The 56541-nt window shown below is 69.4% G+C and carries 55 protein-coding genes, 1 pseudogene and 1 riboswitch (2 of these 57 cut by a window edge); of the genes and pseudogenes, 33 read left to right on the forward strand and 23 right to left on the reverse strand.

The window, feature by feature from the left end; all coding sequences use genetic code 11:
• From ABZV44_RS05015 to ABZV44_RS05040, 6 genes are all read left to right on the forward strand, one after another.
• Window positions 1–624 carry the 3' portion of a 2-dehydropantoate 2-reductase gene (locus ABZV44_RS05015; protein WP_354832180.1) on the forward strand. It extends 408 nt beyond the left edge of the window, so 624 of the gene's 1032 nt are visible here — the last part of the coding sequence; the start codon falls outside the window, past its left edge; it ends in the stop codon at window positions 622–624.
• A gap of 65 nt (window positions 625–689) precedes the next feature.
• Complete coding sequence (gene tatA / locus ABZV44_RS05020; protein ID WP_354832182.1) at window positions 690–959, forward strand: Sec-independent protein translocase subunit TatA; 270 nt, start codon at window positions 690–692, stop codon at window positions 957–959.
• A gap of 134 nt (window positions 960–1093) precedes the next feature.
• On the forward strand, window positions 1094–2068 hold the full coding sequence (gene tatC / locus ABZV44_RS05025; RefSeq protein WP_354832184.1) for a twin-arginine translocase subunit TatC: 975 nt from the start codon (window positions 1094–1096) through the stop codon (window positions 2066–2068).
• Between the two features lie 3 nt (window positions 2069–2071).
• Window positions 2072–4768: an RNA helicase gene (locus tag ABZV44_RS05030; RefSeq protein WP_354832186.1), complete on the forward strand. Its 2697-nt coding sequence runs from the start codon at window positions 2072–2074 to the stop codon at window positions 4766–4768.
• Between the two features lie 112 nt (window positions 4769–4880).
• A complete protein-coding gene (locus tag ABZV44_RS05035) occupies window positions 4881–5609 on the forward strand; it encodes a DUF4333 domain-containing protein (RefSeq protein WP_354832188.1) in 729 nt (242 codons plus the stop codon).
• A gap of 152 nt (window positions 5610–5761) precedes the next feature.
• The gene (locus ABZV44_RS05040) at window positions 5762–6169 is read left to right on the forward strand and encodes a hypothetical protein (RefSeq protein WP_354832190.1); all 408 of its coding nucleotides are present in this window, start codon (window positions 5762–5764) and stop codon (window positions 6167–6169) included.
• On the opposite strand, the gene ABZV44_RS05045 is transcribed toward ABZV44_RS05040, so the two are convergent.
• Entirely contained in the window at window positions 6170–7138 is a 969-nt protein-coding gene (locus ABZV44_RS05045) for a 5'-3' exonuclease (RefSeq protein ID WP_354832192.1), read from the reverse strand.
• A 389-nt stretch (window positions 7139–7527) separates the two neighbouring features.
• Here ABZV44_RS05045 and ABZV44_RS05050 point away from each other — a divergent pair, with 389 nt between their 5' ends.
• Entirely contained in the window at window positions 7528–8655 is a 1128-nt protein-coding gene (locus tag ABZV44_RS05050; RefSeq protein WP_354832194.1) for a Xaa-Pro peptidase family protein, read from the forward strand.
• A 149-nt stretch (window positions 8656–8804) separates the two neighbouring features.
• Here the strand turns inward: ABZV44_RS05050 and ABZV44_RS05055 are convergent, their stop codons facing one another.
• Window positions 8805–9227: a PPOX class F420-dependent oxidoreductase gene (locus ABZV44_RS05055; protein WP_354832195.1), complete on the reverse strand. Its 423-nt coding sequence runs from the start codon at window positions 9225–9227 to the stop codon at window positions 8805–8807.
• A 67-nt stretch (window positions 9228–9294) separates the two neighbouring features.
• On the opposite strand from ABZV44_RS05055, the gene ABZV44_RS05060 reads away from it, so the two are divergent.
• Both ABZV44_RS05060 and cbiE read left to right on the forward strand, forming a co-directional pair.
• Window positions 9295–10056 carry an SDR family NAD(P)-dependent oxidoreductase gene (locus ABZV44_RS05060; protein ID WP_354832197.1) on the forward strand — a complete coding sequence of 254 codons (762 nt, stop codon included), beginning with the start codon at window positions 9295–9297 and terminating at the stop codon, window positions 10054–10056.
• Window positions 10053–11297: a precorrin-6y C5,15-methyltransferase (decarboxylating) subunit CbiE gene (gene cbiE / locus ABZV44_RS05065; protein WP_354832199.1), complete on the forward strand. Its 1245-nt coding sequence runs from the start codon at window positions 10053–10055 to the stop codon at window positions 11295–11297. Before ABZV44_RS05060 ends, cbiE begins: the two co-directional genes overlap by 4 nt.
• Here the strand turns inward: cbiE and ABZV44_RS05070 are convergent.
• Entirely contained in the window at window positions 11294–11818 is a 525-nt protein-coding gene (locus ABZV44_RS05070; RefSeq protein WP_354832200.1) for a hypothetical protein, read from the reverse strand. The two genes, cbiE and ABZV44_RS05070, sit on opposite strands and share 4 nt — an antisense overlap.
• 561 nt (window positions 11819–12379) lie before the next feature.
• Here ABZV44_RS05070 and ABZV44_RS05075 point away from each other — a divergent pair.
• Window positions 12380–13267 carry an alpha/beta hydrolase gene (locus tag ABZV44_RS05075; protein WP_354832202.1) on the forward strand — a complete coding sequence of 296 codons (888 nt, stop codon included), beginning with the start codon at window positions 12380–12382 and terminating at the stop codon, window positions 13265–13267.
• 96 nt (window positions 13268–13363) lie between these two features.
• Here ABZV44_RS05075 and crcB read toward each other — a convergent pair whose 3' ends face one another.
• Both crcB and ABZV44_RS05085 read right to left on the reverse strand, forming a co-directional pair.
• On the reverse strand, window positions 13364–13723 hold the full coding sequence (gene crcB / locus ABZV44_RS05080; RefSeq protein WP_354832204.1) for a fluoride efflux transporter CrcB: 360 nt from the start codon (window positions 13721–13723) through the stop codon (window positions 13364–13366).
• Window positions 13720–14238 carry a CrcB family protein gene (locus ABZV44_RS05085; protein ID WP_354832206.1) on the reverse strand — a complete coding sequence of 173 codons (519 nt, stop codon included), beginning with the start codon at window positions 14236–14238 and terminating at the stop codon, window positions 13720–13722. The genes crcB and ABZV44_RS05085 overlap by 4 nt, the downstream gene beginning before the upstream one ends.
• Window positions 14239–14642: 404 nt before the next feature.
• A riboswitch (M-box (ykoK) riboswitch) is annotated at window positions 14643–14813 on the forward strand.
• Between the two features lie 233 nt (window positions 14814–15046).
• Here ABZV44_RS05085 and ABZV44_RS05090 point away from each other — a divergent pair.
• Together ABZV44_RS05090 and ABZV44_RS05095 are read left to right on the forward strand one after the other, a co-directional pair.
• Window positions 15047–15232 (forward strand): hypothetical protein, encoded by a 186-nt coding sequence (locus tag ABZV44_RS05090; protein ID WP_354833141.1) that lies wholly within the window; start codon window positions 15047–15049, stop codon window positions 15230–15232.
• Between the two features lie 90 nt (window positions 15233–15322).
• Window positions 15323–16108, forward strand: coding sequence for a hypothetical protein (locus tag ABZV44_RS05095; protein WP_354832208.1), 786 nt, complete (start codon window positions 15323–15325; stop codon window positions 16106–16108).
• 70 nt (window positions 16109–16178) lie between these two features.
• Here the strand turns inward: ABZV44_RS05095 and ABZV44_RS05100 are convergent, their stop codons facing one another.
• Window positions 16179–16802 carry a carbonic anhydrase gene (locus ABZV44_RS05100; RefSeq protein WP_354832210.1) on the reverse strand — a complete coding sequence of 208 codons (624 nt, stop codon included), beginning with the start codon at window positions 16800–16802 and terminating at the stop codon, window positions 16179–16181.
• Window positions 16803–17119: 317 nt separating this feature from the next.
• Between ABZV44_RS05100 and ABZV44_RS05105 the strand changes: the two genes are divergently transcribed.
• From ABZV44_RS05105 to ABZV44_RS05115, 3 genes are all read left to right on the forward strand, one after another.
• The gene (locus tag ABZV44_RS05105; RefSeq protein WP_354832212.1) at window positions 17120–18184 is read left to right on the forward strand and encodes a polyprenyl synthetase family protein; all 1065 of its coding nucleotides are present in this window, start codon (window positions 17120–17122) and stop codon (window positions 18182–18184) included.
• A gap of 143 nt (window positions 18185–18327) precedes the next feature.
• A complete protein-coding gene (locus ABZV44_RS05110) occupies window positions 18328–19557 on the forward strand; it encodes a cytochrome P450 (protein ID WP_354832214.1) in 1230 nt (409 codons plus the stop codon).
• 11 nt (window positions 19558–19568) lie between these two features.
• Window positions 19569–20798 (forward strand): cytochrome P450, encoded by a 1230-nt coding sequence (locus tag ABZV44_RS05115; protein ID WP_354832216.1) that lies wholly within the window; start codon window positions 19569–19571, stop codon window positions 20796–20798.
• A gap of 13 nt (window positions 20799–20811) precedes the next feature.
• Here ABZV44_RS05115 and ABZV44_RS05120 read toward each other — a convergent pair.
• Window positions 20812–20960 (reverse strand): annotated as a pseudogene (locus tag ABZV44_RS05120) (NAD(P)-dependent alcohol dehydrogenase); the annotation flags it as partial.
• Between the two features lie 72 nt (window positions 20961–21032).
• Complete coding sequence (locus ABZV44_RS05125) at window positions 21033–21620, reverse strand: TetR family transcriptional regulator (protein ID WP_354832218.1); 588 nt, start codon at window positions 21618–21620, stop codon at window positions 21033–21035.
• 106 nt (window positions 21621–21726) lie between these two features.
• Here ABZV44_RS05125 and ABZV44_RS05130 point away from each other — a divergent pair, with 106 nt between their 5' ends.
• From ABZV44_RS05130 to ABZV44_RS05165, 8 genes are all read left to right on the forward strand, one after another.
• Complete coding sequence (locus ABZV44_RS05130) at window positions 21727–23466, forward strand: amidohydrolase family protein (RefSeq protein WP_354832219.1); 1740 nt, start codon at window positions 21727–21729, stop codon at window positions 23464–23466.
• A complete protein-coding gene (locus ABZV44_RS05135) occupies window positions 23463–24779 on the forward strand; it encodes a M20/M25/M40 family metallo-hydrolase (RefSeq protein WP_354832221.1) in 1317 nt (438 codons plus the stop codon). Before ABZV44_RS05130 ends, ABZV44_RS05135 begins: the two co-directional genes overlap by 4 nt.
• Complete coding sequence (locus ABZV44_RS05140; RefSeq protein ID WP_354832223.1) at window positions 24776–25363, forward strand: UbiX family flavin prenyltransferase; 588 nt, start codon at window positions 24776–24778, stop codon at window positions 25361–25363. The genes ABZV44_RS05135 and ABZV44_RS05140 overlap by 4 nt, the downstream gene beginning before the upstream one ends.
• A complete protein-coding gene (locus tag ABZV44_RS05145; RefSeq protein ID WP_354832225.1) occupies window positions 25360–26826 on the forward strand; it encodes a UbiD family decarboxylase in 1467 nt (488 codons plus the stop codon). Before ABZV44_RS05140 ends, ABZV44_RS05145 begins: the two co-directional genes overlap by 4 nt.
• Before the next feature lie 10 nt (window positions 26827–26836).
• Entirely contained in the window at window positions 26837–27568 is a 732-nt protein-coding gene (locus ABZV44_RS05150) for an alpha/beta fold hydrolase (RefSeq protein ID WP_354832227.1), read from the forward strand.
• Window positions 27569–27761: 193 nt separating this feature from the next.
• The gene (locus ABZV44_RS05155) at window positions 27762–28388 is read left to right on the forward strand and encodes a maleylpyruvate isomerase family mycothiol-dependent enzyme (protein WP_354832229.1); all 627 of its coding nucleotides are present in this window, start codon (window positions 27762–27764) and stop codon (window positions 28386–28388) included.
• A gap of 178 nt (window positions 28389–28566) precedes the next feature.
• The gene (locus ABZV44_RS05160; RefSeq protein WP_354832231.1) at window positions 28567–29871 is read left to right on the forward strand and encodes an isocitrate lyase/phosphoenolpyruvate mutase family protein; all 1305 of its coding nucleotides are present in this window, start codon (window positions 28567–28569) and stop codon (window positions 29869–29871) included.
• 274 nt (window positions 29872–30145) lie between these two features.
• Entirely contained in the window at window positions 30146–31435 is a 1290-nt protein-coding gene (locus tag ABZV44_RS05165) for a helix-turn-helix domain-containing protein (RefSeq protein WP_354832233.1), read from the forward strand.
• Here ABZV44_RS05165 and ABZV44_RS05170 read toward each other — a convergent pair.
• Entirely contained in the window at window positions 31401–32384 is a 984-nt protein-coding gene (locus ABZV44_RS05170; RefSeq protein WP_354832235.1) for a MaoC family dehydratase N-terminal domain-containing protein, read from the reverse strand. The genes ABZV44_RS05165 and ABZV44_RS05170 overlap by 35 nt on opposite strands.
• Window positions 32385–32727: 343 nt before the next feature.
• On the opposite strand from ABZV44_RS05170, the gene ABZV44_RS05175 reads away from it, so the two are divergent.
• Complete coding sequence (locus ABZV44_RS05175) at window positions 32728–33921, forward strand: alpha/beta fold hydrolase (protein ID WP_354832237.1); 1194 nt, start codon at window positions 32728–32730, stop codon at window positions 33919–33921.
• On the opposite strand, the gene ABZV44_RS05180 is transcribed toward ABZV44_RS05175, so the two are convergent.
• Window positions 33913–34590 carry a TetR/AcrR family transcriptional regulator gene (locus ABZV44_RS05180; protein ID WP_354832239.1) on the reverse strand — a complete coding sequence of 226 codons (678 nt, stop codon included), beginning with the start codon at window positions 34588–34590 and terminating at the stop codon, window positions 33913–33915. The two genes, ABZV44_RS05175 and ABZV44_RS05180, sit on opposite strands and share 9 nt — an antisense overlap.
• 562 nt (window positions 34591–35152) lie before the next feature.
• Here ABZV44_RS05180 and cynR point away from each other — a divergent pair.
• The 5 genes from cynR (at window position 35153) to ABZV44_RS05205 (ending at window position 40077) form a co-directional block, all read left to right on the forward strand.
• Entirely contained in the window at window positions 35153–36040 is an 888-nt protein-coding gene (gene cynR / locus ABZV44_RS05185; protein WP_354832241.1) for a transcriptional regulator CynR, read from the forward strand.
• A 189-nt stretch (window positions 36041–36229) separates the two neighbouring features.
• Complete coding sequence (locus tag ABZV44_RS05190; protein ID WP_354832243.1) at window positions 36230–37777, forward strand: NCS1 family nucleobase:cation symporter-1; 1548 nt, start codon at window positions 36230–36232, stop codon at window positions 37775–37777.
• Between the two features lie 26 nt (window positions 37778–37803).
• Window positions 37804–38559, forward strand: coding sequence for an aspartate/glutamate racemase family protein (locus ABZV44_RS05195; protein ID WP_354832244.1), 756 nt, complete (start codon window positions 37804–37806; stop codon window positions 38557–38559).
• 199 nt (window positions 38560–38758) lie between these two features.
• Window positions 38759–39334 carry a hypothetical protein gene (locus tag ABZV44_RS05200; RefSeq protein ID WP_354832246.1) on the forward strand — a complete coding sequence of 192 codons (576 nt, stop codon included), beginning with the start codon at window positions 38759–38761 and terminating at the stop codon, window positions 39332–39334.
• A complete protein-coding gene (locus tag ABZV44_RS05205; RefSeq protein ID WP_354833104.1) occupies window positions 39331–40077 on the forward strand; it encodes a cobalt-precorrin-6A reductase in 747 nt (248 codons plus the stop codon). The genes ABZV44_RS05200 and ABZV44_RS05205 overlap by 4 nt, the downstream gene beginning before the upstream one ends.
• Window positions 40078–40088: 11 nt before the next feature.
• Here ABZV44_RS05205 and ABZV44_RS05210 read toward each other — a convergent pair whose 3' ends face one another.
• The 4 genes from ABZV44_RS05210 to ABZV44_RS05225 all read right to left on the reverse strand — a co-directional run bounded on the left by ABZV44_RS05210 (window position 40089) and on the right by ABZV44_RS05225 (window position 43501).
• Window positions 40089–40634, reverse strand: coding sequence for a PadR family transcriptional regulator (locus ABZV44_RS05210; RefSeq protein ID WP_354832248.1), 546 nt, complete (start codon window positions 40632–40634; stop codon window positions 40089–40091).
• A 36-nt stretch (window positions 40635–40670) separates the two neighbouring features.
• The gene (gene cobJ, locus ABZV44_RS05215; RefSeq protein ID WP_354832250.1) at window positions 40671–42302 is read right to left on the reverse strand and encodes a precorrin-3B C(17)-methyltransferase; all 1632 of its coding nucleotides are present in this window, start codon (window positions 42300–42302) and stop codon (window positions 40671–40673) included.
• Window positions 42299–42934 (reverse strand): precorrin-8X methylmutase, encoded by a 636-nt coding sequence (locus tag ABZV44_RS05220; RefSeq protein WP_354832252.1) that lies wholly within the window; start codon window positions 42932–42934, stop codon window positions 42299–42301. The genes cobJ and ABZV44_RS05220 overlap by 4 nt, the downstream gene beginning before the upstream one ends.
• A 129-nt stretch (window positions 42935–43063) precedes the next feature.
• Window positions 43064–43501 (reverse strand): Lrp/AsnC family transcriptional regulator, encoded by a 438-nt coding sequence (locus tag ABZV44_RS05225; protein WP_354832254.1) that lies wholly within the window; start codon window positions 43499–43501, stop codon window positions 43064–43066.
• A gap of 153 nt (window positions 43502–43654) precedes the next feature.
• Here ABZV44_RS05225 and ddaH point away from each other — a divergent pair, with 153 nt between their 5' ends.
• Window positions 43655–44527, forward strand: a complete 873-nt coding sequence (gene ddaH / locus ABZV44_RS05230; protein WP_354832256.1) for a dimethylargininase — start codon at window positions 43655–43657, stop codon at window positions 44525–44527.
• Here the strand turns inward: ddaH and ABZV44_RS05235 are convergent.
• From ABZV44_RS05235 to ABZV44_RS05245, 3 genes are all read right to left on the reverse strand, one after another.
• Window positions 44496–45047: a hypothetical protein gene (locus ABZV44_RS05235; protein ID WP_354832258.1), complete on the reverse strand. Its 552-nt coding sequence runs from the start codon at window positions 45045–45047 to the stop codon at window positions 44496–44498. The genes ddaH and ABZV44_RS05235 overlap by 32 nt on opposite strands.
• A 249-nt stretch (window positions 45048–45296) precedes the next feature.
• Entirely contained in the window at window positions 45297–46496 is a 1200-nt protein-coding gene (gene cobG, locus ABZV44_RS05240; protein WP_354832260.1) for a precorrin-3B synthase, read from the reverse strand.
• Window positions 46497–46761: 265 nt separating this feature from the next.
• The gene (locus tag ABZV44_RS05245; protein WP_354832262.1) at window positions 46762–47016 is read right to left on the reverse strand and encodes a hypothetical protein; all 255 of its coding nucleotides are present in this window, start codon (window positions 47014–47016) and stop codon (window positions 46762–46764) included.
• 299 nt (window positions 47017–47315) lie between these two features.
• On the opposite strand from ABZV44_RS05245, the gene cobN reads away from it, so the two are divergent.
• Entirely contained in the window at window positions 47316–50951 is a 3636-nt protein-coding gene (gene cobN / locus ABZV44_RS05250; protein ID WP_354832264.1) for a cobaltochelatase subunit CobN, read from the forward strand.
• 241 nt (window positions 50952–51192) lie between these two features.
• Here cobN and ABZV44_RS05255 read toward each other — a convergent pair whose 3' ends face one another.
• Together ABZV44_RS05255 and ABZV44_RS05260 are read right to left on the reverse strand one after the other, a co-directional pair.
• The gene (locus ABZV44_RS05255) at window positions 51193–51573 is read right to left on the reverse strand and encodes a PPOX class F420-dependent oxidoreductase (RefSeq protein WP_354832266.1); all 381 of its coding nucleotides are present in this window, start codon (window positions 51571–51573) and stop codon (window positions 51193–51195) included.
• Window positions 51574–51694: 121 nt separating this feature from the next.
• Complete coding sequence (locus tag ABZV44_RS05260; protein WP_354832268.1) at window positions 51695–52426, reverse strand: alpha/beta hydrolase; 732 nt, start codon at window positions 52424–52426, stop codon at window positions 51695–51697.
• A gap of 93 nt (window positions 52427–52519) precedes the next feature.
• Here ABZV44_RS05260 and ABZV44_RS05265 point away from each other — a divergent pair, with 93 nt between their 5' ends.
• Entirely contained in the window at window positions 52520–53113 is a 594-nt protein-coding gene (locus tag ABZV44_RS05265; protein WP_354832270.1) for a TetR/AcrR family transcriptional regulator, read from the forward strand.
• On the opposite strand, the gene ABZV44_RS05270 is transcribed toward ABZV44_RS05265, so the two are convergent.
• On the reverse strand, window positions 53110–53796 hold the full coding sequence (locus tag ABZV44_RS05270; RefSeq protein ID WP_354832272.1) for a TetR/AcrR family transcriptional regulator: 687 nt from the start codon (window positions 53794–53796) through the stop codon (window positions 53110–53112). The genes ABZV44_RS05265 and ABZV44_RS05270 overlap by 4 nt on opposite strands.
• Before the next feature lie 250 nt (window positions 53797–54046).
• Complete coding sequence (gene map / locus ABZV44_RS05275) at window positions 54047–54814, reverse strand: type I methionyl aminopeptidase (RefSeq protein ID WP_354832274.1); 768 nt, start codon at window positions 54812–54814, stop codon at window positions 54047–54049.
• 79 nt (window positions 54815–54893) lie between these two features.
• On the opposite strand from map, the gene ABZV44_RS05280 reads away from it, so the two are divergent.
• Window positions 54894–55163 (forward strand): helix-turn-helix transcriptional regulator, encoded by a 270-nt coding sequence (locus ABZV44_RS05280; protein WP_354832275.1) that lies wholly within the window; start codon window positions 54894–54896, stop codon window positions 55161–55163.
• Between the two features lie 12 nt (window positions 55164–55175).
• Here the strand turns inward: ABZV44_RS05280 and ABZV44_RS05285 are convergent, their stop codons facing one another.
• A complete protein-coding gene (locus tag ABZV44_RS05285) occupies window positions 55176–56078 on the reverse strand; it encodes a trypsin-like peptidase domain-containing protein (RefSeq protein WP_354833106.1) in 903 nt (300 codons plus the stop codon).
• Window positions 56079–56297: 219 nt separating this feature from the next.
• A protein-coding gene (locus ABZV44_RS05290) for a dihydrofolate reductase family protein (RefSeq protein ID WP_354832277.1) crosses the window boundary here: on the reverse strand, window positions 56298–56541 show its end. 353 nt of this gene lie beyond the right edge of the window; only the last 244 of its 597 coding nucleotides appear in the window; its start codon lies beyond the right edge, outside the window; its stop codon occupies window positions 56298–56300.

The raw sequence follows: 56541 nt of genomic DNA on the forward strand, positions 1-56541 counted from the left end.
CAGGGCCGCTTCCACCGGGGCACCGCGGGCACGGTCGACGTCGCCGACGACCCGGTGCTCAACCGGTTCGCCCCGGTCTTCGCCCAGTCCGGTCTGGGCTTCGAACGGTATGCCGATCTGCTGCCCATCCAGTGGGCGAAGCTGCTGCTGAACCTGAACAATCCCATCAACGCGCTGTCGGGCCGCCCGCTGCGCGAGGAGCTCGGTGCCCGCGACTACCGCCGCTGCCTGGCGCTGGCCCAGCGGGAGGCCCTGGACGTGATGGCGGCCGCCCGCATCCGCCCGGCCCGGCTGACGCCGCTGCCGCCGGAGCTGATGGCCCGGCTGTTGACCGTGCCCGATGGCCTCTTCCGCCGGGTTGCCGGAAAGGTGCTGGCAGTCGATCCGGTGGCCCGCTCGTCCATGGCCGACGACCTGGCTGCCGGGCGCAAAACCGAAATCCCTTGGCTGTGCGGTGAAATCGTGAGTCTCGGGGCCATGGTAGGAATACCCACGCCGGTGAACCAGAAGCTGATCGAACTCGTGTCAGCTGCGGAGAACGGCGACCGGCGCACCTGGTCGGGCCCGGAATTGCTGGAACAGCTCACCGACGCCGCCCGTGACGGCGCGGCGAACAAGGGTTGACAACAAGCTTCGCGATATGCGGGTCCGGTAGCATCGGACTCACCAGAGTCTTTGGAGGTAATGGAATGACAGGCGCCATCAGCCCGTGGCACTTGCTGATCGTCGTGCTGATCTTCTTGCTGTTCTTCGGTTCGAAGCGCATGCCCGACGCGGCCCGTAGCCTGGGTCGCTCGATGCGCATCTTCAAGACCGAGGTCAGCCAGATGCAGAACGAGGGCAAGACGGGCGAGGCCGCTCCCGAGGCCCAGGCCCAGCCGGTGCAGCCGCCGGCCCAGCTGCCGCCCGCCCAGCCGGTGCAGCCCACGCCGCAGCCGAACGACCAGCAGAAGGCCTGAGGCCACGACCAGCCGGGATGAGCGCCGCTCATCCCGGATGAGGCGTTGTCCGGATCCGGTTTCTCCGGATCGTCAGGGGCGGGCAGTAGCGCCCGCGTCTTCTTTGGCCGCACGGCGGAGGCAGTCACACACACATGCGCATCCCGTTCGATCCCCGGCGCAGCAAGCGCCGCACGAACCCCGACGGCACCATGTCCTTGGTGGAGCACCTCTCGGAGCTCCGCAGGCGCTTGCTCATCGCGCTGGCGTGGGTCGCGATCGGCACCCTGTTCGGGTTCTTCTGGTACTCGCATTCGATCTTCGGGATCGAGAGTCTCGGTGAGATCCTGCGTGGTCCCTACTGTGATCTGCCCGCCTCCTCGCGGGCCAATCTGAGCACCGACGGCGCCTGCCGATTGCTGGCGACCGCGCCCTTCGAGCAGTTCACGCTGCGCCTGAAGGTCGGCACCACCGCGGGTGTGGTGGTGGCCAGCCCGTTCTGGCTGTATCAGCTGTGGGCGTTCATCACGCCCGGTCTGTATGCCAAGGAACGCAAGTACGCGATCTCGTTCGTGGCGGCGGGCGCGGCGCTGTTCGTCACCGGCGCGGTGCTGGCGTACTGGGTGGTCGCCCACGCGCTCAGCTTCCTGATGACCATCGGCAACAACGTGCAGATCACCGCGCTGAGCGGTGCGCAGTACTTCAGCTTCATCATCAAGCTGCTGGTCATCTTCGGTGTCAGCTTCGAAACCCCTTTGCTCATCGTGGGTTTGAACTTCCTCGGGGTGCTGACCTATCAGCGGCTCACCAAGTGGCGGCGCGGACTGATCTTCGGCCTGTTCGTGTTCGCGGCCATCGTGACCCCGCAGGACCCGATCTCCATGCTGTCGCTGGCGCTCGCGCTGACGCTGCTGTTCGAGATCGCGGTGCAGTTCGCGCGGCTCAACGACAAGCGCCGGGCCCGCAATGCGGAGGCCTGGGACAAGCTGGCCGACGACGAGGCGTCCCCGCTGGACACCACGCCCGGCGGTGTCGACGCCCCGACTCCGGTGGCGACCGCGGAACCGGTGGCCGCGACACCGCTCGAGAAAACAACGCGAGGCGTGTCGGATTACTCCGATACTCTCTGAGAAGTGACATCAAGGTCGCTTACTGGCGAACTGGCGGCATTCGCCGCCGAACTGAAATTCGAGCTCGATCCGTTCCAGCGGCAGTCGTGTGAGGCGCTCGAGGGCGGGCACAGTGTGCTCGTCTGCGCGCCCACCGGCGCCGGCAAAACCGTGGTCGGCGAGTTCGCGGTGCATCTGGCGCTGGCCGCGGGCGGGAAGTGTTTCTACACCACGCCCATCAAGGCGCTGTCGAACCAGAAGTTCGCCGATCTCACCGAACGTTACGGTCGCGACGAGGTCGGCTTGCTGACCGGCGATCAGTCCATCAATCCCGACGCCTCGGTGGTGGTGATGACCACCGAGGTGCTGCGCAACATGCTGTATGCGAGTTCCGATGCGCTGCGCGGGCTTTCGTACGTCGTCATGGACGAGGTGCACTACCTGGCCGACCGCTTCCGCGGCGCGGTGTGGGAGGAGGTCATCCTGCACCTGCCGCCGGAGGTGCGCCTGGTCAGCCTGTCCGCGACGGTCTCCAATGCCGAGGAGTTCGGCGCGTGGATGGAGACCGTGCGCGGTGACACCGCGGTGGTCGTGGACGAGACCCGGCCGGTGCCGCTGTGGCAGCACGTCATGGTCGGCAAGCGCATGTTCGACCTGTTCGACCCGAAGTCCAGCGACGCCAAGGTGATCGTGGACGGGGACCTGCAGCGCTACATCAAGCATCGCGAAGCCGTTGACCGGATGGACAATTGGGCGGTGCCGGGGCGCGGTCGCGGCGGGCCGCGGCGCTCGTTCCGGCCCATGCCGCGGCCGGAGGTGATCGCCCGGCTCGACGACGAGGGGCTGCTGCCGGCGATCACGTTCATCTTCAGCCGCGCCGGATGCGATGGCGCACTGGCACAGTGCGTGCGCTCGCGGCTGGATCTCTCGGGCGAGGACGATCGCGCGGAGATCGACGCGATCATCGAGAAGCACACCGGGGACCTGCCGCGCAGTGACCTCGAGGTGCTCGGGTACTGGGAGTGGCGCGAGGCGCTGCACCGCGGCTTCGCCGCCCACCACGCGGGCATGCTGCCCGCCTTCCGGCACACGGTCGAGGAACTGTTCGTGCGCGGGCTGGTGCGGGCCGTGTTCGCCACGGAGACACTGGCTCTCGGCATCAATATGCCGGCGCGGACCGTGGTGCTCGAGCGGCTGGTGAAGTTCAACGGTGAGAGCCACGCCGAGCTGACGCCGGGGGAGTACACGCAGCTCACCGGGCGGGCCGGGCGGCGCGGGATCGACGTCGAGGGCCACGCGGTGGTGCTGTGGCAGCCGGAGGTGGACACCAGCGCGGTGGCGGGTCTGGCCTCGACGCGGACCTATCCACTGCGGTCGTCGTTCCGGCCGGGCTACAACATGTCGATCAATCTGGTCGATCGCATGGGCGCGGTGGAGTCGCGGGCGCTGCTGGAGCGGTCCTTCGCCCAGTTCCAGGCCGACCGGTCGGTCGTGGGCCTGGTGCGGGGCATCGAACGCAACGAGGCCCAGCTCCGCAAGCTGCGCTCGCAGCTCGGCGACGAGAGCTTCTTCGAATACATCCAGCTGCGCGAACGCGTCCGGGACCGGGAGCGGCACCTGGAACGGCAAGGCCGCACCGACCGGCGGCAGGCCGCGGTGTCCGCGCTCACCACGCTGCGGCGCGGTGATGTGGTGGTGATTCCGTCCGGACGCCGCCAGGGTCTGGCCGTGATCCTGGAACCCGATGCGACACCGGGTGATCCGCGTCCGCTGGTGCTCACCGAGGACAAGTGGGCGGGGCGGGTCTCGGCCGCCGACTTCCCGACGCCGGCCGAATCACTGGGCCGGCTGCGGCTGCCCAAGCATGTCGACCATCGCACCGCGCGGGTGCGCCGTGACCTGGCGTCCGCGCTGCGCAGCACCGGCATCACCGTGCCCCGGCGCGGGCGGCAGGGCGGCGGCAAGTCCAAGGCCGCCGACGACCGTGAGCTGCAGACCTTGCGGCGGGCATTGCGCAATCATCCGGCGCACTCGCGGCCGGATCGGGAACAGCTCGCGCGCATCGGCGAACGCTACAACCGGGTCGAGCGCGAGACCGAGCACCTGCGCCAGCAGGTGGCGGCCACCACCAACTCCCTGGCACGCACCTTCGACCGCATCCTCGGGCTGCTCGAGGAGCGCGGCTATGTCGAGCACGGCGAGGTCACCCAGGACGGCCGCCGCCTGGCCCGCATCTACGCCGAGGCGGATCTGGTTGTGGCGGAAAGCCTTCGGCAGGGACTGTGGCGCGGGCTCGGCCCGGCCGAGCTGGCCGCGGTGGTGTCCATCCTGGTGTACGAATCCCGGCAGGAGGGCGGTTACCTGGGCGCTTCGGGCCCGACCGCGCCGATTCGCCGGGCCGTGGACGCCACCATCGGGGTGTGGTCGCAGTTGCGCGCCGACGAGTCCCGGCGCCGGGTGCAGCCCACCCGGGAACCCGACCTCGGTTTCGTCACGGGTGTCTACACCTGGGCCCGCGGCGACGATCTCGCCGATGCGCTGCTCGCCAGCGGCGATCGCGGAAACCCGCTCTCCGCGGGCGATTTCGTGCGCTGGTGCCGCCAGGTCATCGATCTGCTGGACCAGATTCACAGCACCGCCGACGACCTCGAGGTGGCGGCCACGGCGAGCAAGGCGGTGCGGGCGATCCGCCGGGGTGTCGTAGCCGTGGACGCGGCGTAGTAGATACGACTGTGCTTTGATTCTTGGATGTACCGACCGCAGTGGGGACACGAGCGTGTGCCCGCTCGGGGGGCTAGCGTGAGTACAACGGATTGCTATTGGAGGCAAGCAGATGAGCGGCCCGTACGGACCGAATGACGCCCCTGGTCAAGGGGGAGGCAACGATCCGACGCAGCAGTGGGGCGGTCAGCAGCCCGCGCCCGGCGCCGGACCGACTCAGCAGTGGGGTGGCCAGCAGCCCGCCCAGCCGACCACGCAGTGGGGCGACCCGTCGCAACAGCAGCAGCCGGCCCAGCAGTGGGGGCAGGGCCAGCCGCAGCAGCCGTGGGGCCAGTCGCAGCCGCAGCAGCCGGTGCAGCAGCCGTGGGGGCAGAGCCAGCCGCAGTGGCAGCAGCCGCAGGGTGACCAGCAGTGGGGACAGTCGCAGCCGCAGTGGCCGCAGCAGGGTCAGCCCGGACAGCCGGGTCAGCCGGACTGGAACCAGCAGGCGGGCCAGCAGTGGCCGCAGCCGCAGCAGCCGCCCGCCGGCAAAAAGAAGACCGGTCTGATCATCGGGATCGTGGTCGCCGTGGTGGTGGTGCTGGCCGCGGCCGGCGGCGGTCTGGCCTGGCTGCTGAGCAAGGACCAGCTGGACAACAAGGCGGTGCAGTCCGGGGTGCAGAAGGTGCTCAAGGACTCCTACGGCATCGACGACGTCCAGGACGTGAGCTGCCCGTCGGGTCAGAAGGTCGAGGTCGACAAGACCTTCGACTGCACCCTCAAGGTGGGTGGCGAGAGCAAGAAGGTGACCATCAAGATCACCAAGGATGACGGCACCTACGAGGTCGGCCGCCCCAGCTGATTTTTTCCGGGCGGGGGAACTGGGCAATTGTGTTGGGCCCGGGCGTGATCGGATGATCGCGGCCGGGCCCTCGCGTTTGCCAGGGGTTGGCTAATCGTCGCTGACGAGTACAGTGGGCCGAAATCTTCTCGTTGATCGTGATCGGGGGCAAGATGAGTTCGACTGTTCGTATCGTGGGCTGGACCGCGACCGTGGTGGCCGTGGCGAGCGCCGGGCTGGCGTCCGCGCCGTTCGCGGGCGCCAAGGCAACCGGCCCCGTGGTCAACGACTGCATTACCAACAAGATCGATGTGCAGCCTGCCGGCATGGTGCTGGCGTGTGGCGACGGCGGGCTCAGCGTCCGCGACATCACCTGGGGCAGTTGGGGTCCCGACACCGCCGAGGGCGACGGCACCGAGTACCGGCGCGTGTGCCAGCCGAGCTGCGCCGCCGGGAAGACCGCCTCCGGTACCACCCACATCACCCTGCGCAATCTGCAGGACGGTTATTTCACCGAGGCCGCCATCACCGATCTCGACGGCAAGCCCGAGACCTGGCCGGTGGGCCCGCTACGGCACTGATCAGCGCTTGGCCATGGCGGTGATGAGCCGCTTGACCGGGTTCTCGGCGTTGTAGGCGGTGGCCAGTTCCGCGAGGCGATCCGGGTCCGCCGGAGTGACGGGCAGCAGGTCCGGGCCCGAGTGTGCGACGTCGGCATCCCGGACGACCCGGACGACGGGGGCCGCGGCCTTCAGATAGTCGTCGGCGGCAACGAGTTTCGCGCGCACACCCTTGGCGAGATCGGAGTCCGGATCGGCGGCCGCGGCGCGCAGGGCCTCCACCGAGCCGAAACGGGAGATGAGCTGGGCGGCGGACTTGTCGCCGATGCCCGCGACGCCGGGCAGACCGTCGGAGGCGTCGCCGCGCAGGGCGGCCATATCGGCGTAGGCGGGGCCCGCATTCTCTTCCGGCACACCGTATTTGGCGGAGACCTCGGCCGGGCCCCAGAGCTCCGCCTTGGCCAGGCCGCGGCCGACGTAGAAGACGCGCACCGGAGGTGCCGGGGTGTCGCGGACCAGCTGTAGCAGGTCCCGATCGCCGCTGACGACGATCACCTCGTCGGTGCCTTCCCGGGTGGCCAGGGTGCCGATCACGTCATCGGCCTCGAGGCCCTCGGCGCCGGCGGTCGCGATGCCGGCGGCCTCGAGCACCTCCATGATCATGTCGACCTGCGGGGTGAGGGTGTCCGGGACTTCCTCGGCCACGACCCCGGCGACCGGCTCGCCGGCATCCTCGGCCACCCGGTGGGCCTTGTACGACGGCAGCAGATCCACCCGGAACTGCGGCCGCCAGTCCAAGTCCAGGCACACCACCAACCGGCTCGGCGCATGCTGCTTGACCAGCGCGGCGACCATGTCGGTGAACCCGCGTAGGGCATTGACCGGACGCCCGTCGGGTGCGGTGATCTTCTCCGGGATCGCATAGAACGCCCGGAACCACAGACTGGCCCCATCGAGCAGCAGCAGCGGACCGGCGGCAGGGGTGCTCATAGCGGTCGACCCTACCGGGACCGGCCGACAGGTCCGCGCAGCGCGGTTGGGTGGTCGGGCGCGTGGAATTCGTCTCCGCGATCGTCGGACGCCGATACCTCGGCGCATCGCGGCCGCGGAGTTCGCTGCGGCGTCCGGACAGGTGCGCCACATGGGTGGTAGGTGCGCAGGCTGTCGTCCCGGTGCACACGCCGCCCAGGGATTGCTCGTCGGAGTTGACGTGGAGCCGGGTCGGTGCGGTCGAGACGATATGTCGTTCGCTAGTTGGGCGAAACCTGCTGAGGGGCAAGGGGGCTCGGGGCGTGGTCCGGTGCTGGAACACAGTGGTGGGGGTGCGAAGTTCGGCGGTGGCTGGAGGGTGGCGGGGTTGGGGAGTAGCGTCGGTGGGCATGAGCGCTCATGACGAGTCACGGTTCGCGGCGGAGGTCTACGGGTCACGATTGGAGCGGGCTGCCGAGTTGGCGCGCCACGCTCATCTCGACGCGTTGCTCATCACACCGGGTCCTGACCTGCGGTTCCTCATGGGGTCGCGGGCGCAGTCCTTCGAGCGGCTGACCTGTCTGGTGATCCCGGCCAGCGGGGAGACACCCTCGGTGGTGATCCCGAAGCTGGAGCTGGCCTCGTTGAAGGGATCGGCGGCCGGTGAGCTGGGGTTGCAGATCGTGGACTGGGTGGACGGGGTCGACCCGTATCGCATTGTCCGGAACGTGCTCAATGCCGGTGCGCGGGTGGCGGTCACCGATGTCATGCCCGCCCTGCACCTGCTGCCCATCTCGGATCAGCTTGGCTCGCTACCGGTTTCGGCCATCCCGCTCCTGCGCGAACTGCGAATGGTGAAGGACCCCAGCGAGATCGAGGCCCTGCGCCGGGCCGGCGCGGCCATCGACCGGGTGCACGCCCGCATGGCCGAGTTCCTGCGCCCCGGCCGCACCGAGGCCGAGGTGGGCGCGGATATCGCGGCCGCCATCGTCGAGGAGGGCCACACCGAGGCCGACTTCGTCATCGTGGGCAGCGGCCCGCACGGCGCGGACCCGCACCACCTGGTGTCGGATCGGGTGATCGAGCCGGGTGACGTGGTGGTGATCGATATCGGCGGTCCGGTCGAGCCCGGCTACTTCTCCGATTCCACCCGCACCTACGTATTGGGCGAGCCGAGCGAGGAGGTGGCCGCGCAGTTCGCCGAACTGGAACGCGCCCAAGCGGCCGCGGTGGCCGCCGTGCGCCCGGGCGTCACCGCCGAATCCATCGACGCCGCCGCCCGCGATGTGCTGGCCGCTGCCGAGCTGGCCGACTACTTCGTGCACCGCACCGGCCACGGCATCGGACTGTCGGTGCACGAAGAGCCCTACATCGTGTCCGGCAACGACCTGGTCCTCGCGCCCGGCATGGCCTTCAGCATCGAGCCGGGCATCTACTTCCCGGGAGCCTGGGGCGCGCGCATCGAGGACATCGTGATCGTCACCGAGGACGGCTGCGAGTCGATGAACAACCGCCCCCACGGACTGACCCGCCTATAGCGCCTGGCCGCCTTCGGCCCACGCAGGTACGACGGCCCGGGCCCGCGAGGCCGCCGCGTTCACCGGCTCTCCCTGTCGGGTGCGCACTCGAGAGATTGGACGTGCCGTGTGGCGCAAGGTGATCGGTCGCGCACCAATCGGGACCGGTGTCAGTGCCCGGCGGAGTCGCCCTTGAAGACGCTGCTGGCCATCACGCGCTGCACATCGATGGCGATCACGACGCGGGTCGGGTTCTCCCGGGGCTGCCGGTAGCGCCCGGCGTAGCGCTCGACCGCGTCGGCCACCGAATCGGGGTCGTCGAGCACGGTCGCGGGACCCTCGAGGGTGATCCAGCGCGGGCCGTCGACCTGGCTCACCGCCGCGTAGCCCGAGCGCCGCACATTGTTGACCTTGACCGACCCGTCATTGGTGATGATGCGCGCGATGCCGGCCTCGGGATCCCAGGTGAACCCGACCGCGACCACATGCGGGGTGCCGTTGGCGCGCAGTGTGGAGAGCGTGGCGAGGTGGCGTTCGGTGACGAAGTCGGCGGCGGCGGGCGACAGTTCCGGGCGTGCAGCGGTGCTGGTCATGATCCGACGCTAGCAATCCGGCCTCGGGAGCACCGGACAGCGGTGCCCGGGTGGCAAACTGTGGGCCATGGGTTTCGGATCGCGGGACGTCGACAAGGGCGTCGTGCTGGTGCTCGGCGGGCGGAGTGAGATCGGGCTGGAGGTGGCGCGACGGCTGTCGCCCGGCCGGGTGGTGATTCTGGCGGCGCGCCGCAGTGACCAGCTACAGGAACAGACGAAGGAGTTGCTGATCGCCGAGGCGGCGGCGGTGCACTGCGTCGAGTTCGACGCCGACGACATGGCGTCGCACCAGCCGCTGCTGGAGAAGATCATCGCCGAGCACGGACGCATCGGCGTGGCCGTGGTGGCATTCGGGATTCTCGGGGATCAGGCTCGGGCCGAGGAGGATCCGGCGCACGCGGTCGAGATCGTGCTGACCGATTTCGTCGCCCAGGTGAGCGTGCTCACCAGTCTGGCGAATCTGCTGCGCGAGCAGGGCGACGGTCAGATCGTGGTGTTCAGTTCCATCGCGGGTGTGCGGGTGCGGCGCGGGAACTACGTATACGGCTCGGCGAAGACCGGTCTGGACGGGTTCGCGTCCGGGTTGCAGATGGCGTTGCACGGCAGCGGAGTTCACCTGCTCATGGTGCGTTCCGGGTTCGTCATCGGGCGGATGACGGCCGGGATGGAGCCCGCGCCGCTGTCGAGCACACCCGATCAGGTGGCCGACGCGGTGGTGGCGGGGCTGTATCGGCGGGTGCGGGATGTGGCGGTGCCGCGGCGGATTCGGCTGCTGTTCGTGGCGATGCGCTATGTGCCGTACCCGGTGTGGCGGCGGATGCCGCGATGACCGGAACCTCGCGCCCGTTGATGCCGATTCCGGTGATCGGCATCGGTGCTGACGGCTGGGATGGTCTGGGCGGCGCGGCGCGGCGCGAGATCGCCGCGTGTGAGGTATTGCTCGGCTCCGCACGGCAATTGGTGCTGATCCCCGCGGAGGCGGCGCGGGCGGAGCGGGTGCCGTGGCCTTCGCCGCTGGTGCCCGCGCTGCCGGGACTGCTGGAACGGTACGCGGGGCGGCGGCTCGGTGTGCTGGCCAGCGGCGATCCCATGTTCTTCGGTATCGGTGTGACCTTGACGAAACTGCTTGGGGCGCAGTCCCTGCGGGTGCTGCCGCAGCCGTCGTCGGCGTCGCTGGCGTGCGCACGGCTGGGCTGGGCGCTCAACGAGACGCCGGTGGTGAGCGCGGTCGGGCGGCCTGTGGAGACGGTGCTCCCGGAATTGTCCGGCGGGCGCCGGATGCTGGTGCTGAGTTCCGACCAGCACACTCCGGCGCAGGTCGCGGAGCTGCTGGCGCGCAATGGCTTCGGCGGGTCGGCGCTCACGGTGCTGGAACAGCTCGGCGGGCCGGACGAGCGGATCGTGCGCGGCACCGCCGCGCGGTGGGACCACCCGGCCGGAGATGCGCTGAACGTCGTGGCCATCGACGGTGTCGCCGACCGGGTTTCGCCGCGCCTGACGCGGATGCCGGGCCTGCCCGACGAGGTGTACGGCGGCGACGGCCAGCTCACCAAGGCCGAGGTGCGGGCGCTCACGCTCGCGGCGCTGGCGCCCACACCGGGTGAGCTGCTGTGGGATGTCGGGGGCGGTTCGGGCACCATCGCCATCGAGTGGTGCCGCACGAACCCGGCCTGCCGCGCCGTCGCCTTCGAGCGAATGGAGAACCGCCGCAAGCAGATTGCGGCCAATGCCATGGCGCTGGGTGTGCCGGGCGTCGAGGTGCGTGGCGCGGCCCCGGAGTCGTTCGCGGAACTGCCCGCGCCGGATGCGCTGTTCATCGGCGGCGGGCTCACCCAGGACGACATGTTCGACGCTTGCTGGGAGCGGCTGCGCCCGGGGGGCCGGCTGGTCGCGAGCGCGGTGACCGCCGAATCCGATGTGCTGCTACTGCGCCTGGCCGAGCGGCACGGCGGCGCGTTGCGCCGTTTCCAGGTGTATCGGGCCGAACCGCTGGGCGGCTTCACCGCCTGGCGGCCACAGCTGCCGGTGACCCAGTGGTCGGTCGTGAAACCCCGTGCGGCAGCGGGCTAGTCGATCGGGGGCAGGGCGATCGGGCCGGGTTCGAACACGGTCACCAGCACGATGAGGTTGCCGTAGGGCGCGTTCCCGTTGGCGAGGCGGTGCGCGGCCCGGGCGAGGGCGGTGCGCCACCCGTACTTGGCCTCGATCTCGGCCTGCACCCGGGGCACGAAAGTGCCCGTGCTCAGCAGGCGGGCCGTGCCCTGGAGCTGGCGGGAACCGAGTTCGGGATTGCCGCGCCAGTCGCCGGGCTGCACCAGCACCCGGCCGTCCTCCGCGAGTTGCTCGGCCTCGGTGGAGAACGACGAGGTCCGGAAGGCGAGACCGTTGTCACCGATGGGGACCACCAGCCGCGGCACGGTGACCAGCCGGCGCGGGCCGGTGGTCCGGGTCACCAGCACCGTTTTCGCCTGCTGCCAGACGGCGGCCGGGCCGGAGATTTCGCCGCGCGCCGGTATCGGGGCGGGCGCCGCCGCCCCGGGGCGGGCGAACTGGCTACGTGCGGCCGCCGGGTCGATCATCATGTCGGTCATCGCCTTCGATCCTTCCGTGCCGAATTCCACTGCCGGGCTCGGTGCCGGGCGCAGAGCGAGGCGGTGCCACGGCACCACACAGCGATTGCCATGTATTCGCTCATTCGGCGGCGACCATCTCGCTGTGGACCGGTCCGGCACGGTGTCACAAGAGCGACACACGGGTCAGCCCATCGAGTTTCACCACATGGCACTCGTGGGCCACCCTGCCCCAACACTTCTCGACCACGTCGAGCCCGTCCCCTTCGATAGTCCAGACGTTCCGCAGATCTGGCAACAACACAGGTCAGACGTCGTGAATCTGTAGCGGGGAGATCGCTCGGGGCCGAAGATCCGCCCAGCGGGGCCGGAAGGATCGCTGCAAGGCCGCCGGCCACGAGTTCGGCGAAGGTGAGCGTCAGGGGAGTCAGCGCCTCCCGGCGGCGCACCGTCCACCCGACCGCGGGAAGGCGGGTGATACCGGTTGTCCTTCTCGAAACCAGGTGAGGGCGGCGCGACCCGGCAGGTGTGGAACATGGTTGCTCGACTTGCGGGGGGTGGGTTTGGCCTAGGCTGCTCGGCGTGAGTGCCGCTGCGTCGCGAACGATTGCTTTGCCGCACTGCCGGGTGAGCTGTGCCGAGTACGGTGCGGGAGACGGGATACCGGTGCTGTACTGCCACGGCGTGCCCGGAACACATTTGGAGGGTGAGGCTTTCGACGCGGCCGGGATGGCGGCGGGAATTCGCGTCATTGCGGTCGATCGGCCCGGAATGGCGGAATCGTCGTTGCCCGCGGGGGAGCGGGTGGCGGACTGGGTGGGCACGGTGGCCGCGCTGGCGGATCGGCTGGGGCTGGGGCGATTCGGGGTCATCGGGGTGAGTGGTGGCGGGCCGTTCGCGCTGGCCGTCGCGGCCGGGCTGCCCGGCCGGGTCACGGGCGTGGCGCTCGTTTCCGCGCCCGCGCCGCTCGGTGAACAGGCCGGCGCCGCGGACCTCGATCCGGCGGCGCGCCGGCGTCGGCGCGGGCTGAATGTGCTGCGGCGGGCCCCTTTTCTGGTGTATCCGATGGCGCTGGAGATGTCGCTGGTGATCCGCCGGCAGCACGGGGTCGCGGGACTGGTCGCGCAGATGGCGGAGGTGGATCGCGAGCGGGTCGAGGGCGATCCCGAGCTGGCCCACAAGCTGGAGGCCAATCTGCGGCGCAGTTTCGAGCAGGGCAGCCGTGGTTTCGCTTCCGATATTCGCCTGGTCTTCACCCGCGAATGGGGATTCCGGCTGTCCGACGTGACCGTGCCGGTGCAGGTCTGGCACGGTGAGGTCGACGGCAATGTCCCCGCCGACGATGCCCGGCGGCTCGCCGCGGCGCTCCCGGACGCCCGGCTGCATCTCGTACCCGGTGCGGGCCACCTGCTGTTCGTCGAGCGTCCGGCCGACATCCTGCACTCCCTCGGAATCGGCAACACGCCGTGACCGGCGGGCGTCGGGCAACGGTGCAGCCGAGGTCGGAGGCCGACGAGTTCCGCAGATGTGGACTACCCGCCGTGTCGATCGAGATGTGTTGCCGCCCTACCCCAGTGCGTGGGCGGTGGTGTATCCGAGCAGCGCCGCGCCGAGTCCCGCGACGATGCTCACGGCGACATTGAGCGTGGCGTACAGATACGAGCGCTGCTCGGCGAGACGAATGGTCTCGTAGCCGAACGTGCTGTACGTGGTCAGTGCGCCACAGAATCCGGTGCCCACGAGCGCGTAGGTGGGAGACGAGACCGCGGCGCCGGCGAGCGAGCCCAGGATCAGGCAGCCGGTGAGGTTGACCGTCAGTGTGCCCCAGGGGAAGACGCTGTCGTGGCGGGTCTGGATGGCGCGGTCGGTGAGATACCGCGCCGGGGCGCCGACCATCGCGCCGAGAATGACGAGCAGCGCGGTCATGCGGTGGCCTCCCGGCGTCGGGCGATCTGGTGGGTGCAGGCCGCGCGGGTGAGGCGGACCGCGACCAGGGTCGCGAGCAACGCGCACACCAGGGTGGCGCCCATGTAGCTGAATGCTGTTGCGACCGTGCCCGGTTGCAGCAGTCCGCGGGTTTCGTTGGCGTAGGTGGAGAAGGTGGTGAATCCGCCGAGGATGCCGACGCCGAGGAACGGGCGTACCAGCGGGTGGGCGGTGATGGTCTCGGTGACGATCACCATCAGCACGCCGATGAGGAAGCAGCCGGCCACATTGGTGAGGAAGGTGGCCCACGGGAACCCGGCGACCGGGGTGGGCCACTCCAGCGCGAGCCCGTATCGGGCCAGCGCGCCGAGCGCCCCGCCGATCGAGATCACGGCCAGGATCGCACCGTGCGATCGCGACAGTTCCTGTGGTTGCCCGGGTTGATGCAGATCGACATCGGGGTCGATCGGTTCGAAGGTCTCGACACCATGGGTCGAATCCAGCTCACTGCTCACACGCGTCTCCTACTCCAGCGCACCCCGAGGGTGTCATTGTGGGGTAGGGACTGTTGGCGGCCGGTGGCCGCGGTTGTTCCGTGAGTTCGGAGCGGCGAGCCCCACCGCCGCATCTCGAAAAGGATAGCGAGCCTACGCGGGTCTCCGTTGACGATGTGGGTCAGATCACGCCCCATCTGTCGCGGCCTCCGGGTGCGGACGCGGCATCCAGGGTCGCCGGCGGGTGGCCGTGCCGGCGCTGGAAGACGCGGCGGAAGGAACGGGGGTCCTGACCGAGTTCCGTTGCGATGGAACGGATCCGGTGACTTCGCGGGGAGGCCGGCCCAGCTGCGGGTGGTGGAATCGACGACTTCGAGCGCCGAGTGATTTGACTCGGTGGCGGCCCCCGGTTCAGTATGGGTCGGTCAGCACCTCGCTAGGCGAGGCTCCTGTACGAACACAGGCCACTGATCCGACGACGTCGAGAGACGCCCAGGGTTAGGACAGATCTCCCCGGATTAAGGGGTGATCCGAAGTGGCTTCCCGGCTAAGGGATACGTCGTGCAGTGCCGAAGCTCTGACGAGAGGGGTGCCCGCAATGTCACTGGTCGTGGCATTGCTTTTCCCCTCCGCCCGGTGCGGCACCCGTAGATGAGGTCGACGCGCGTGCGTCCCGGCGGCAAGGAGGTGAGGGGCGAATGAGTTCCGGCGATAGTCCGTATCCCAGTTCGGTTCGAAAACCATTGTCGTTCCCGGCTTGCCGCGCACTGAGCGCTTCCTGAAGCATTCGGAATTTCGTGGCGGGCCGATTCTCCGAAGGAGTTCTCCCATGGCCGTCATCGCATTTCCGCGTACCCGCACCCCGCTGACCGTCCTGTCGGTGCTCGGCGACTCCGCGCGGCGGGTTCGCGCGCGCCACCACCTCACCGAATCCGAGCGTGCCAACCTGCGCATCGCCCGCTCCCGGGTCGCGGTCTACACCGCCTCCCTGGGCGGTCACCCTTACCACGCGTAGGCCCTCGGGGCCGCGGGCCGACGCCCGCGGCCGCGGCGGGAGGGTGGTCTTCACAGCGGTTTCTCAGCGGCCCGGCGGCACAGTGTCGGCGTGACAAACCATGTGACACTTCCTGATTCGGCCCGCTCCGGGCTGCCCGTCAAGGTCCCGCAGATCACCGCGCTGTTCTGGGTGATCAAGGTGCTCTCCACCGGAATGGGAGAGACCTTCTCCGACTTCCTGGTCAAGCATCTGCCGCCGCTGCTAGCCGTCGGTGGTGCGCTGGTGCTCTTCACCGTGAGCCTGGCCGCCCAGATCCGCGCGCCCCGCTACCGCGTCTGGACCTATTGGACCGCCGTGGTCATGGTGGCCATCTTCGGCACCATGGTCGCCGACATCGTGGATTTCGTGGTCGGAATTCCGCTGGGGATCTCGACCGTGCTGTTCCTGGCCCTGCTCGCGGGCGTGCTGCTGCTCTGGTACCGCGTCGAGGGCACCCTGGATGTGCACAGTATCGATACCCGCCGGCGTGAGGGCTGCTACTGGACCACGGTCGTGGTGACCTTCGCGCTCGGCACCGTCGCCGGCGACTTCACCGCCGCGACACTGCATTTGGGCTACCTGGTGTCGTCACTGCTGTTCGCTGTCGCGATCGCGGTGCCGGCGGTGGCCCGGCGCTGGGGCGGGATCGATCCGGTGCTCGCCTTCTGGGCCGCCTACGTGGTCACCCGCCCGCTGGGCGCCTCGGTGACCGACTGGCTCGCCTCCGACCGCAGCGACGGCCTGAACCTGGGCACCGGCTGGGTCACCCTCGCCGCGGCGGTCCCCATGGTCGTGCTCATCGCGGTGCTCGCGCGCCGGCAGGACCGGGTGCAGGCGGTCGGCGTGCACCCGTGACGTCGAGAAGGGCTGCAGCGCTCGGGGTTCGGCAAAGCTGCCACGATGTCGAATCGACGCGCGGCAGATTTCAGGGCTGTTCGCCGATATTGCCGATGACCTGGTTGAGGTGGGCGCGGCCGTCCTCGAGCTGGTAGGTGACGCCCGCGATGGCGCAGCGGCCGGAGTCGACCGCGTGCGAGATGATCTGCGAGCGCTCCATCAGCACGCGGCTGGTCTCGGCCACGTGCCGGGCCTCGAGCTCGTCGACGGTGCTCAGGCCCTCGCGGCGGCCGAGCAGGATCGACGGGGTGACGCGTTCGACGAGACTGCGGATGAACCCGCCGGGGACCGCCCCGCCGTCGAGCGCGTCGAGGGTGGCCTTGACGGCGCCACAGCTGTCGTGACCGAGCACCACGATCAGCGGGACATTGAGCACCTGCACGCCGTACTCGATGGAACCCAGCACCGAGCTGTCGATGACGTGCCCGGCCGTGCGGACCACGAACATGTCGCCGAGGCCCTGGTCGAAGATGATCTCGGCGGCGACCCGGGAGTCGCCGCAGCCGAACAGGATGGCGGTGGGGTGCTGGCCGTCGACCAGCTCGGCGCGGTGACCGGCGCCCTGGCTGGGGTGGACCTGGGTGCCCCGCATGAAACGCTCGTTGCCTTCGCGAAGAGATTTCCAGGCGCTGATCGGATTTGAGTGAGGCATATGTCCGATTCTGCACATCGGCGATCGGGTGTGCCGACCCACCCCCGTCCGTTCGTGTTCCGGACGCTTGGTCCGATGACGCGCGGGATTGGACGGTCGGACGACCATCGGTGCGTCTATTGTTTTGTGCAACAAAGGGATTCGTGACATGCCGAGGCCGGTCCATCGCCTGGCGTGGCGGCGGTGCCGGTTTACCCACCTCCGTGATGTCCATTACAATCTCTTTGGTTTCAGTCCCGTTCGGCCCGGCCGGACGCGGTGGAGTTGTTCGATGTTTTCGGCGCGCGGGATTGGAGACTGTGATGACGGTGTCGGCCGTGACCGATTCACCCCTCGACCATGGCGCGATTCGCGTGCGGATCGATGCCGCCCTGCACGAATTCCTCGACCGGAAGGCCGAATCGGCGGCCGCCTGCCGGCTGCCCGCGGACGTGGTGGGCGCGGTCCGTTCCTTCCTGTTCGCCCGCGGGAACCGGATCCGGTCGCTGTTCTGCGTCCTCGGCTGGTACGCGGGCGGCGGGATCGAACTGCCGGACGCGGTGGTGCGGACCGCGGCCGCGGTCGAACTCCTGCACACCGCCACGCTGATCCACGACGACCTCCTCGACGATCGCGACACCCGCGACGGGCGGCCCACCGTGCATCGCATCGCCGCCGACCGCAGCCGGCGGGTCCGGGACGGGCACGCGGCCGAACGGTTCGGCGCGCGTAGCGCCATCGTCCTCGGCGACTGCGGCCTGGGCTGGGCCCAGGAGCTGCTGCACGGCGCCGGACTCTCCCCGGTGCAGAGCGCGGCGGCCGCGGCGGTGCTCGACACCCTGCGCACCGAGGTGAACTACGGCCGCTACCTGGAACTGGTCACCAGCGGCCGCCCGACCTCGGATCTGGATCAGGCGCTGGAGATCCTGCGCTATCGCACCGTGGCATGCATGGTGGAGCGGCCCCTGCACGTCGGCGCGGCGCTCGCGGACGCGGACGCGGACGCGGACGTGATGGGGGCGCTGACCGCCTACGCCTGCCCGCTGGGCGAGGCCGCGCGGCTGCAGGACGAGCTGCGCAACGTCTTCCACGATGTCGAGCCGGTCGGCCAGGCCGGCCTGCAGGATCTGCGCGAGGGCAGGCACACCGTCCTGCTCGCGCTGGCCCTGCGCCATGCCACCCCCGAGCGCCGTGACCACCTGACCGGGCTCGTCGGCAACGCGCGCCTGGACGAGTCCGGCGCCGCGCTCTGCCGCGACATCCTGTCCGTCACCGCACGTTTCGAAGTGGAGCGGATGATCGGGCAACGCCGGATGCTGATCGGGACCGCACTCGACGACACCCGGATCCCCGAATTCGCGGCGGCCGGACTGCGCACTGCCGCCGACATGATCATCGGCTGAGGCGGGGCGAACGGCCACCTCGCGGCCCGCGCCGAGCGCGAGTTCGCCGTTCTGGCTCGTTGCCGTCGCGCAGGCCGGTTCCTCTGTTACGGTGGCCGAGGCCGGTCCCGGGATCGGCTGGAGCACAAGAGAATTGACTGGTTATGACGCATGGCGGCGTTGCCGATGGGGCACAGGCCGTGGGTGGAGAATCACGCGTGCCGCTGTACTCGGCCGAGTTCGCGGCGGATCCACACCGTATCTATCGTGAGCTGCGGGCGCGATTCGGATCGCTGGCACCGGTGGAGCTGGCGCCGGGAGTGCCGGCCACGCTGGTGATCGGGTACCGGACGGCACTGCGAATCCTCAACGACCCGGAGCATTTTCCCGCCGACCCGCGCGTGTGGCAGCGCACCGCGCCGCCGGACAGCCCGGTCATGCCGATGCTCGAATGGCGGCCCAATGCGCTGCGCAGCAGCGGATCCGATCATCGGCGGTACCGGACGGTCAATGTGGCCGCACTCGACGCGGTGGATCCGCACGCCCTGCACGCCACCGTGGAACGGGTCGCGATACCGCTGATCAACGCCTTCTGCGCGGACGGGAGCGCGGATCTGGTGTCGCAGTACGCGTTTCCGCTCGCGTTCCACATGATCAACGCACTGCTGGGCTGCCCGCCGGCCATCGGGCAGCGCATCGCGGCCGGCCAGGCGGCGATCTGGGAGGGCGTCGACGCCGAGGCCGGGAACCAGATGATCACCTCGGCCGTGCTGGAGCTGGTCGTGCTCAAACGCGCCCAGCCCGGCGACGACGTCGTGTCGCGGCTGGTCGCGCACCCGGCGGAGCTCACCGACGAGGAGATGATCCACCAGATCGTCACCCTCTACGGCGCGGGCATCGAACCCGAGCAGAACCTCATCGTCAACACCCTGCGCCTCATGCTCACCGACACCCGGTTCGCCGGAAGCCTGCTGGGTGGCAGCCTGTCCACCCGCGGCGCCCTGGACGAGGTGCTGTTCACCGACCCGCCCGGCGCGAACTACTGCGTCAGTTATCCGCGGCATCCGATTCTCGTCGACGGCGTATGGCTGCCGGCGCATCAGCCGGTGGTGGTGAGCATGGCGGCCTGCAACAACGATCCCGCGGTCGGCGCGCGCGAATTCACCGACAACCGGGCGCATCTCGCGTGGAGCGTCGGACCGCACGCGTGCCCGGCCCGGTCGCCGGCCTACCTCATCGCCCAGGACGCCATCGACCAGCTGCTCGACGCGCTGCCGGAACTGCGGCTCGCCGTCCCCGATGCCGAATTGATCTGGCGGCCGGGGCCTTTCCATCGCGCGCTGAGCGCACTCCCCGTCGTTTTCCCGCCGGCCCTGCCCATGCACGTGAACTGAGGAGAACACCAATGACCGCCGAACCCATCACCCTCGACCCCACCGGCGTCGACACCCAGGGCGAGATCGCCCGGCTCCGCGAGCGCGGACCCGCCACCCTGGTGGAGCTGCCCGGTGGGGTGCGCGCGTGGTCGGTCACCGATACCCGCCTGCTCGAACTGCTGCTCACCGATGCCCGGGTGTCCAAGGACGCGCGTCAGCACTGGCCCGCGTTCATCAACGGTGAGGTGCAGACCGACTGGCCGCTGTTCGCATGGGTGGCGGTGAACAATATGTTCACCGCCTACGGCGCCGACCACCGGCGACTGCGGAAGCTCGTCGCGCCCGCCTTCACCGCGCGCCGCAGCGCCGCCCTGCAGCCGCAGATCGAGGCCATCACCGCGGAACTGCTCGACACGCTGGCCGCATTGCCGGCCGGTGAGGTGGTCGACCTGCGCGAGGCGTTCTGCTACCGGCTTCCCATCCGCGTCATCTCCGAATTGATGGGTGTCCCGGACGAGATGCTGCCCGGCCTGCGGGTCTGCGCCGACGCTCTGTTCGACACCACTCTCGGCGCGGAGGAGGCGGCGGCCAACTACTTCGAGCTCTACCGCCTGCTCGGCGAACTCGTCGTCCGCAAGCGTGCCGAGCCCGGCGACGACCTGACCACTGCGCTCATCGCCGCGCGCGACGACGAGGACGGTTCGCGACTGGCCGAACAGGAACTGGTCGACACCCTGCTGCTGGTCATCAGCGCGGGCCACGAGACCACCATCAACCTGCTCGACCAGGCCATCACCGCCGCACTCGGGCACCCCGATCAGCTGAAGGCGCTGCGCGCGGGGGAGGTCGCCTGGCCCGAACTGGTCGAGGAGTCATTGCGTTTCGAGACCGCGGTCGTACATGCCCCGCTGCGATTCGCCGTCGAGGACATCGACTACGAGGACGTCCACATCGCCAAGGGCGACCCCATCATCGTCTGCTACGCCGCCCCCGGCCGCGACGTGAAGGTGCACGGCGACACCGCCACCGAATTCGACATCACCCGGGAGACCAAGAGCCACATGGCTTTCGGCCACGGCGTCCACCACTGCCTCGGCGCGCCCCTGGCCCGCCTGGAGGCGAACATCGCACTCCCGCAGCTCTTCCACCGCTTCCCCGACCTGCGCCTGGCCGTCCCGGTGGACGAACTCCCCGCCCTGCCCAGCTTCATCTCCAACGGACATGCCTCGCTGCCCGTCCATCTCACCGCCGACCGGTAGTCCGCGCGCGGTATCAGGGCACGATGACGGCGCGGCCGCGCATCGTGCCCGCCGCCGGCCCCCGATAGGCTTCCGGGCCTCCGTCGAGCCCGAAGCGCTCGGTCGCGATCTCGAGGACACCCTCGTGCAGGGATCGATCAGCTCGATCAGTTCACTGCGGCTGGGTCGTGCATGGTCGCGCGGGGGCGGCGGAAACTCGGGCGGGTCCGATCGATCGCGGAAAGGCGTACGGCCTCAGGGGAAGAAGCGGGCGATGGCCGGTCGGAGGCGGGCGGATTCGAAATCGTCGGTGGGCAGGGCGAGTTGCTCGAGGATCAGGCCGTTGACGAGGGTGAGGAGGTCGGCGGCGGCGGCTTCGGGGTCGGCGGCTCCGGCGCCGCGGAGTTCGCCGGCGAAGGCGGCGCGCTGGGTGGCACCCCATTCGTCGAGGCTGACCCGGAGGGTGGGGCGGCGGGCGACTTCCAGGAAGAACTCGTAGCGGGCGACGGCGGCGTCGCGGTCGCCGGCCAGGGTTCCGGTCACGTAGTCGACGAGGCGTGAAATCCGTTGGGGGACATCCACATCGGGTAAGCCCTCGAACAGGGCGCGGACCTCGTCGATCTGCCGGGCGGCCAGTTGGCGCAGGGCTTCGTCGAGCAGTTGGTCGAGCGTGCCGAAGTAGTAGCGGGCGTTGCCGTGGGTGGTTCCCGCCTCCGCGGCGACGGCGCGGTGGGTCACCGCGCGGGCGCCTTCGCGGGCCAGTAGTCGGATCGCGGCTTCCAGCAGGGCCTCGCGGCGGGCGGCCCCCCGGGCCATCCGCGGCTCGCGCACGGACGTCGTCATGGAGGTCATCGTACCGTCGACCTCGATTCACGAATTTTCTCCAAATGGAGAAAACTCGAGGTACGGTGTGCGCAGTCAACACAACGGTTGGCAGCGGAGGACGGCTATGACCAACACGATCATCACCGGGCGGGTACGCACGCTCGATCCGAACACCCCGGAGGCCGAGGCACTCGTGCTGTCCGCGGGACGCGTTCTGGCAGTGGGCGACCGCGACACCATGCGGGCGGCGGCCGGGCCGGACGCCCGGCACGTCGACGCCGGCGACGGCGTGGTGCTGCCCGGACTCATCGACACCCACCCGCACGTCATGCACTTCGGGATGCTGGCGGGCGGGCTGGTGGATCTGACCGACGCGGTCGATCACGCGGACATCGTGGCGCGGATCCGGGCCAAGGCCGCGGACACGCCGCCCGGGCAGTGGATCATGTGCACGCCGGTGGGCGAGCCGCACTACTTCATCCGCCGTTCCGAGCGGGACCTGCTCGAGCGTCGCCTGCCCGATCGGTGGACCCTCGACACCGCGACCGACGCGCATCCGGTGCTCATCCAGGCGTGGGCGCCCCGCATGCCGAATGTGGTGGCGTTCAACACCGCCGGGCTGCGGGCCGTCGGGCTCACCGCGTTCATCCCGGACCGGGTCTGCGATGTCGAGATCGAGAAGAACGAATCCGGCGACCTGACCGGAATCCTGCGGGGACCCGTGACGAACTACTACACCTACGACCCCTTCTGGGGTCAGATCCTCACCAAACTGCCACCGCCGGACATGGCGAACGCGGTCGCCGGGACGACGGCCGAAATGGCCCGTTACTCGGCGCAGGGGGTGACCAGCGTGTACGAGGGTCACGCCATGGAACCGGAACACCTTGCGCTGTACCGGCATCTGCGCGCCACCGATGCCCTGACCCTGCGCGTCCAGGCGACGCTGGATGCCGAGTCGGTCATCTTCTATCCGTTCGATCCGCTGACCGGCGCCGAGTTCGACGACCGGCTGCGCCACCTCGCCGAGCTGGCCTCGGATCTCGACGACGATCTGCTGCGCGTCGACGGTCTCACCCTGAGCCCCGGCGGCCCGTGCTTCTCGGGCTACTTCGCCACCTACGAGACCTACTCGGACCCGTTCGGCCGTCCCACGCGCGGTGTGCGTTTCGTGTCGCTGGAGAAGGAGGAGGCGTTCGTCAGGTTCTGCGCCGCCAACGACATTCGCGCGAACCTGTGCCTCGGCGCCTACCGCGAGCACGACGACTTCCTCGACATCGCCGAACGCGTGGTGCGCGAACACGATTTCCGCGACCGGCGCTGGATCCTGCAGCACGCCATGACGATCACGCCGCGGCAGGCCCGCCGCTACGCCGACCTCGGCTTCCAGGTCACCACCAGTGCGGGCTTCGCGTGGGGGAAGGGCGCGATGTACGGCGAGCGGATGGGCGAGCACGTCTGGCGCGATCTGGAACCGCTGCACCGGCTCACCGAATGCGGCCTGGAGCTGGCGGGCGGATCGGATTGGGGACCGAAGAATCCGTGGGAGCAGATCGAACTCGCGCACACCCACCGATTCGCCGGCAGCGACCACCGCAATGACGGACCCGACCAGAAGGTGTCCCGCGCCGACGCGCTGCACATGTGGACCACGGGTGCGGCGAAGGTGCTCGGCTGGCCCGGAATCGGTTCGCTCGCACCGGGAAACCACGCCGATGTGGTGATCGTGGACCGCGACCCGGTGACATGCCCGATCGACGACCTCCGGGACACCAAGGTGCTGCGCACCTATCTGGGCGGCACGGCCGTCCACGACAGCGGCGATCTCGCCGCAGCCGCCGAGACTCAGGAGGTACGCGCGTGAACGCCCGGGCAACGGATCGTGTGCTCGCTCGGATCGACGGCCTGCGTGACGAATTGGTGGCCGAGCTCGCCGAGGCCATCGCCATCCGCAGCGTGAACCCCACCTATCCGGACCAGGACTACGAGGACCTGGTCGGCGGCGAGTCGGCGGTCTCCGGGCTGCTGGCCGGGCTGTACCGGAAGGCCGGCGCGGAGACCGAACTGTTCGGCAAGGCCGCGGGCCGCGACAATGTCGTCGGGGTGCTGCGCGGGCGCGGCGGCGGACGGTCGCTGATCTTCAACGGTCATGTCGATGTCGTTCCGGCCGATGACGCCGCGCAATGGACGCGCGACCCGTTCACCGCCTTCGTCGACGACACCCATGTGTGGGGCCGGGGCTCGGTGGACATGAAGGGCGGACTGATCGCCCAGGCGTTCGCCGCCATGGCATTACGGCAGGCCGGAGTGCGGCTGCGCGGCGACCTGATCCTGCAGGGCGTGGCGGGCGAGGAGAATCTCGAACACCACATGGGGACCTCCGCGGTCCTCGAGCGCGGCTTCACCGCGGACGCGGCGATCATCGCCGAGCCCACCGGCGCCCGCATCCCGCTGACCGTCATGCCCGCGACTCCCGGCGTGCTGGTCATGCGCATCTCGGTCACCGGGCGTGCGGCGCACGCGTCGATGCGATCCCACATGCGGGCCGGGTATCCCGGCGAACCGGTTGCCGCCAGCGCGATCGACGCGGCCCTGCGCGTCCACGACGGGTTGCGCCGGCTTGAGGACGAGTGGGTGGTGAGCCGGGTCGATCCGCTGTTCGACAAGGGCCAGTTCACCATCGGTCTCGATGTGATCGACGGCGGTGCGCGCGGCAGCCGCAATGTCGCGTTCATCCCCGACGAGACCACCCTCGACTACGCGATCTTCTATCCGCCGGCGGTGCCGGTGGCCGAGATCCAGTCGGAGATCGTGCAGACGGTCACCGGCATCGCGCAGCAGGACCCGTGGTTGCGCGCCAACCCGCCGCGCATCGACTGGCCCATGCACTATCCGGGCGGGCGCACCGACGGGGATCATCCGTTCACCCGGACGGTCTGCGCGGCGCGTGCACGGGCCACGCTCGACACCGCCTTCGCGGGTGTGCCCGAGGTGCGGCCCTTCCCGTCGGCCACCGATCTCACCTGGTTCACCGCGGCCGGCATCCCCGCCGTCGGGCTGGGGCCGGGGCCGCTGGTCATGGCGCACGTGGTGGACGAGCGGTGCGCGATCGATGAACTGGTCTGTGCCGCAAAGACATACGCGACAGCCGCGATCGACTGGTGCGGCGCGGATTGAACGCTCCCAAGCCCCGCCTGGTCGTCGGCATCTCGGGGTCGAGCGCGCCGCAACTGGGCATCACCCTGCTGCGCGCGCTCGCCGAATCCCGGGCGGTGGAAACGCATCTGGTCATCTCGCACGGGGCGCGGCGCTGCATCCGGCTCGAAACCGGTTCGAGCGTCGAGGAGGTGGCAGCGCTGGCCGATGTCGTCCACCACCCCGCCGACCTGGCCGCCGCCATCTCCTCGGGGTCCTTCCGGACCCTGGGCATGGCCGTGGTGCCGTGCTCGGCGCGCACGCTCGCGGCCGTGGCCACCGGGCACGGCGACAACCTGCTGGCCCGGGCGGCGGACGTCACCCTCAAGGAACGCCGCCCCCTGGTGCTGGCGGTGCGCGAGACACCGCTCAACCTGATCCACATCCGGAACATGGAGACCGTCACCCTCGCCGGGGCGACGGTGCTGCCACCGGTGCCGGCCTTCTATCACCGGCCCCGGACCATCGATGACCTGCTCCGGCAGACCGCCGGCAAGATCCTCGACCAATTCGGCATCGACCACCACCTTTTCGCCCGCTGGCACACTCCCGAAGAGGACCGATGAACCACGCCCGCACCGATTTCCGAGCATTTCTGGACACCCTCACCGAGGCGGGGCTGATGCATGGCATCGACGAGCCCGTCGACCCGTACCTCGAGGCCGGCGCGATCAACCGCCACCTCCTCGAATCCGGGCTGCCCGGACCGATCTACAGTTGCATCAAGGATTCGATTCCAGGAATGCGCTTGGCGGCCAACATGTTCGCGACCTTCCCGGGTGTCGCGATCGCGCTCGGCCTGCCCGCCGACACCGATGTGCACGACATCATCGACTGCTATCGCGAACGATTCGGCCGCACCACCGAACCCGTCGTCGTCGCCGAGGGGGAGTGTCAGCAGAACGTGCTGCTCGGCGACGACGCGGACCTCACCGGACTGCCCGCCATCCACGGCCACCCCGGTGACGGCGGCCGGTATCTGGGCACCTTCGGCGTCAGCGTCACCAAGGACCCCGACAGCGACTGGACCAACTGGGGCATCTACCGCGGCATGATCCACGGGCCCCGGGCGCTCGGCATCACCCTGCATCCGCAGATCAACCACGGCGGCCGCATCATGGCCGCCTACCACCGCGCGGACCGTCCCATGCCGTACGCCATGTTCTTCGGCGGTGACCCGCTCTACACGATCCTGGGCGGTCCGGGCGCGCCGCCCGGAGTCTCGGAGGTCGACATCGCGGGCGGGATGCGCGGCCGCCCGGTCGAACTCGTGCGGTGCAAGACCGTCGATCTCACCGTCCCCGCCGATGCCGAGATCGTGGTCGAGGGCACGGTGTCCCCGGGTGACGTCCTGCCCGAGGGACCGTTCGCCGAATACCCCGGCTACCTGGTCTCCGATCCGGCCCCGGCCCCGGTCGTGCGGGTCACCGCCGTCACCTATCGGCACCGGGCGATCCTGCCGACGTGCAGCATGGGCATCCCGATGGACATGGTGTTCCCGCAGATCCAGATGGCGGCGAACTTCAAACGCGCCCTGCTGCAGGCCAGACTGCCCATCGACAAGGTCGGGGTACCCCGGGCCGGCAATGGGATGGCCGTCGTCGTCTCGACCGACACCCCGATCGCGGGACTCCCGCAGCGCATCGCCGCCACCATCTGGTCCGATGCGGCCGGTAGCAAACTCACGCCCTACGTCATCGTGGTGAACACCGATGTCGACCCCATGGACACCGATGCCGTCCTGCACGCCATCGTGGCCAAATGCCATCCGGCACGGGACATCCACGTCTACCCCGGCTTCTACAACGCACCCTTGCAGCCCTACCTGCCGCCGGGTCCGCACCGCGCCCTCGGGGCCGGCGGCGCGAACGTCCTGCTCGACTGCACCTGGCCGATAGACCTTGCGCCACAGGACATTCCGTTGCGGAGCGACTTCGCGACCAGCTATCCGGACGACCTCAAACGCCGGATCGAGCATCGCGTCGCCGCCTGGAATCCGACCCCGATCGACGTCCGCGGAAAGAACTGAGGGCTTCGACATGAGTACATTCGTGCTGATTCACGGTGGGAGCCATGGCGCGTGGTGCTGGTACAAGATCGTGCCGCTGCTCGAATCCCGCGGGCACACGGTCGTGACACCCGACCTGCCGGGCCACGGCAGGGATCGCACCCCGGCCAAGGGATTGACCGGTGCCGCCTATCTCGATCGCGTGGGATCGGTCCTGAATTCGCTGGCGGACAAGGCGATTCTGGTCGGTCACTCGATGGGCGGTGTCACGGTGAAGGCGGCCGCGGAACGCTATGCGGACCGGATCGCGGGGGTCGCCTACGTCGCCGCCGACGTGGTCGCGGGCGGGCAGTCCCTCGTCACCGATCCGGCCCTGGCGGACATTCTGGTGACGCTGGGTCCCCACATCTCGGCCGACACGGACGCCGAGACCTTCGACATCGCGCACGAGGCGGCCACGCGATACTTCTACAACGACTGCGGCGCAAGCGATATCGCCCTTGCGCTCCGGCTGCTCACCCCCGAGCCGACCGCGACCATCACCAGCCGCCTCGACCACACCACCGACCGATACCTGGCCCTCCCTCGATTGGGAGTGATCACCTCGGAGGACGCGCTCCTCCCCGCCGATGTCCAGCAGACCCTCTACCGGCGTGACGGCATCACCGACACGGTCTCGCTGCCCACCGGGCACTCCCCGTTCCTGTCCGCGCCCGGCGCGCTGGCCGCGCACCTGCTGGACTTCGCGGATCGCGTGGGATAGCCCGGCGACATCTTGCGATGCGCGTCCGGCGATGGCGTGAGCCGATGAGTTTGGGCGAGTGGCGCGGTCTGTAGGGAGGAACAACGAACCGCAGCCATGCCGCTGTGAGGTGATGGATCGATGGCCGGGCCCTCACCGCGCTCTCACCGGCAGGCTGCGCTGAGCCGGGAGGTTATTTCGAGTGTCGAACGCTATGTCTCGTGACGAGTTGTGGGCCATGGCTCACGCCGAACGTGCGGCGCTGGCCGATGATCTCGCCGATCTGAGCGATCGGCAGTGGGCGGAGCGGTCGCTGTGCGGAGAGTGGACGGTGGAGGAGGTCGTCGCCCACCTCACCGCGGCGGCGAGTACCGGCCGAATCCGGTGGCTGGTCAGCGCTGTCGGGGCCCGTTTCGACTTCGAGAAACACAATGCCCGGCGGCTGGCCGAGCATCGGGGCGCGACTCCGGCGGAGACGTTGGATCGATTCCGGGCGATCATCACCAGCACCACCGCGCCGTTCGGCCATACGGCTGCCTGGCTCGGCGAGGTGGTCGTCCACGGCCAGGACGTCCGCCGTCCGCTGGGCCTGCCGCGCGAGCCCTCGATCGAGGCCGTCACCGAGGTCGCCCGGTTCTTCGCGAGCCGGGACTTCACTGTCCGCAGCCGCAGTGCTGTCGAAGATCTGCGGCTCGAAGCGACCGACGGACCCTTCGCCATCGGAACCGGCCCTCTGGTCAGCGGAACGACGATCGCCTTGACCATGGCGATGGCGGGACGAGCCGCCTATTGCGACGACCTCACCGGACCCGGCGTGCCCACGCTACGCAGCCGTCTCTGAAACCGTCTCGAACTCCGCCACGACTGGGGCCTGAGGACGATCTTGCCGTGGGTGCGGCGGAGTTCGAGTTCGGTGTAGGCCTCGCGGACCTGTGCCAGCGGGTGGAAACTGGGAGCCCGACTTTGTGTCCGCGACACTTCGGTGCCTGCCGAACCTTTGCGGCTCTAGCGTAATGAGCATGTTGGATCTTCCGGTACCGCCGGTTTCGCCCGGCGAGCATGGTGTGGCGTGGTTGCGTGCGCAGGTGGCGCGGTTCAGTGAGGGGGACGAGCATTCGCGGCGGCGCGCGATCGTGGAGCGTGAGCTGGCGGCGGTGGACGCGGTTGCGTTGCGTCGCGGGCGTGGGCATCACGTCGCGGAATTGGCTGCGGCGCTGGGTGTTCGGGTGTCGGTTGCCGATGTCGAGTTGGTCGCGGAGTGCTATCGACCGCATCGGCCGGTGAGCGCGGCCGCGGATGCGGCGGTCGATCGGCTGGTCGCCGCGTTCGGGGGAGTCGCCGACGAGGTGACCGCGAATCGGATCGGCATTCTGGTGCAGGCGTGCGCGGCCACCTCGGCGCTGATCGCCGGCGACAATCCGCCGGTGCCCGGAACTCACCGCGTCGGTGCGGGAGGTGAACTCGTGGAAGTCGATCTGACCGGACAACCTTTCGGCGCTGGTCGTCATGCCTGCCCTGGTCGGGCGCACGCGCTGGCGCTGGCCGCGGCGGCCGGGCGCTTCCATCAGCTCCACTATCAGGACACGCCGCTGCTGCTGCCGAATGTGTGGGATTTCGCCACGGCGGCGGCGCTGGTCGCCGACGGCTATCCGGCGATCGGGACCACCAGTCTCGGAGTGGCTGCGGCGCACGGACTTCCGGACGCGGCCGGGTCGACCCTGAACGAAACTCTCACGCTGGCAGCCGCACTCGTCCGGCTCCCGGTCCCGGTGACCGTCGACATCGAATCGGGGTTCGGCGCAGACCCGCGCGAGCTGGCCGCGCGCCTGTGGGAATTGGGCGTGGCGGGAGTGAACGTGGAGGACGCTGCAGGCGACCCCGGCGCCCACGCCGACCTGGTCCGCGCCCTCAAGGACGGCGCGCCCGGACTGTTCGTCAACGCCCGGGTCGACACCTACTGGCTGGACCGCGACCACGACACCACCCGCGACCGCGCCCACCGCTACGTCGATGCCGGTGCCGACGGCATCTTCGTCCCCGGCCTCACCCTCGACGATGACATCGCAGCACTCGTCGAAGCGATTCCCGTGCCGCTCAACGTCCTTGCGCAACGTCCACTCGCTGATCTGGCACGTCTCGGCGTCCAACGCGTCAGTACGGGTTCCCTCCTCTACCGCGCGGCTCTGGACGCGGCGCTGACCGCCGCGCGCACGGTCCGCGACGGCGGTCGTATCGAACCGGCAACGTCCTACGGGGCCATCGGCGCCCTGATACCCGCCCCGCCGGATCCGGCAGCGACGCCGGGGAATGCTGACCGGCCGTGAAACAGCTCGAACGGGAGCTTTCTCGAATGCCCGTCACGGACCACCTGATCGGACGGGGACAGCGGGCGTAGTCCGGGGCTCCCGAAAGGTGAGCGAGTGGGCCCCGGAGTCGCCGCGACAGGTGCGGTGATGGGGGGAGTTCGGCCCCTGCCGCAGGTCAGAGGTCTGTGTGGCGATCATGCGGGCGTGCCGGGAAAGAGAGTAGAAGGTGAGCACTTCGTCGCTTTAGAGTTCGATCACGCCGATGACGTGCGTGGATCGGAAGGAGTCGACGATGACTATTGCTGGAGCGCTGCGGGGCGGCCTGATCGTCTCCGGCAGGCCGATGTCCACCCCGCTGCAGGACGTACAAGGCGTATCCCGGCGGCTGGTGGGACATTTCGTCGACAATGTGATTCCCTGCGGCACGCTGCCCGGGGACGTTATTTCCGGTGACGTGACCGCCGTGACCCGGGTGTGCCTGGAACTGGCGGTCGCGATGCTCGACGGCGAGGACATTCCCGAGAAGGCGGGCAGGCTCGCGGAGGCCGCGGCCGGCTGGGCCCGGGAGGGCGTGCCCATCGACACCGTCCTCCACTCCATTCACGAGGGCTTCCAGATCGGCATGGACCTGGTGCTCTCGAAGGTGACCGAGCACGATTTCGGCAGCCTGCTCGAGGGCGCGAAACTGGTTGTGACCATGCTGGATACGATCAGTGCCACCGTCTCTCGCGCCTATGTGCGCGAGTTCAAGGCGGTGGTGAGCGAGCATCACACCGCGGTTCACACGCTCACCTCGGCGCTGATCGGGGGCCACCCGACCTCGACCATGGCCCGCGAGTGCGGTATCGAGATCGCCGCCGAGTATTCCGTACTGGCACTGGACATCCCGGAACATCCGGACGAGCACCATCCGATGCTGGACGGGAAAGTCGTGGCGCGCCGGAAGCTGCGGCGGCTGCAGGCCGAACTCGCCATCCGCTGTGGCGAGCGCGCCCTCGCCCTGCTCAGCGTCGACGGCGGGACCGTCCTCATCCCGACCGGCGCCCTCACCGATGCGGCCCTCGACGAACTGGTGGCGCGACTCTCGGCCGCGGCGCACGTTCCCGTCACGGCGGCTCTGGTCGTCGCGGCCGTGGACGAATTGTCCTCCGCCGCGGATCGCGCCCACGAACTACTCGACATGGTGCAGCGCCTGGAATGCCTGCCCGGGCTGTACCGGTTCGCCGACATGGCCCTCGAGTACCAGCTGACCCGGCCGGGCCCGGGCCTGGAAACCCTGGGCGCGCTACTGAATCCGCTCGACGCGCACACCGAACTCCTGCAGACCCTGAGCTGTCACATCAGCAACAATCTCAGCCGCCGGCGCACCGCGCGGGTGATGCACATTCATACGAATACCGTCGACTATCGGCTCAAGCGTATCTACCAGCTCACCGGATTCGATCCGACGGTGAATTCGGGCCTGTGGCAACTGCGCTCGGCGCTCATAGCGCGGACGTTCACCGACCGGAGCAAAGACCGCGGAGACAGGCGAATTGCCCACGCTGTCACAGGCCCGCCGGGACCAGTTGTGCGAAGGTGACTTCCGCGCTGGAATATCCGAACAGTCTGCGGCCCCGCGATTTCGCCTCGATCGCCACGGTGGCGGTACGGCGTTCTTGATCCAATGCGATGACACGGCCGCCGAATTCGATCTCGGCGGCGTCGGTCTCCGATACCGACAGATAGTGCACCTGAGTGGCGAACTCGGCCCGGTATTTCGTCACCGCGGCCGGGTCGCGGGTCCACGAGGTCAGATATCCGGAGGCCAGTCCGAGGATCAGCTGATGTCCGAGGAAGACGTCCGCAGGCGAATCACCCGCCAGGCGTGCGTAAGTCGCCAGATCGGCGGCGGTCACCGTGGCGCCCGCACGCGGGAGCTCGGTATCGATGGCGAGCCGGTCGAAGTCGATGCGGGTGCGTGCCGGACGGGTACTGCCGCGAAGGCCGGTGGGAATCGGTGGCGCGGTATCCGACGGGCCGACGAGAGCCACGGAATCGTCGGCGCGGTGGCGTTCCGTGCCGTCGACACGGGCCAGTAGCGCGGTCGAACCCGTCTGTACCGGCGTCCCGTGCCGATCGATGAGCACGCCGGTGACGGTGATGACGTCGAAAGTCCCGAACTGATGGAATGATTCGACATACAGGTCGCAGGTGATCACGTCCCCCGCGAGCAATGGGCGGCCGATGTCGAGCGTCTGGTCGACGTGCACGATCCGGTCCGAGTGGTACCCGGTGATCAGCTGCTCCAGCGCCTCGCGGCGGGCCTGCCGCCAGATCGACGCCGCGAAGGTCGGCGGCGCGAGGATCTGGTCGAATCCCAGGTGCGCGGCCGCCGATTCCTGCCAGTAGGCGGGGTGGAATGCCTGGACGGCACGGGCGAATTCCCGGATCCGCTGCCGCTCCACCACGAACGGTTGCGCACACCGATACCGGTACCCGGCCATGGCCTGCGGGTGCTCGGTTCCCGTGCCGAAGGTCCTGCCACCCATGGCCTCTCCTCTGCGGATGCGTTCCCGACCGGCACGGCCCGAATGCCAGGTCCGCCGGAATCTCCGACGATCCATTTTCCGGAGGCGTTCCGGGCCATTCGGCTCCGATTCCTGGATATTTCACGGAATCGGAGCGCCCTGGTTTGTGAAAGGCACTGGGAGGGACCGCATTTGTGACGGCGTCCCGAAACGCTCGCCGAATATTGGTGAGCGGCTCCAGATTTCCGAGAATTGCCTTCTGCGCAGATTGCGGAGCGGCCTACCGTGGGCGCGGTTTCGCCGTCGGCCACCGATTGCCGGCGCCCCGGAAACCGATCCATGCAGGGCTGTAGGAGGGCACGAAATGAGACGAGCCACCCATCGAAGGGCAGTGCGGGCATCCATCATGATGGGCGTCTCGCTGCTGGCGGTCGGGTTCGCCGGTGCGGGCGCCGACGCCGCACCCGACCCGGCGCCCACCGATCGACAATTGGCCGATTACATCGCAGCAGGCCTGAAACAGGCCGGTCCGATCGCCGACTCCGGATCCGCGTGCACCTCCGGTAGTGGCGCCGGCTCGGGCAACGGATCCGGCAACTGCTACGGCGGGTCCGGTTCCAGCTCGGGCTCGTCGGGCGGATACTCCACCGACACACAGGGTTACGGACCGTCGATGACCTCGTGGCTGGCGGCGTTCGGCTACGGCGTCGCGCACCCGGACGCCACCCCGCCGGGCGCCAACGACTGGAACTGCAAGCCGACCGCGGAGCATCCGCGGCCGGTGATTCTGGTGCACGGCACCTGGATGAACGCGTTCAACGGCTTCGCCTTCATGGGGCAGCCCATCAAGGACGCCGGATTCTGCACCTTCACCCTCAACTACGGCCGGTCGAACCTGATCGAGGGCGGCGGTCTGGGGTCGGTGCTGCCTGGCACCATGGGCACCGGCTACATCCAGGATTCGGCGAAACAGCTGTCCGCCTTCGTGGATCGCGTGCTCGCCGCGACCGGCGCACCGCAGGTGGACATCGTCGCGCATTCCCAGGGCGGGGCAATGGCCGGCTGGTACACCAAGTTCGAGGGCGGTGCGGCGAAGGTCCACAAGCTGGTGACCTTCGGGGCCACCCACCACGGCACCTCGCTCGACGGCATCGGCGCGCTCGGCCGGGCGGTCAACAATTTCGGTATCGACATCCTCGGATTCGTCGAGATGTTCGTCGGTCACGCCGGAATCCAGCAGACCATCGGCTCGGATTTCGTCAACAAGCTGAACGCGAACGGGGACACCGTGCCCGGCATCGAGTACACGGTGGTCGGCACCCGCTACGACGAGGTCACCAATCCGTACGACCTGACGTTCCTGAAGGCCGGGCCCGGTGCCCAGGTCACCGACATCACGCTGCAGGACGGGTGTGAGCAGGACGTCTCCGACCACCTGACGATGATGTACTCGCCGCGGGCGCTGTCCATCGCGCTGCGTGCCCTGGACCCGGCGAAGTTTCCGGATCTGCGGTGCACGTTCAATCCGTGGCTGCTGGGTGGCGGCGGGTCACTGTAGCTCATCCGTTGTGCCGGTAGGTGTTCGGGCGGCACGGGCCTCGGCCTCGAGCCACGCGGTGATCATCTGCGCGGTCAGGGCGATCACCTCCTCGCGCTCGTGATCGCCGACCTCGAGAGCCGATGCCCGCAGGACGCTCGCGAAGCCGGTGTTGATCAGCACGAAGCTCATCGCGTCGTATCTGCGATCGTCGCCGGGGCCGAGGATCTGGATCAGCAGCACCTTGACCAGCAGGCGCAACCGCGGCTCGAACTCGGGCAGGCCACTGCTGTAGAACTGCACGCCCGCCACCAGCGCGCGCACCAGTTTGGCATTGGCGACGAGTTCCGCGGTGAACAGCTCCAGCATCTCGGTGATCAGCTCGAGGCTCGACCGCGGGGGGCTTCCGGCCGGCGGCCGCGACAGCTCCGAAACCCATTGGGTGAAAAGGCGTTCGATGCTCTCGATCAGGCGGCTGAGGAGCTCGTCGACGATCACGGCCCGATCCGAGAAGTACCGGTACAGGGTCCCGATGCTCACCCCGGCCGCGGCGGCGATCCGGTTGGTCGAGGTGTCCGGGATCCCGCGCTCACCGAACAATTGCGCGGCGGTGTCGAGAATGTGCTCCCGAGTCGCTTTCGAGCGCTCCTGGGTCGGGCGGCGTCGCTCACGCACAGCCTTCGGCGGCAACACTGCCTCCTCACGACAGAGATAAAATGAGCGATTCTCATCTTAACGGTGGCCGATCGGCACGGTCCTGGATGTCGTTGCGCCACAGGTCATGGAGGTGCAGGTGGCCGATCGAGTGCCGCAGGGACGACTGGCTCGCGGAGGACAACCGGGACGTCCGGCGGTCGCGCAGGCCCGCGGGGGCGGGCACGCGACTGTCCTCGATCGGACGGCCGCGGGAAGCGCGGCGGGTACTGGTCTGTGCCGCCGCCCAGTGGCGCGCATCCCTCGAATGAACAGCTACGCGGGCGCCCTCCGATTCGCGGTCAGCGCGTACCCGGGCAGTCCTTCAGCGTACATGACGGATTCGTAGATCCGGGGAACAAGCTGGATGTGGTGGTCGTGTCCGACGTGCCGGCCACAGCGGTTCCTCAGTCGATCGAGTTCCACGATTCGGTGTTCTCGGGTGGCGCGAAGGCTTCACTCCAATAGCAGAAGAGCCCGCGCCGGGTGGGTTAACTGGGATTATAGTGCGTGTGGCGTAGTCGGGGGTGGGTCGATTGGCTTGGTCTATATTCGGTGGGTGACCCCGGAGTTGCGCCATCTGCGGTATCTGCTCGCCGTGGCCGAGCATGGGAGTTTCACGCGCGCCGCGGAGGATTTGCATGTTTCGCAACCCACGCTCTCGCAGCAGATTCGGCAGCTCGAGCGGCTGGTGGGTGCGCCGCTGCTGGATCGGACCGGGCGTGCTGTCCGGCTCACCGATGCGGGAGAGGTCTATGCCCGGCATGCTCGGCTCGCGCTGGCCGAACTCGATGCCGCCGATCGGGCGGTGCACGATGTCGAGGATCTGTCGCGCGGGCATCTGCGACTGGCGTACACCCCGACTTTCGCGGCCTATCTGATCGGGCCGCTCATCGCCGAATTGCGCGCCCGGCATCCCGGGATCACTCTCGATATTCGCGAGACCAACCAGGACGTGATCGAATCCGGCCTGCTGGCCGACGATATCGACGTCGGGATCGGGTTCGCGGGCGGGCACCTGCCGGGCATCGAGGCCGCCTCCCTGTTCACCGAGACGCTGAGCCTGGTCGGCGCCGATCGCCGGACCGCGCGCTCGCGCCTGCCGGCCGCGAAGCTCGCCGAATACGATCTCGCCCTGCTCAATCGGGAATTCGTCACCCGGCTGCACATCGACGCCTATTTTCGCGAGCAGGGCGTGAGCCCGCGAATCCTGGTGGAGGCCAACTCGATTCACGCCGTCATCGAGGCGGTTCAGCTCACCGCGCTCGCCACCATCCTGCCCGACGGCATCGCCCGCGACCATCCGCGCCTGACGGCCGTGGCGCTGGATCCGCCGCTGCCGACCCGGATCGCGGTTCTGCTCTGCCGCGAGAACGCCTATCGCACCGCGGCCGCGCGCGCCTTCTTCGGGCTCGCCCGGGACTGGAGCGCCCGCCAGGCCGTGTGAATCCCGCCTGCCGGTCAGACGTTCTGCCGATGGCCGGCATCGGCGTGGTCTATACCCGCCGGTCACGGCAATGGTGAGGGTGAACGGGACGGGGCGGGCCGATTGACGATCGGTGTTGTGTCAACAGACACTCGGAGGCCAGCCCGCGCTGGAAAACTCCTTCCGCCATGCGAAATCGAGGATCTACCCATGCTGGTTCCCGACGACACCGCCCAGCTCGTATCGCCGGTGGGTGACAGTGCGATCGCGGCGAACCCCCGCCCGGCGGACGCGGCCGGCGTCGCCTTCGCGCCCGGCCTGAGCACCCGCCTCTACAACCGGGACCTCGCTCCCACCCGACGCGCCGGCCGGCGCTGGACGGGCTACAGCATCTTCACCCTGTGGGCGAATGACGTGCACAGCCTGGGCAATTACGGCTTCGCGCTGGGGCTGTTCGCACTCGGCCTGGGCGGCTGGCAGATCCTGGTGGCGCTGGGCCTGGGCTCGGCACTGCTGTTCGTGCTGCTCAGCATCACCGGGTTCATGGGCTACCGGACCGGCGTCCCGTTCCCGGTGATGACCCGGATCGCCTTCGGCGTGCGGGGCGCGCAGATTCCGGCGCTGCTGCGCGGTGGTGTCGCCGTGGCGTGGTTCGGCATCCAGACCTACCTGGCCTCGCTGGTGCTGCGCGTGCTGATCATCGCGCTCGCGCCCGGCGCGGCGGACTGGGACCACAACGCGATTCTCGGCTTGTCGACGCTGGGCTGGATCGCCTTCGGATCCCTGTGGGCCGTACAGACTTTCCTCGCGCAGCGCGGACTGGAGATGATCCGCAGGTACGAGGCGTTCGCCGGTCCGGTCATCCTCGTCACCATGGCCGCGCTCGCGGTGTGGGTCTTCACCGAGGCGGGCGGCTCGATCGCCTGGTCGGTCGATCGCCCGCTGACCGGGTTCGCCATGTGGCACGAGATCTTCGCCGGGGCGGCGCTGTGGGTGGCGGTCTACGCCACGTTCGTGCTCAATTTCTGTGACTTCACCCGGGCATCGAAAAGCCCCGGTTCGATTGTGCGGGGCAACTTCTGGGGCATCCCGATCAACGTGCTGTTCTTCGGCGCCATCGTCGTCGTCATGGCCGGCGGCCAGTTCGAGATCGATGGCCGGGTGATCGCGAGTCCCGCCGACATCGTGCACGCCATCCCGAATACCGCCCTGCTGGTGCCGGCGTCGCTGGCGCTGCTGGTCCTGACTGTGGCGGTGAATCTGATGGCCAACTTCGTCGCCCCGATCTACGCGCTCACCAACCTGTTTCCCCGGAAGCTGAACTTCGCCCGCGCCGGACTGGTCAGCGGCATCATCGGGCTGGTCATCCTGCCGTGGAATCTGTACAACAGCCCGGCGGTCATCGAGTACTTCCTCGGTGGGCTCGGCGCGCTGCTCGGCCCGCTGTACGGCATCATCATGGCCGACTACTGGCTACTGCGCCGCGGCCGCATCGACGTCCCCGCGCTCTACAGCGAGGATCCGGTGGGCGCGTATTTCTATCGGGGCGGCGTCAACCCGCGCGCCCTGGCCGCCTTCGTCCCGGCCGCGGCGGTGTCGCTGCTGGTCGCGTTCATTCCCGCGCTCGACGCGGTGTCACCGTTCGCGTGGTTCATCGGCGCCGGATCCGGCGCCCTGATCCATCTCCTGATCGCCGACCGCAAGGCCGCGTTCGAGGACGTCTCGGGCGAGCCGATCGCCGTCGAGTGCACCCACTGAACCCACTATCCGGGAGGTAATCCGAGATGCGGATTCTCGTCGTCAATGTCAACACGACCGCGTCGATGACCGACGCCATCGCCGCCCAGGCCCGCGCGGTCGCGGCCGAGGGCACCGAGATCGTCGGTCTCACACCGAGATTCGGCGCCGAGTCGGTCGAGGGCAACTTCGAGAGCTACCTCGCGGCGGTCGGCGTGATGGACGCCGTCGTCAACTACCCGGAGCCGTTCGACGCGGTCGTGCAGGCCGGTTACGGCGAGCACGGGCGCGAGGGCCTGCAGGAGCTGCTCGACGTCCCCGTCGTCGACATCACCGAGGCCGCCGCCATGACGGCGATGCTGCTCGGCCACGCCTACTCGGTCGTGACCACCCTCGATCGGGCCGTGCCGATGATCGCCGACCGGCTCAAGCTCGCCGGCCTGGACGCGCGCTGCGCGTCCGTCCGCGCGAGCGGCCTGCCGGTGCTGGCGCTCGAAGAAGATCCGGCGGCGGCGGTGGTCGCCGTCGTCGACCAGGCCGAGCGTGTGGTCCGCGAGGACGGTGCGGAGGTCATCTGCCTGGGCTGCGGCGGTATGGCGGGCCTGGACCGCCGCATCGCCGAGCGCTGCGGCGTGCCCGTCGTGGATGGCGTGAGCGCTGCGGTCAAGCTCGCGGAATCGCTTGTCGCACTGGGCCTGTCGACCTCCAAAGTGCGGACCTTCGCGGCACCGCGCCCGAAGGCGGTCACCGGCTGGCCGCTGTCGGGGGCCGCTGCCGGGCTGCTGTCCACCCTTCGCGCCTGACACTCGCGCGGTATCGTTTCCCGGCGATATCGCGGGAAATCCATGCGTCCGTGCGCTGCTCAAATGGGTCATTGGCATGAAAGCGGCTCCGCGCGCGAGGCATTCAGAGTGAAACGTGCGTAACTCAACGGTAGTGTGAATCCGCGTGACCCGATTGTTATCGGGTTCGATTCAGACTATTTGGAGATCGATGACTTCCATGAAGTACACAAAGTTCGTGGCCACCGCATTCATTGCCGCCGCCGCGACCGGTATTGCCGCGGGCACCGGCTACGCCGTCCCCGTCGACCCCGCTCCGGCGGTGGAGCAGTCCCCGTCGACGCTGCACGGCAGCCAGCAGGGCGTCGACTACAACGTGGCGCTCACCGACGCGAACGACATCGTCACCCAGGTGACCGGCGGCCGGTTCACCCTGGATGCGGCCGGCCAGACCGTCTTCCTGAAGAACCAGGCCGGCGATGTGGTGACCCAGGTACCGCTGAACGGCACGCTGGCGGGCAAGCAGTACGGCCTCACCGCCGCCATCGACACCGCGGGCACCCAGCTGACCCTGACCCCGGTCTCGGCGCCGGTGTCGACCGCCAAGGACATCGACTCGCAGGCCGACTTCTTCGGTCAGCTGCAGCACGCCGCGCTGGGCGGCATCATCGGCGGCATCCTGGGCGCCTTCCTGTTCGGGATCGGCGCGATTCCCGGCGCGATCATCGGACTGCTGATCGCCGGCGGGCAGCCGCTGATCGACTCGGGCTCGGCCTATTTCAGCGGGCAGCCCTGAAAACGCTGATTCTCGGCGGCACCCGGGAAGCCCGGGAACTCGCCGATATCGCGTCGGGCGAGCGAGGATTCGACATCGTGTCCTCGCTCGCCGGGCGCGTGCGCGACCCCGTGCTGCCGGTCGGCGAGGTGCGCGTGGGGGGCTTCGGGGGCGTCGCCGGGCTGCGGGACTGGTTGCGCGGCAATGGAATCGAGGTCGTGGTGGATGCCACGCACCCGTTCGCCGGGGGCATCACCGCCAATGCCGCGGCCGCGGCCGCGAGTCTCGGGATACCGGTGCTGCACGTGCGGCGGCCGGGATGGACCGAGCAGCCCGGGGATCGATGGATGCGCGTTCCGGATCTGTCGCTCGCGGCGGAAGCCGCCGCGGCCCTGGGGAAACGAGTCTTCCTCACCATCGGCCGCCAGGGCGTGGCCGCGTTCGCGCACTCGGACGCCTGGTTCCTGATCCGGGCCATCGACCCGCCCGACGGGGCGATGCCGGCCGATCACGAATTGCTGCTCGCCCGTGGGCCTTTCAGTGTCGCCGACGAGACCGCGCTGCTGACCGAACAGCGCATCGACGTCATGGTGACCAAGGACAGCGGGGGAGCGCTGACCGAGGCCAAACTCACCGCCGCGCGCGAACTCGGCATACCGGTCGTGATGATCGACCGGCCGCCGCTGCCCGCGGGCGCGGAACAGGTGGAAACCGTTGCGGCGGCCTGGGATTGGCTGCGCGCCCGGCGCGGAACGGGAAGCTAGGCCGGCCGGGCTCAGGACAGGCGGCTGGTGCGGTCGAGCAGCTCCGGCAGCCGATCGAACCACTCCAGCACCGCGCGCTCGTAGCGGATGCCGAAATCCAGGGTGGCCCGCTCGTAGGGCGACATGCGCTGCTCGTCGTGGCCGGACAGGTAGCCGGACAAGCGCTGCTCGTGGACGGTGCGGCCGGCGGCGACGATGCGCTCGAGCCGCTGAGGGTCGACGAACTCGCCGAAGGAGAGGGTCAGCAGCAGCGGCACCCGGATGGTCTCCGCGCCGGGATCGCGGGCGATCCACTCGGCGAAGGCCTCCCGGCCGTCCTCGGTGATCCGGTAGGGGGTGCGGTCGCGGGCGCCGGCCGCACCCTTGTCCACCAGTCCGTTCTGGTGCATGGTGGCCAGTTCGCGGTAGACCTGGCTCTGGGTGATGGTCCAGAAGTCGCCGATGCGGTCCTGGGCCAGCGCCACCAGATCCCACCCGGACAGTTCGCCCTGGTGGAGGAATCCGAGTAGGGACGCGGCCGTCGAGTTGAGCGGGCGTCGAGCATTGTCTTCAGGCACCGGCACTCCTTCCAGCCTACGTTCTACAGTGGAATATTAGTCTCCGTAGCGGCGCGACGTGAACACCCGGGGTCCACCGGCCGCGTCGAACACCGTGGTGGTCGACGCGCCGATGATCAGCAGGGTCCGCATGTCCACCTCGGCCGGATCCAGCTCCGCCAGCGTCACCACCCGCACCGACTCGGCCGGGCCGCCCACATCGCGGCCGATCACCACCGGCGTCTGCGGCTTGCGGTGCTCGAGCACGAGATCGCGCATGGCCGCCACCTGCCAGGTGCGCTGCGACGACGCCGGGTTGTACACGGCGAACGCCATATCCGCCGACGCCACCGCCGAAATCCGTTGCGCCACCGTCTCCCACGGCTTGAGCCGATCCGACAGCGAGATCATGGCGAAATCGTGCCCCAGCGGCGCGCCCATCCGGCTGGCCACCGCACTGGCCGCGGTCACGCCGGGCAGGACCCGCACCGGCACCTCCCGCCACTGCGGATCCGCCGACTCCTCGATCACCGCCGCCGCCATGGCGAACACGCCGGGATCGCCGGAGGAGACGACCACGACCTTCGCGCCCTGCTTGGCCATGTCCAAAGCCATTCCGGCGCGCTCGGATTCGACCCGATTGTCACTGGCGTGCCGCCGCTGCCCCGGACGCACCGGCACCCGGTTCACATACGTGGTGTACCCGACGATGTCGGTCGCCTCGGCCAGCGCCTGCCGAACCTCCGGCGTGGTCCATGCCTCCGCGCCCGGACCGAGACCCACTACGACGACCTCGCCGACCTCTCCCGATTGCGCTGCGCGGGGTTCGGCATCGGCGAGGGCGGCTGCGGGGGAGTGGGCGGCCGCCGTTCCCGGCCGGCCGTTCGTCGCGGAGGTGATACCGGAAACCATAGTGGCACTGGTTGTTCCGGAGGACGTGGGCGCACTGTCGGCCGTCAGCGCGATCCGCGTCGCGGGTTCGGGGCCCGGCACTATCGTGATCGCGAAGTAGGGGACGCTCGCTTCGTCGACCTCCGCGGCGCGCAGCACCCGCTGGCGGGTCGAGCTGGCGCGTTCGACGTAGTAGGCGTCGTCGAGGCGGCCGGAGTCGGAAAGAGCCTGGCGGACACCGGGGTAGGTGCGGCCCAGCTTCATGATGGCGGCCGCGTCGGTCTCGCGCAGGCGGCGGGTCAGTTCCTCGGTGGGCATGGTGCCGGGCAGCACGGTGAGGACCTGGTCGCCTTCCACCAGGGGGGTGCCCAGGGCGGCGGAGGCGGCGCTGACCGAGGTGACGCCCGGGATGATCTCGGTGTCGAAGCGGTCGGCCAGGCGGCGGTGCATGTGCATGAACGAGCTGTAGAACAGCGGGTCACCGGCCGCGAGCAGCGCGACGGTGCGGCCCGCGGCGAGATGGCCGGCCAGCACCCCGGCCGCGCGCTCGTAGAACTCGTCGATCGCGCCCTGATAGCCGCCCGGGTGGTCGGTGGTCTCGGTGGTCACCGGGTAGACCAGGTGCTCCTCGAGTTGGCCCGCACGCATGTAGGGGGCCGCGATGGCGCGGGAGATGCTGCGGCCGTGGCGGGCGCTGTGGAAGGCGATGACATCGGCCTCGCCGATGATCCGCGCGGCCTTGACCGTCACCAGTTCCGGATCGCCGGGTCCGAGCCCGACACCCCAGAGCTTGCTCATTCTTGTTCGCTCGCAATCGCATTGAGGGCGGCGGCGGTGATGGCGCTGCCGCCGCGCCGGCCCCGCACGGTCAGGAATTCGACACCGCCGTATGCGGCCAGGGCCTGCTTTGATTCCGCGGCCCCGATGAACCCGACCGGAATGCCGAGCACGGCGGCGGGCCGGGGCGCGCCCGCGTCCAGCATGTCCAGCAGGTGGAACAGTGCCGTCGGCGCATTGCCGACGGCCACCACCGCGCCGTCCAGCCGGTCGCTCCAGAGTTCCAGCGCCGCAGCCGATCTGGTGTTGTCCATGCGGGCCGCCAGCTCCGGCACCCGGGGATCGTCGAGCAGGCACAGCACGTCGTTGCCGGCGGGCAGCCGCTTGCGGGTCACGCCCGAGGCGACCATCTTGGCGTCGCACAGGATCGGCGCGCCGCCCTGCAGCGCGGCCCGCGCCTTGGCCACCACATCGGTGCTGAACTCGACGTCACCGGCCAGATCCACCTGCCCGCAGGCGTGGATCATGCGCACCACCACCTGTGACACGTCCGCCGGGAACCGGGCCAGATCGGCCTCGGCCCGGATGGTCGCGAACGAGCGCCGATAGATCTCGGCCCCGTCTTTGAGGTAGCTGGCGCGCACGTCGGACATGGAGTCCACCCTAGATTTCGCCGTCGGGGCCGTGCTGAGCGGGTCGTGCGCCAGCAGCTGGCGACCGGGTTCGGGCCGCCTCGCGACAGGGTTCAGCTGGCACAGTGGACCGTTCGCGGCCGGGCCGGATCACGTGCGGGGCCGTTCGAGCAGCCGGGACATGACGATATTGCTGCGGGTGCGCCCGACCCGCGCGTTCTCGCGAATACGCTCGACGGTCGCCTCGATCTCGGCCATATCGGTGGCCATCACATGCACCAGGGCATCGGCCTCACCGGCGATCGTCCACACCCCGACCACCTGAGGAATGGGTTCGAGGCTGCGGCGCAGTTCGGCGGGGGAGATGTTGTCGCGGTAGAAGACTTCGACATACGCCTCGGTGCGCCACCCCAGCGCGGCCGGGTTCACCACCGCGGTGAAACCGGTGATCTGCCCGCCCGCCACCATCTTGTCGACCCGCCGCTTGACCGCGGGCGCGGAGAGGCCGATCTCGGAGCCGATGTCCTGGAACGAGGCGCGCGCGTGCCTGAGCAGATGCGCCAGGATCTGCCGGTCCAGCTCGTCCATGCTCCCCCTTTCGCAATCATGCGCACGCATGGGTGGCACGCAATGAATCGCCGCCAATCCAGAGATTCGCGCAACGATTCGCTATTTCGAGCACAACGGTACGCCACCTACCTTCAGATCAGCCCCGTCCGCGCCGCTTCCGAGGGAGTCTCGTTGACGTCCGTAGCCACGCTGCCCGCCCGTGATCCCGCCGCCCGCCGACCCGTTCCCCGCCGCTATCTCATGTGCCGCCCGGAACACTTCGACGTCACCTACGCCATCAATCCGTGGATGGACACCTCCGACCCGGTGAACCGCACCCTTGCCCTGGCCCAGTGGGACGGGCTGCGCGCCGCTTACGAGGCGCACGGGCATCGGGTCGAGGTCATCGAACCGATTGCCGGACTGCCCGATATGGTGTTCGCCGCCAACGGCGGACTCGTCATCGGGGACCGGGCGTTCTCGGCCCGTTTCGCCAATCCCGAACGCGCACAGGAAGGTCCGGCCTTCCACGCGTGGATGGCGGCCCGCGGATTCGCCACGGTGGCCGCCGCCCGTGAAACCAATGAGGGCGAAGGCGATTTCGCCATCGCCGCCGACCGGATCCTCGCCGGGACCGGATTCCGCAGCGCCCCCGGCGCGCACGAGGAGGTGGCGGAGTTCTTCGGACTACCGGTCGTCTCGCTGGATCTGGTGGATCCGCGGTTCTATCACCTCGACACCGCGCTCATGGTGCTCGACGACACCATCGCCTACTACCCGGGCGCCTTCAGCGGGCCGAGCGCCCGGCTGCTGGCCGGCCTGTACCCGGACGCCCTCATCGCCGACGAGGAGGACGCGAATGTGCTGGGCCTCAACGGTGTCTGCGACGGCTACCACGTCTTCCTCAGCGAGAAGGCCGTCGGCCTGGCCGAGCAGCTGCGGGCCCGCGGCTACCAGCCGATCGGGATCGACCTGTCGGAGTTGCTCAAGTCCGGCGGCAGCGTGAAGTGCTGCACGCTCGAATTGCACCGGGTCAGAACGGCAGCCGGGTCCGGAACGGACTGACCGCCGGATCGTGCAGCGGGTGCGCCAGGATCAGGAAGCGCAGCAGCAGGATCGCACCGGTGATCTGCAACAGCGCCAGCGGGATCTCACCGAGGATCGCCGTGCCCGCCGACACCCACACGTCCCGGGCATCGGCGGTCACGATGTCGAACCAGGCGTCCACCAGCAGCAGCAATCCGGTGCCGAAGGCGGGGAGCAGCAGCACCACGCGCCGCTTCCAGCCCAGGTAGGCGGTGGTCGCCATCATCAGCACCAACGCGATGTCGAACCCGATCCAGGCCAGTGACCAGTTCTGCGCGTGATACTCCGCCGGCAGTGAGAACCCCAGGTACACGATCCACGGGATCAGCGCGAGACAGCCGCCGACCATGAGCGCCAACCGAACCCGCCGATGCACCCGCACCACCTCGGGCCGCGGCAGCAACCGCTCGGGCGGCAGCCGCAAACGCCCGATCAGCTCCCGCCGCTCATCGTCCGACATCGCCGCGATCTCTTCATCGCTGAGCTCCGGCACAGCCATGACCGCCTCCCGTCTCCGATGCTCGCCGCTGTTCTAGGACCCACTGTGCACCAGCAGGCGCGATAACCTGCGGCGGCATGCCCAGCGGGGACTTCGTGGTAGTGCGGCCGGGGCGGCTGCCCGCCGGGCAGTGCGAATGGCCTGGCACGGCAGGTGCGTTGCCAGGGCGGCAGACGGGGTTGACCGGTGTCGCGGGCGGGCCTGGCGGGGGACAGACGCGGGTTCGTACTCGGTGACGACGCCCTCGGCCTATGGGGACGGGACGATGCGGTAGCCGTCGGTTGTGGCGATGATGTCGGTGACCGCGCCCTTGGGGCGGCCGCAGCGGCGGTCGCAGCCGGACCAGTGCTGGCGGCCCGCGGTGACGATGTCATCGGCGTCGAGGCCTTCGCGCGCGAATTGTGGTGCGCCGGTGAGGACTACACGGCCGGTGTCCACGGCGTCGGTGGCGTCGGCGCGGACGTCGGTGAGCGACTTGGCGCAGCCGGGGCGGCCGGCACAGGCGCTGACCAGCAGCCAGGGGGAGTTGGCGTCGAAGATCAGGCCCATGGGGGCGAGGACGCGGACCACCTGCTCGGCCGTCCATTCGTCGAGATCGGTGAGGACCAGGCTGCGCCACGGGGTGAGGAACACGGGACGCTCGACGGCGGCAATGAATTCGGCGGTGCGGGCGGGCAGCGAGCCGAGGCGCACGCCGGCGCCGAGCGCGACCCGGTCGTCGTCCTGATTCAGCCAGCCGATCGGAATGTCCTGGCGCACCGGCAGTTCGAGGAGGTCGCCGGACTCGTCGAGGCCGGGCCGGGCGGTCAGCAGGTGATCGGTCAGTCGGGCGCGGCCGTCCGGGATCTCGTGCAACCGCCACTGGCCGTCGCGCAGCTCCAGGAAACCGTGCGCTGCGGCGAGCATGAGATCCACCGCGTCGGCAGGGGATACGCGGATACCGGAGTCCTTGCCTGCCAACAGGAGTGCGTAGGTGTTCTCGTCGAGCGCGTGCACACCGATATCCCCGCCCAGTTCGCTGACATCGCCGCGACCGTCGTCGAGGGTGAACAGCACCCGGCCGGGCAGGCCGGCCAGTCGCGGATGCGCCTGCAAACCATCGTCGAGCGCCGGCACCAGGGGATGCACATCGGTCCACCCGCCGACCCGCCCGGACAGCGGCGAGGCGACGATGTTCCGCACCCGCTCGTGCGTCGCGCTGGGTAGCAGGCCCGCGCCGGTCAGCCGCTCGGTGAGCGCGGCCGCGTCCCGCACCTGCCGGAACTGCACATTGCCGCGGGAGGTGAGCTCGATATTGCCGTCGCTGAGATCGACGGCCGCGGCGGCCAGGGCCTGCACCTGGCCGGGGGAGAGGTGCCCGCCCGGCACCCGGATGCGAGCGAGGGGACCATCGGCCGCTTGGTGCAGGCGCAGCACACCCGGGCAGGAATCGGGATCGGTTCGCGTCATGACGCCCCAAGCCTACGGAGGATGCCGAGGTCGGGCACCTACGGGCCGGGAACGGGACGGATCAGCTCCCGTAAGTATCCACATCTAGAGATATTGCGATCTGAGCATGTATCACGCGCGCGCCGGTCCGTGACGAACCGAGAGCATGGATCATGGAGCCGCAGTTGATCTTTCAAGGAGGAGATGATCGCGGCGCGGAGCGCTGGCCCCGGACAGAAAGATTCCGGGGCGTGGGCCCCGGAATCGTGATGGAAGGTCCGGTGGGTCAGCGCATGCGGTGGGGTTCGATGGCCCTGGGGGCGCCGCGGCGACGGGCGAAGGCGGGGGTGGATTCCCAGGTGTCGTTCAGGAGGCTCGGGACGTTGTGGTGGTCGACGTGGTCGCGGTGGACGGTGGTGGTCATGACCGTGATGCCGAACAGGACGGTCGCGGCGCAGACGATGCCGGCGAGCATGGCCCACTCGGTGTGACCGGTGCCGGCGGCCGTGAGGGCCATGGCCAGCGTTGCGAAGGCAACCAATACGCAAAAGTATCCCGACCAGGCAGCAAAGCGGTTCCGCCTGACCCATCCTGGAGTGGTTGGCATACGCGCAGCGTACGCGCCGCCCAGCGGGTCTCGAAGGAGCTCGGAGGAGCCTTTGCCGCACTGTGATCCGGGCGCGATACCGACCCTCCGCAGTCGGCGCGATAGCATCGGCGAGCTCGTCGAACGGAAGAATCCGGTGCAATTCCGGTGCGGTCGCGCCACTGTGACAGTCAGACCTTCCCGGCGGGCGCCGAACCGTGCTGGGCGCGTCACCCTAGGAAGGCCTGAAACCTGTGATCCTGCTGCTGTCCACCTCCGATACCGACCTGCTGAGCGCGCGTGCGAGCGGCGCCGAGTATCGGCTCGCCAATCCCGCGCGCCTACTGCCGGCGGACCTGCCCGCCCTGCTCGACGGCGCCGAGCTGGTGATCGTGCGCATCCTCGGCGGCAGACGCGCCTGGGAGCCGGGGCTGGAGGCGGTGCGCGCCAGCGGGATTCCGCTGGTCGCCCTCGGCGGTGAGATCGCGCCGGATGCCGAGCTCATGGAGTGCTCCACGGTGCCGGGCGGCGTGGCCGCCGACGCCCACAACTACCTGGCGGCGGGCGGCCCGCGAAACCTGCTGCAACTGCACAACTTCCTGTCCGACACGGTGCTGCTCACCGGGCACGGCTTCGAGCCGCCGGTGGAGATGCCGAGCTGGGGTGCGCTGGAACGGGATTCGCGCCCGGTCGCGGCGGACGCCCCGACGGTGGCGGTGGTCTACTACCGTGCCCAGCATCTGGCCGGGAACACCGGCTACATCGACGCGCTGTGCTCGGCCATCGAGGACAAGGGCGCGCGGGCGCTGCCGGTGTACTGCGCCTCGCTGCGCACCGCGGAACCGGAACTGCTGGCCGAACTGCGCACGGCCGACGCGCTCGTGGTGACGGTGCTGGCGGCCGGCGGCACCAAGCCCGCGACCGCGTCGGCGGGCGGCGACGACGAGGCGTGGGATGTGGGCGCGCTCGCGGATCTGGATGTGCCGATCCTGCAGGGCCTGTGCCTGACCAGCGGCCGCGAGCAGTGGGAGGCCAATGACGACGGCCTGTCCCCGCTGGATGTGGCCACGCAGGTGGCGGTGCCGGAGTTCGACGGGCGGATCATCACGGTGCCGTTCTCGTTCAAGGAATTCGACGCCGACGGGCTGTCGACGTATGCGCCCGATCCCGAGCGTGCGGCGCGGGTGGCGGGCATCGCGGTGCGATATGCGCGGCTGCGGCACATTCCGGCGGACCGGAAGAAGGTCGCCCTGGTGCTGTCGGCGTATCCGACCAAGCATGCCCGGATCGGCAATGCGGTCGGCCTGGACACGCCTGCCAGCGCCATCCGGCTGCTCACCGAAATGCGGCTCGCCGGTTACGATCTCGGCGCGGCGGGGGAGATCCCGGGTCTGGAAGAGGCCGATGGTGACGCGCTGATCCACGCGCTCATCGCCGCGGGCGGGCAGGATCCGGACTGGCTGAGCGCCGAACAGCTGGAGGGCAACCCGATTCGCATCGGCGCCGACCTGTACACGCGGTGGTTCGAGACGCTGCCGGAGGATCTGCGCGCGGCCGTGATCGAGGCGTGGGGACCGCCGCCGGGCGAGCTCTATGTCGACCGGTCCGCGGACCCGGAGGGCGAGATCGTCATCGCCGCACTGCGTTTCGGCAATGTGGTGCTGATCGTGCAGCCGCCGCGCGGGTTCGGGGAGAACCCGGTGGCCATCTATCACGACCCGGATCTGCCGCCGAGCCACCACTACCTTGCCGCCTATCGCTGGCTGGCCGCGCCGGAGGGCTTCGCCGCCGACGCCGTGGTGCACCTGGGCAAGCACGGCAATCTGGAGTGGCTGCCGGGCAAGACCCTCGGCATGTCGGCCTCGTGCGGCACCGATGCCGCCCTCGGCGACCTGCCGCTGATCTACCCGTTCCTGGTGAACGACCCGGGCGAGGGCACCCAGGCCAAGCGCCGCGCCCACGCCACCCTGGTCGACCACCTGATCCCGCCCATGGCGCGCGCCGAAACCTACGGCGACATCTCGCGTCTGGAGCAGCTGCTCGACGAGCACGCCAATATCTCCGCGCTCGACCCGGCCAAGCTGCCCGCCATCCGCCAGCAGATCTGGACGCTCATGCGCGCGGCCAAGATGGATCACGATCTGGGGCTGACCGAGCGGCCGGACGAGGAATCCTTCGACGACATGCTGCTGCACGTCGACGGCTGGCTGTGCGAGATCAAGGACGTGCAGATCCGCGACGGCCTGCACATTCTCGGCCAGGCCCCGGCGGGGGAGGCCGAGGTCGACCTGGTGCTGGCCATGCTGCGCGCCCGCCAGCTGTGGGGCGGCGAGGTCAATGTCCCGGGGCTGCGAGAAGCGCTGGGGCTCAGCGAATCCGGGGACGAGGCCCGCGAACGGGTGGACGCGTTCGAGAAGCTGGCGCGCGAACTGGTGCTGACCATGCAGGAGGTCAACTGGGATGTCGACTCCATCGACGCGGTGAGCGAGACCCTGCTGGGCAGCGAGCTCGCCGACGCGGCCGGGATCACCGAGGTCCCGGCCCGCCTGACCGAGGTGCGCAAGGTGCTGGGGTTCGCGGCGACCGAGGTGGTGCCGCGACTGCGGCAGACCGGCGTCGAGATCTCGCGAATCCTGCACGCGCTCAATGGCGGCTTCATTCCGGCCGGGCCGAGCGGATCGCCGCTGCGCGGCCTGATCAATGTGCTGCCGACCGGTCGCAACTTCTACTCGGTCGACCCCAAGGCGGTGCCGTCGCGGCTGGCCTGGGAAACCGGTCAGGCCATGGCGGATTCGCTGCTCGCACGGTACCTGGCCGACCATGGCGAGTACCCGCGCTCGGTGGGCCTGTCGGTGTGGGGCACCTCGGCCATGCGCACCTCCGGCGACGATATCGCCGAGGTGTTCGCGCTGCTGGGCGTGCGGCCGGTGTGGGACGAGGCCAGCCGCCGCGTCACCCGGCTCGAGGCCGTCTCGCTCGAGGAGCTGGGCCGGCCGCGCATCGACGTGACCGTGCGCATCAGCGGCTTCTTCCGTGACGCCTTCCCGCACGTACTCGCGCTGCTGGACGACGCGGTGCGATTGGTGGCCGAGCTCGACGAGCCCGCCGAATCCAACTATGTCCGTGCCCACGCCCAGGCCGACCTGGCCGAGCACGGAGACGAACGCCGGGCCACCACACGGATTTTCGGCTCCAAGCCGGGCACCTACGGTGCGGGCCTGCTGCAGCTCATCGACTCCAAGAGCTGGCGCACCGATGATGATCTGGCGCAGGTGTACACGGCCTGGGGCGGTTTCGCCTACGGCCGCGACCTGGACGGCGCGCCCGCCGCGGACGACATGCGCACGGCGTATCGGCGAATCGCGGTGGCGGCCAAGAACACCGACACCCGCGAGCACGACATCGCCGACTCCGACGACTATTTCCAGTACCACGGCGGCATGGTCGCGGCGGTGCGCGCACTGACCGGCAAGAATCCCGAGGCCTACATCGGCGACAGCACCCGCCCGGACGCGGTGCGCACCCGCACCCTGTCCGAGGAGACCACCCGGGTGTTCCGGGCGCGCGTGGTGAATCCGCGCTGGCTCGAGGCCATGCGGCGGCACGGGTACAAGGGCGCGTTCGAAATGGCCGCCACCGTCGACTATCTGTTCGGCTACGACGCCACCACGAATGTGGTCGCCGACTGGATGTACGAAAAGCTCGCGGAATCCTATGTTTTCGACGAGACCAATCGGAAGTTCATGGAGCAGTCGAATCCCTGGGCGCTGCACGGTATTGCGGAGCGCTTGCTGGAGGCGGCGGAGCGGAAACTCTGGGAACAGCCCGAGACCGACACCCTGGATCGGCTGCGGCAGATCTATCTGGAGACCGAAGGCGAACTGGAGTAATCGAATTCGACCGGTCTGTTCGATCGGTCGCGGCAGGCCGGGGTGACGCGCAGGACAAGGGCGGACAACCCCGGCACCTCGGTCTTCTGCCCTCCAGCCTGACCATTGTCGGCTGCGGTGTCGGCGGACTCCTCGGCGCGATCATCGCCGGGGATCAACCCTAGCTCGAACCCGGGGCGGAAAAGCCACGGCCGCCGGACCGGCCGAGCCGGTCCGGCGGCCGCGCCGTGCGCGAATACCGTTACGCCGGAACGATTTCGATACCGATGGTGCCCGCGCTGCCGCGACGCACCTTGCTCAGGGTGATGCCCAGCCAGCCCTGAATGCCGTAGCGGCGCTTGATGAGATCGCGCACCCGCTCGGTGCCGGCCGCGTCGAGCACGGTCGCGCTGCCCTTCACGATCTCGCCGCGGGTCTTGCCGCGCAGATCGCACGCCTGCACCGTGACCTCGGGATTGCGGCGGACACGCTTGACCTTCCAGCTGTCGGTGACGGTCCAGACGTAGAGGCGGCCATTGTCGAGCGCAGCCCACACCGGCGTGCCGACCGGCGTGCCGTCCTTCTTGTAGGTGACGAGATTGACGTAGTTCGCGGTGCCCACGGGCCCGAACGGGTTGTCCACCTCCGCAGCCTATCCGGAACCGGCGGGCGACGCGGACCACGCGCCGTGTCGGGGGCGGGATCCCGGCCGGGTCCGTACCGTGGGTCGCGAACCGACCGGCGAGGGCCGACCCGCTCGGCGCCTAGTGCGAGGAGGCGATTTCGCGGGCGGCGTCGCGCGCTGCCGCGAAATCCGCGACCAGGTCGGCGAACGTCACGGCATGCGTGAGCGGCAGATAGTGGCCCGCGCGCGGCACGATCAGGAGCCGGCCGTTCGCGCAGGCACGCACGAAACGCTGTTCGCCCAGGCGGAAGTGGTCGTGACCGCCGTTGATCAGGCGCACCGGGCCCGGGTAGGTCGCCAGTGCGGCAACCGGATCGAAACCGGATACGGCGGCGAGCACATCCGGAATCACCTCGGTGGCGATGCCGCCGCGGGCGATCGCCGCGGCCACCCGGGGTGGCACCGCACGGTCGAAGACCTTCTCGCTGAGGGCCTGTCCGCCGTCGGGCCGGGACGACAGGACGCGATGCATGAGCCGGAACGGGGTCGCCAGTGCGGGCCCCGGGACCAGGGTGGCGCCGGCGAGCACCACGCCCGCTACCTGGTCCGGATGGGCCGCCGCGGCCGCGATGGTGGTGAGGCCGCCCAGGGAATGACCGACGACCAGTGCGGATCCGCCGAGTCGATCGAGACCCGCGCGCACGGCCCCGACCGCGCCCGGCAGCGTGAAGCGCTCACCGCGGCGGGCGCCGTGGCCGGGTAGATCGATCGCCAGGACCGGGCGCTGCGGGGTGAGATGCTCGCCCACCTCCACCCAGCAGGTGCTGCTCAGCCGAATGCCGTGGACCAGCAGGACCGGCGTTCTCGTCATGACTACCTCCCGAATCGAAATGCAACGCTGCGTTGCGTTTCCATGAAAGCAGTGCCGGAAACACAACGCAACGTTGTGTTGTATTTTGGGGGAGTGACGACACCGGGACGGCGATCGGCGGGCAGGCCGCGACAGGCCGAGGCGATTTTCGGGGCGACCCTGGACCTGCTGGCGGCCAAGGGTTATGACGGGCTGACGATGGAGGCGGTGGCCGAACGGTCGGGAGTGAACAAGACGACGCTGTACCGGTGGTGGCCGGCCAAGGACGCGCTGCTGGCCGCGGCGCTCATCGACTCCGACGTACTGGCCTTCCCGGTGCCCGACACCGGCAGCCTGCGGGGCGATCTGCTGGCGCTCGCGCAGGCGATCGCGGGGCTGTTGACCGCCGAGGCGACCGCACCCATCGCGATCGCCGTGCTGGCGGCCGCCCCCGCGCGCCCGCACCTGGCGGCGGTCGGGGCGTCGTTCTTCGCCGACCGGCTCGGCCGCGAACAGCCGGTGTTCCAGCGCGCGGTGGCCCGGGGCGAACTGGCCGCGACCTGCGATCCGGCGGCGATCATGGACCTGCTCGCCGGCGCGATCTGGTTCCGGCTGCTGCTGCGCGGCGAGCCGCTGACGCCCGAATATCTCAGCGGCGCAGTCGATCTGGTGATGAATGGCCTACCCGCGGCTGGCCGGGCGGGCTAGGCGGGATTCGCCCCGACCATCCGCAGCGCGAGCGCCGCGTAGTCGGCGCCGATCTCCTCGGGAGAGCGGCGGTAGTCCCTCTGGTACCAGCGCGCGGTGTCCACACACAGCGACATCAGCGCCAGCGTGACGGCATTGGTGTCGGTGACGTCGAAGACGTCGTCGGCGAGGCCCTGGCTCACGAGATCGCGGACCAGGCGGTGAATGGCGACCTGGAGGTCGGCGACCTCGGAGCGGTGCTCGGGGGTCAGGTCGGTCATGTGGTGCAGGACCACACGCACCGAGGCGGCGTGCTCGGCATGCCAGACGGTGAGATCGCGCACCACGGCGCTGAGATGGTCGGCGGCGCTGCCGGAACCGGCGGACGCGGCCACCGCGACCTGATGGGTCAGGCGCATGGACGACAGCGAGATGCGGTAGAGCACTTCCTCTTTGGAGCCGAAGTGCACGTACAGGCCCGCGGGGCTGAGCCCGGCGCGGGCGGCGATGTCGCGGGTGGTGGTGGCGTGGAAGCCGCGCTCGGCGAAGGCGTCGATGGCGGCCAGGAAGATCCGGCGCTGGCCCTCGGGGAAGCGGCGCTGGGTGAGCTCCAGGTGCGCCACCGCGGCGGTGTCACGAGAGCCGTCGGCGGCGGTGTCGCGGATGCCGTTCCCGGTGATCGGCGCGATGTCGTCGTTACCCATCGAATGAGTATCTCCCAGAGAGTGTTTCACCCGACCACCGGCCGGGCGTGAGGGACGCCCGGCCGGTGGGGTGGGGGTGACGGGGCTCCGGTCACATGTAGACTAAGCGGACGCTTAGTCCGGCGCGGCCCCGAGACCGTGACGCCGGGATCCGCCGGGCATCCGCGTAGCCCGGACGTCGATCCCCGTCACGCGGCCGGGCGCGGAAACCCGACGTGCCGTCCGGGTTTCCGTGCCCAGGCCGGACCCGTCACGCCACGCGGGTGAGGACCTGCGCGCCCGCGTTGGTGATCGCGATCGTGTGCTCGGAGTGCGCGGTGCGCGAACCGTCGGCCGAGCGTAGGGTCCAGCCGTCCGGGTCGGTGACGATGCGGTCGGTGCCGCGCGCGAACCAGGGCTCGATGGCGAGGGTGAGGCCGGGGCGCAACCGGAAGCCGCGCCCGGCGCGGCCGTCGTTGGGTACGTGGGGGTCCTCGTGCATGGTGCGGCCCAGGCCGTGACCGCCGAATTCGGTGTTGATCGGGTAGCCGCCGGCGCGGGCGACCTGTGCGATGGCCGCGGACAGGTCGCCGATGGTGTTGCCGGGCCGCGCCACCGCGATGGCCGCGTCGAGGGCCTGTTCGGTGGCGCGGACCAGGCGCGCGTCCTCCGGATCGGGGGTGCCGACGATGGTGGTGACCGCGGAGTCGGCGACCCAGCCGTCGATGCTCACCGCCAGATCCATGCTCAGCACGTCGCCGTCACGCAGCGTGTAGTCGAACGGAAGTCCGTGCAGCACAGCGTCATTGACCGAGAGGCAGACGGTGTTGCGGAACGGGCCGCGCCCGAACGAGGGGGAGTAGTCCCAGTAGCAGGAGACCGCGCCGCGCTCGCGGATGCGGTCGCGCACCACGGCCTCCAGTTCCAGCAGATTCACCCCGATCTGCGCCTTCTCCCGCAGTTCGCTCAGCACTCCGGCCACGAACTGCCCGGTCACCCGCATGCGTTCGATCTCGGCCGGGCTCTTGAGCTCCACCATGACAACCTCCTCGTTTCGGTATTTTTATACCGACCATAGCGGGTTGCGGTATTTAAATACCAACCGTAGGGTGGCGAGCATGGTCCGACTGCCCCTCACCCCCGCCCAGCTGGAAGCCGGTCGGCGCCTGGGCGCCGCGCTGCGTGCCGCCCGTGGCGGCCGGGAGCTGCTGGAGGTGGCCGCGAGCGCGGGTATTTCACCGGAGACGCTGCGGAAGATCGAATCGGGCCGGCTGCCCACCCCGGCGTTCGGGACCGTGGTGGCCCTGAGCCGCGCACTGGACATCCCGCTCGACGAGCTCGCCGAGATCTGGCAGCCGGGCCACGCGGACCAGCGCTCGGCATCGTGACTGCGGGCCGACTCAGTCGGCGGTCAGTTCCACCGGCACCGCGATGACATCCACCATCGCGCCGTTGCGCAGCACCGTCACCGGCAGCGAGCGGCCGATGGCGTCGGCGAACAGCTGCCGCTGAATCCCCTGGGCGTCACGGATTTCGGTGCGCGCGATGCTGAGCATCAGATCCCCGCGCCGCAGTCCGGCGCGCTCGGCCGGGCCGCCGTGCACCACCTCGACGATGCGCAGCCCGGCGTCCTGCCCGGTGCGGGCGGCCACGGCGGTGGGCAGCGGTGCGGGCACCCCGACCACGCCCAGGTAGGCGCGCCGGACCCGGCCCTCGGTGAGCAGGGTGCTGATGATGCGGCGGGTGGTGGCATTGATCGGAATGGCCAGGCCCAGGCCGATGCCGGCGACCGCGGTATTGATCCCCACCACCCGGCCCGCCGAATCCGCCAGCGCCCCACCGGAATTGCCGGGGTTGAGGGCGGCGTCGGTCTGGATCACGTCCTCGATCACGCGAGCGGCGCGGCGATTGCCCACCGGCACCGACCGGCCCAGCGCGCTCACCACGCCCGCCGTCACCGACCCGGCCAGCCCGAGCGGACTGCCCACCGCGACCACCAGCTGGCCCACCACCAGGGTGTCGGCGTCGCCCAGCGTCACCGCGGTCGGTGCGCCGCCGCGGGCGCGCAGCACAGCCAGGTCCGAGAGCGGATCCACACCCACCACATCGAATCTCGATTCCAGCCCGTCGGCGAACACCACGGTGCCCTCGGCCGCCTCACCCACCACGTGCGCGTTGGTGAGCAGGAAGCCGTCGTCGGTGAAGACCACCGCCGAGCCCCCGCCGCGGCGGGTCTGCACGCTGGCGACGTGCGGTGTCACCGACTTGGCGACCGCGATCACCGTGCGCGAGTAGGCGTCCATCGCCGCGGCGTCGGGGGTCCCGAAGCCGGGCTGCGGGGTCGATGCCGCTGAGTTCGCGTTCTCGTCCATCGACGAGAGGGCAGCTTCGTCGTCCACGACGACCACCATCCCGATTACATGATTACGTTGCCTCAATCCCAGGATGCGCGCGAAACCATCGTCACGACAACCGGTTCGCCGACAGCGCAACCACACCTCGGGCAGGCCGAGGTCAGGGCCTCAGCGGAGGCGGTACTTCAGGTGGGTGACCCGGGTGCCGGCGACGATCTCGGGATCCTCCAGCAACACCGGCGCGTTGGAGAGTTCACCCAGCAGCGGGACGCCGCCGCCGAGCAGCACCGGCACGATATCGACCCAGATCTCGTCCAGCAGGCCCTGTTCCAGGCACTGGCGGGCCACATTGCCGCCGCTGACGCCCACCATCTTCGCGCCGGCGATGCCGCGCGCGACCTCCACGGCCTCC

The sequence above is a fragment of the Nocardia sp. NPDC004860 genome (assembly GCF_040609015.1).
Lineage (GTDB): Bacteria > Actinomycetota > Actinomycetes > Mycobacteriales > Mycobacteriaceae > Nocardia.

Excerpts from the sequence above, each read along its gene's own strand:
- tatA (WP_354832182.1), top strand. The coding sequence starts at position 690 with ATGACAGGCGCCATCAGCCCGTGGCACTTGCTGATCGTCGTGCTGATC.
- tatC (WP_354832184.1), top strand. The coding sequence starts at position 1,094 with ATGCGCATCCCGTTCGATCCCCGGCGCAGCAAGCGCCGCACGAACCCC.
- ABZV44_RS05035 (WP_354832188.1), top strand. The coding sequence starts at position 4,881 with ATGAGCGGCCCGTACGGACCGAATGACGCCCCTGGTCAAGGGGGAGGC.
- ABZV44_RS05040 (WP_354832190.1), top strand. The coding sequence starts at position 5,762 with ATGAGTTCGACTGTTCGTATCGTGGGCTGGACCGCGACCGTGGTGGCC.
- ABZV44_RS05045 (WP_354832192.1), bottom strand. The coding sequence starts at position 7,138 with ATGAGCACCCCTGCCGCCGGTCCGCTGCTGCTGCTCGATGGGGCCAGT.
- ABZV44_RS05050 (WP_354832194.1), top strand. The coding sequence starts at position 7,528 with ATGAGCGCTCATGACGAGTCACGGTTCGCGGCGGAGGTCTACGGGTCA.
- ABZV44_RS05055 (WP_354832195.1), bottom strand. The coding sequence starts at position 9,227 with ATGACCAGCACCGCTGCACGCCCGGAACTGTCGCCCGCCGCCGCCGAC.
- ABZV44_RS05060 (WP_354832197.1), top strand. The coding sequence starts at position 9,295 with ATGGGTTTCGGATCGCGGGACGTCGACAAGGGCGTCGTGCTGGTGCTC.
- cbiE (WP_354832199.1), top strand. The coding sequence starts at position 10,053 with ATGACCGGAACCTCGCGCCCGTTGATGCCGATTCCGGTGATCGGCATC.
- ABZV44_RS05070 (WP_354832200.1), bottom strand. The coding sequence starts at position 11,818 with ATGACCGACATGATGATCGACCCGGCGGCCGCACGTAGCCAGTTCGCC.
- crcB (WP_354832204.1), bottom strand. The coding sequence starts at position 13,723 with ATGACCGCGCTGCTCGTCATTCTCGGCGCGATGGTCGGCGCCCCGGCG.
- ABZV44_RS05090 (WP_354833141.1), top strand. The coding sequence starts at position 15,047 with ATGGCCGTCATCGCATTTCCGCGTACCCGCACCCCGCTGACCGTCCTG.
- ABZV44_RS05100 (WP_354832210.1), bottom strand. The coding sequence starts at position 16,802 with ATGCCTCACTCAAATCCGATCAGCGCCTGGAAATCTCTTCGCGAAGGC.
- ABZV44_RS05110 (WP_354832214.1), top strand. The coding sequence starts at position 18,328 with ATGACGCATGGCGGCGTTGCCGATGGGGCACAGGCCGTGGGTGGAGAA.
- ABZV44_RS05115 (WP_354832216.1), top strand. The coding sequence starts at position 19,569 with ATGACCGCCGAACCCATCACCCTCGACCCCACCGGCGTCGACACCCAG.
- ABZV44_RS05125 (WP_354832218.1), bottom strand. The coding sequence starts at position 21,620 with ATGACGACGTCCGTGCGCGAGCCGCGGATGGCCCGGGGGGCCGCCCGC.
- ABZV44_RS05130 (WP_354832219.1), top strand. The coding sequence starts at position 21,727 with ATGACCAACACGATCATCACCGGGCGGGTACGCACGCTCGATCCGAAC.
- ABZV44_RS05145 (WP_354832225.1), top strand. The coding sequence starts at position 25,360 with ATGAACCACGCCCGCACCGATTTCCGAGCATTTCTGGACACCCTCACC.
- ABZV44_RS05150 (WP_354832227.1), top strand. The coding sequence starts at position 26,837 with ATGAGTACATTCGTGCTGATTCACGGTGGGAGCCATGGCGCGTGGTGC.
- ABZV44_RS05155 (WP_354832229.1), top strand. The coding sequence starts at position 27,762 with ATGTCTCGTGACGAGTTGTGGGCCATGGCTCACGCCGAACGTGCGGCG.
- ABZV44_RS05160 (WP_354832231.1), top strand. The coding sequence starts at position 28,567 with ATGTTGGATCTTCCGGTACCGCCGGTTTCGCCCGGCGAGCATGGTGTG.
- ABZV44_RS05165 (WP_354832233.1), top strand. The coding sequence starts at position 30,146 with ATGACTATTGCTGGAGCGCTGCGGGGCGGCCTGATCGTCTCCGGCAGG.
- ABZV44_RS05170 (WP_354832235.1), bottom strand. The coding sequence starts at position 32,384 with ATGGGTGGCAGGACCTTCGGCACGGGAACCGAGCACCCGCAGGCCATG.
- ABZV44_RS05175 (WP_354832237.1), top strand. The coding sequence starts at position 32,728 with ATGAGACGAGCCACCCATCGAAGGGCAGTGCGGGCATCCATCATGATG.
- ABZV44_RS05190 (WP_354832243.1), top strand. The coding sequence starts at position 36,230 with ATGCTGGTTCCCGACGACACCGCCCAGCTCGTATCGCCGGTGGGTGAC.
- ABZV44_RS05195 (WP_354832244.1), top strand. The coding sequence starts at position 37,804 with ATGCGGATTCTCGTCGTCAATGTCAACACGACCGCGTCGATGACCGAC.
- ABZV44_RS05200 (WP_354832246.1), top strand. The coding sequence starts at position 38,759 with ATGAAGTACACAAAGTTCGTGGCCACCGCATTCATTGCCGCCGCCGCG.
- cobJ (WP_354832250.1), bottom strand. The coding sequence starts at position 42,302 with ATGAGCAAGCTCTGGGGTGTCGGGCTCGGACCCGGCGATCCGGAACTG.
- ABZV44_RS05220 (WP_354832252.1), bottom strand. The coding sequence starts at position 42,934 with ATGTCCGACGTGCGCGCCAGCTACCTCAAAGACGGGGCCGAGATCTAT.
- ABZV44_RS05225 (WP_354832254.1), bottom strand. The coding sequence starts at position 43,501 with ATGGACGAGCTGGACCGGCAGATCCTGGCGCATCTGCTCAGGCACGCG.
- ABZV44_RS05235 (WP_354832258.1), bottom strand. The coding sequence starts at position 45,047 with ATGGCTGTGCCGGAGCTCAGCGATGAAGAGATCGCGGCGATGTCGGAC.
- cobG (WP_354832260.1), bottom strand. The coding sequence starts at position 46,496 with ATGACGCGAACCGATCCCGATTCCTGCCCGGGTGTGCTGCGCCTGCAC.
- ABZV44_RS05260 (WP_354832268.1), bottom strand. The coding sequence starts at position 52,426 with ATGACGAGAACGCCGGTCCTGCTGGTCCACGGCATTCGGCTGAGCAGC.
- ABZV44_RS05270 (WP_354832272.1), bottom strand. The coding sequence starts at position 53,796 with ATGGGTAACGACGACATCGCGCCGATCACCGGGAACGGCATCCGCGAC.
- map (WP_354832274.1), bottom strand. The coding sequence starts at position 54,814 with ATGGTGGAGCTCAAGAGCCCGGCCGAGATCGAACGCATGCGGGTGACC.
- ABZV44_RS05280 (WP_354832275.1), top strand. The coding sequence starts at position 54,894 with ATGGTCCGACTGCCCCTCACCCCCGCCCAGCTGGAAGCCGGTCGGCGC.
- ABZV44_RS05285 (WP_354833106.1), bottom strand. The coding sequence starts at position 56,078 with ATGGACGCCTACTCGCGCACGGTGATCGCGGTCGCCAAGTCGGTGACA.